The organism is Sphingomonas naphthae (assembly GCF_028607085.1).
GTDB classification, from domain to species: domain Bacteria; phylum Pseudomonadota; class Alphaproteobacteria; order Sphingomonadales; family Sphingomonadaceae; genus Sphingomonas_Q; species Sphingomonas_Q naphthae.
The window spans coordinates 3,362,501-3,417,438 of sequence record NZ_CP117411.1; the positions used below are offsets into that span (position 1 = coordinate 3,362,501).

At 68.4% G+C, this 54,938-nt stretch carries 57 protein-coding genes (1 of these 57 cut by a window edge); 21 read left to right on the forward strand and 36 right to left on the reverse strand.

Translation table 11 applies throughout. The features are described 5' to 3' along the window. Positions 1-104: 104 nt before the first annotated feature. On the reverse strand, positions 105-533 hold the full coding sequence (locus tag PQ455_RS16155) for a CBS domain-containing protein (RefSeq protein ID WP_273687136.1): 429 nt from the start codon (positions 531-533) through the stop codon (positions 105-107). 85 nt (positions 534-618) lie between these two features. Between PQ455_RS16155 and PQ455_RS16160 the strand changes: the two genes are divergently transcribed. Further along, on the forward strand, positions 619-939 hold the full coding sequence (locus PQ455_RS16160; RefSeq protein ID WP_273687138.1) for a hypothetical protein: 321 nt from the start codon (positions 619-621) through the stop codon (positions 937-939). Then, the gene (locus tag PQ455_RS16165) at positions 936-1,307 is read left to right on the forward strand and encodes an acyl-CoA thioesterase (protein WP_273687140.1); all 372 of its coding nucleotides are present in this window, start codon (positions 936-938) and stop codon (positions 1,305-1,307) included. The genes PQ455_RS16160 and PQ455_RS16165 overlap by 4 nt, the downstream gene beginning before the upstream one ends. 88 nt (positions 1,308-1,395) lie before the next feature. Here the strand turns inward: PQ455_RS16165 and PQ455_RS16170 are convergent, their stop codons facing one another. From PQ455_RS16170 to hisS, 5 genes are all read right to left on the reverse strand, one after another. Then, positions 1,396-2,334: a DUF4167 domain-containing protein gene (locus PQ455_RS16170; RefSeq protein WP_337958539.1), complete on the reverse strand. Its 939-nt coding sequence runs from the start codon at positions 2,332-2,334 to the stop codon at positions 1,396-1,398. Between the two features lie 326 nt (positions 2,335-2,660). Beyond that, positions 2,661-3,476, reverse strand: coding sequence for a peptide chain release factor N(5)-glutamine methyltransferase (gene prmC, locus PQ455_RS16175; protein WP_273691406.1), 816 nt, complete (start codon positions 3,474-3,476; stop codon positions 2,661-2,663). Next, the gene (locus PQ455_RS16180; RefSeq protein ID WP_273687142.1) at positions 3,476-3,916 is read right to left on the reverse strand and encodes a hypothetical protein; all 441 of its coding nucleotides are present in this window, start codon (positions 3,914-3,916) and stop codon (positions 3,476-3,478) included. Before PQ455_RS16180 ends, prmC begins: the two co-directional genes overlap by 1 nt. A 5-nt stretch (positions 3,917-3,921) precedes the next feature. Beyond that, on the reverse strand, positions 3,922-5,004 hold the full coding sequence (gene prfA / locus PQ455_RS16185; protein ID WP_273687144.1) for a peptide chain release factor 1: 1,083 nt from the start codon (positions 5,002-5,004) through the stop codon (positions 3,922-3,924). A 352-nt stretch (positions 5,005-5,356) separates the two neighbouring features. Beyond that, complete coding sequence (gene hisS, locus PQ455_RS16190) at positions 5,357-6,613, reverse strand: histidine--tRNA ligase (protein ID WP_273687146.1); 1,257 nt, start codon at positions 6,611-6,613, stop codon at positions 5,357-5,359. 96 nt (positions 6,614-6,709) lie between these two features. Between hisS and ppa the strand changes: the two genes are divergently transcribed. After that, entirely contained in the window at positions 6,710-7,267 is a 558-nt protein-coding gene (gene ppa, locus PQ455_RS16195; protein ID WP_273687148.1) for an inorganic diphosphatase, read from the forward strand. Between the two features lie 97 nt (positions 7,268-7,364). On the opposite strand, the gene PQ455_RS16200 is transcribed toward ppa, so the two are convergent. Both PQ455_RS16200 and PQ455_RS16205 read right to left on the reverse strand, forming a co-directional pair. Further along, the gene (locus PQ455_RS16200; RefSeq protein WP_273687150.1) at positions 7,365-7,895 is read right to left on the reverse strand and encodes a YceD family protein; all 531 of its coding nucleotides are present in this window, start codon (positions 7,893-7,895) and stop codon (positions 7,365-7,367) included. Further along, on the reverse strand, positions 7,892-8,410 hold the full coding sequence (locus PQ455_RS16205) for a ubiquinol-cytochrome C chaperone family protein (protein ID WP_273687152.1): 519 nt from the start codon (positions 8,408-8,410) through the stop codon (positions 7,892-7,894). The genes PQ455_RS16200 and PQ455_RS16205 overlap by 4 nt, the downstream gene beginning before the upstream one ends. A 148-nt stretch (positions 8,411-8,558) precedes the next feature. Between PQ455_RS16205 and PQ455_RS16210 the strand changes: the two genes are divergently transcribed. Next, entirely contained in the window at positions 8,559-9,041 is a 483-nt protein-coding gene (locus tag PQ455_RS16210) for an outer membrane protein assembly factor BamE (protein ID WP_273687154.1), read from the forward strand. An 8-nt stretch (positions 9,042-9,049) separates the two neighbouring features. Here PQ455_RS16210 and PQ455_RS16215 read toward each other — a convergent pair whose 3' ends face one another. The 6 genes from PQ455_RS16215 to rpmF form a co-directional block, all read right to left on the reverse strand. Next, entirely contained in the window at positions 9,050-9,952 is a 903-nt protein-coding gene (locus PQ455_RS16215; RefSeq protein WP_273687156.1) for an alpha/beta fold hydrolase, read from the reverse strand. After that, a complete protein-coding gene (locus PQ455_RS16220) occupies positions 9,930-10,325 on the reverse strand; it encodes a MerR family transcriptional regulator (protein WP_273687158.1) in 396 nt (131 codons plus the stop codon). The genes PQ455_RS16215 and PQ455_RS16220 overlap by 23 nt, the downstream gene beginning before the upstream one ends. A gap of 17 nt (positions 10,326-10,342) precedes the next feature. Continuing rightward, the gene (locus PQ455_RS16225; protein ID WP_273687160.1) at positions 10,343-10,642 is read right to left on the reverse strand and encodes an integration host factor subunit alpha; all 300 of its coding nucleotides are present in this window, start codon (positions 10,640-10,642) and stop codon (positions 10,343-10,345) included. A gap of 96 nt (positions 10,643-10,738) precedes the next feature. After that, positions 10,739-11,722: a beta-ketoacyl-ACP synthase III gene (locus PQ455_RS16230; RefSeq protein ID WP_420542793.1), complete on the reverse strand. Its 984-nt coding sequence runs from the start codon at positions 11,720-11,722 to the stop codon at positions 10,739-10,741. Then, on the reverse strand, positions 11,719-12,756 hold the full coding sequence (gene plsX / locus PQ455_RS16235; protein WP_273687162.1) for a phosphate acyltransferase PlsX: 1,038 nt from the start codon (positions 12,754-12,756) through the stop codon (positions 11,719-11,721). Before plsX ends, PQ455_RS16230 begins: the two co-directional genes overlap by 4 nt. A gap of 19 nt (positions 12,757-12,775) precedes the next feature. Next, positions 12,776-12,955 carry a 50S ribosomal protein L32 gene (gene rpmF / locus PQ455_RS16240; RefSeq protein ID WP_273687164.1) on the reverse strand — a complete coding sequence of 60 codons (180 nt, stop codon included), beginning with the start codon at positions 12,953-12,955 and terminating at the stop codon, positions 12,776-12,778. 204 nt (positions 12,956-13,159) lie between these two features. Here rpmF and PQ455_RS16245 point away from each other — a divergent pair, with 204 nt between their 5' ends. Further along, the gene (locus PQ455_RS16245) at positions 13,160-13,585 is read left to right on the forward strand and encodes an MAPEG family protein (protein ID WP_273687165.1); all 426 of its coding nucleotides are present in this window, start codon (positions 13,160-13,162) and stop codon (positions 13,583-13,585) included. A gap of 55 nt (positions 13,586-13,640) precedes the next feature. On the opposite strand, the gene PQ455_RS16250 is transcribed toward PQ455_RS16245, so the two are convergent. Next, a complete protein-coding gene (locus PQ455_RS16250; protein ID WP_273687166.1) occupies positions 13,641-14,303 on the reverse strand; it encodes an MBL fold metallo-hydrolase in 663 nt (220 codons plus the stop codon). A 345-nt stretch (positions 14,304-14,648) separates the two neighbouring features. Between PQ455_RS16250 and pabB the strand changes: the two genes are divergently transcribed. The 4 genes from pabB to PQ455_RS16270 all read left to right on the forward strand — a co-directional run bounded on the left by pabB (position 14,649) and on the right by PQ455_RS16270 (position 19,260). After that, the gene (pabB, locus tag PQ455_RS16255) at positions 14,649-16,418 is read left to right on the forward strand and encodes an aminodeoxychorismate synthase component I (RefSeq protein ID WP_273687168.1); all 1,770 of its coding nucleotides are present in this window, start codon (positions 14,649-14,651) and stop codon (positions 16,416-16,418) included. A gap of 40 nt (positions 16,419-16,458) precedes the next feature. Then, complete coding sequence (locus PQ455_RS16260) at positions 16,459-17,661, forward strand: pyridoxal phosphate-dependent aminotransferase (protein ID WP_273687169.1); 1,203 nt, start codon at positions 16,459-16,461, stop codon at positions 17,659-17,661. A gap of 67 nt (positions 17,662-17,728) precedes the next feature. After that, on the forward strand, positions 17,729-18,505 hold the full coding sequence (gene xth / locus PQ455_RS16265; RefSeq protein ID WP_273687171.1) for an exodeoxyribonuclease III: 777 nt from the start codon (positions 17,729-17,731) through the stop codon (positions 18,503-18,505). After that, positions 18,505-19,260: a glutaminyl-peptide cyclotransferase gene (locus tag PQ455_RS16270; protein ID WP_273687173.1), complete on the forward strand. Its 756-nt coding sequence runs from the start codon at positions 18,505-18,507 to the stop codon at positions 19,258-19,260. Before xth ends, PQ455_RS16270 begins: the two co-directional genes overlap by 1 nt. A gap of 6 nt (positions 19,261-19,266) precedes the next feature. Here the strand turns inward: PQ455_RS16270 and argB are convergent, their stop codons facing one another. From argB to htpX, 3 genes are all read right to left on the reverse strand, one after another. Continuing rightward, positions 19,267-20,139, reverse strand: a complete 873-nt coding sequence (gene argB / locus PQ455_RS16275; protein WP_273687175.1) for an acetylglutamate kinase — start codon at positions 20,137-20,139, stop codon at positions 19,267-19,269. A gap of 194 nt (positions 20,140-20,333) precedes the next feature. Next, complete coding sequence (locus PQ455_RS16280) at positions 20,334-21,617, reverse strand: RsmB/NOP family class I SAM-dependent RNA methyltransferase (protein ID WP_273687177.1); 1,284 nt, start codon at positions 21,615-21,617, stop codon at positions 20,334-20,336. A gap of 36 nt (positions 21,618-21,653) precedes the next feature. Then, positions 21,654-22,601 carry a zinc metalloprotease HtpX gene (gene htpX, locus PQ455_RS16285; RefSeq protein WP_273687179.1) on the reverse strand — a complete coding sequence of 316 codons (948 nt, stop codon included), beginning with the start codon at positions 22,599-22,601 and terminating at the stop codon, positions 21,654-21,656. Positions 22,602-22,689: 88 nt separating this feature from the next. On the opposite strand from htpX, the gene PQ455_RS16290 reads away from it, so the two are divergent. Beyond that, positions 22,690-22,878 carry a DUF1674 domain-containing protein gene (locus tag PQ455_RS16290; RefSeq protein ID WP_273687181.1) on the forward strand — a complete coding sequence of 63 codons (189 nt, stop codon included), beginning with the start codon at positions 22,690-22,692 and terminating at the stop codon, positions 22,876-22,878. A gap of 216 nt (positions 22,879-23,094) precedes the next feature. Here PQ455_RS16290 and PQ455_RS16295 read toward each other — a convergent pair whose 3' ends face one another. The 3 genes from PQ455_RS16295 to sucC form a co-directional block, all read right to left on the reverse strand. Next, entirely contained in the window at positions 23,095-24,024 is a 930-nt protein-coding gene (locus tag PQ455_RS16295; RefSeq protein ID WP_273687183.1) for an electron transfer flavoprotein subunit alpha/FixB family protein, read from the reverse strand. Next, positions 24,021-24,770 (reverse strand): electron transfer flavoprotein subunit beta/FixA family protein, encoded by a 750-nt coding sequence (locus PQ455_RS16300; RefSeq protein ID WP_273687185.1) that lies wholly within the window; start codon positions 24,768-24,770, stop codon positions 24,021-24,023. The genes PQ455_RS16295 and PQ455_RS16300 overlap by 4 nt, the downstream gene beginning before the upstream one ends. Positions 24,771-24,930: 160 nt before the next feature. After that, complete coding sequence (sucC, locus tag PQ455_RS16305) at positions 24,931-26,130, reverse strand: ADP-forming succinate--CoA ligase subunit beta (RefSeq protein WP_273687186.1); 1,200 nt, start codon at positions 26,128-26,130, stop codon at positions 24,931-24,933. A gap of 130 nt (positions 26,131-26,260) precedes the next feature. Here sucC and PQ455_RS16310 point away from each other — a divergent pair, with 130 nt between their 5' ends. Next, positions 26,261-26,761 (forward strand): sterol desaturase family protein, encoded by a 501-nt coding sequence (locus tag PQ455_RS16310; RefSeq protein WP_273687187.1) that lies wholly within the window; start codon positions 26,261-26,263, stop codon positions 26,759-26,761. A gap of 13 nt (positions 26,762-26,774) precedes the next feature. Here PQ455_RS16310 and PQ455_RS16315 read toward each other — a convergent pair whose 3' ends face one another. The 5 genes from PQ455_RS16315 to PQ455_RS16335 all read right to left on the reverse strand — a co-directional run bounded on the left by PQ455_RS16315 (position 26,775) and on the right by PQ455_RS16335 (position 32,525). Beyond that, positions 26,775-27,881 carry an aldo/keto reductase gene (locus PQ455_RS16315; RefSeq protein ID WP_273687188.1) on the reverse strand — a complete coding sequence of 369 codons (1,107 nt, stop codon included), beginning with the start codon at positions 27,879-27,881 and terminating at the stop codon, positions 26,775-26,777. A 132-nt stretch (positions 27,882-28,013) separates the two neighbouring features. Then, a complete protein-coding gene (holA, locus tag PQ455_RS16320; RefSeq protein WP_273687189.1) occupies positions 28,014-29,039 on the reverse strand; it encodes a DNA polymerase III subunit delta in 1,026 nt (341 codons plus the stop codon). Beyond that, the gene (lptE, locus tag PQ455_RS16325; RefSeq protein WP_273687191.1) at positions 29,036-29,557 is read right to left on the reverse strand and encodes an LPS assembly lipoprotein LptE; all 522 of its coding nucleotides are present in this window, start codon (positions 29,555-29,557) and stop codon (positions 29,036-29,038) included. The genes holA and lptE overlap by 4 nt, the downstream gene beginning before the upstream one ends. Then, the gene (leuS, locus tag PQ455_RS16330) at positions 29,554-32,061 is read right to left on the reverse strand and encodes a leucine--tRNA ligase (RefSeq protein WP_273687192.1); all 2,508 of its coding nucleotides are present in this window, start codon (positions 32,059-32,061) and stop codon (positions 29,554-29,556) included. Before leuS ends, lptE begins: the two co-directional genes overlap by 4 nt. A 20-nt stretch (positions 32,062-32,081) precedes the next feature. Then, the gene (locus PQ455_RS16335; protein ID WP_273687193.1) at positions 32,082-32,525 is read right to left on the reverse strand and encodes a DUF3576 domain-containing protein; all 444 of its coding nucleotides are present in this window, start codon (positions 32,523-32,525) and stop codon (positions 32,082-32,084) included. Positions 32,526-32,738: 213 nt separating this feature from the next. On the opposite strand from PQ455_RS16335, the gene PQ455_RS16340 reads away from it, so the two are divergent. Beyond that, positions 32,739-33,458, forward strand: a complete 720-nt coding sequence (locus tag PQ455_RS16340) for a porin (RefSeq protein WP_273687195.1) — start codon at positions 32,739-32,741, stop codon at positions 33,456-33,458. A gap of 197 nt (positions 33,459-33,655) precedes the next feature. Here the strand turns inward: PQ455_RS16340 and PQ455_RS16345 are convergent, their stop codons facing one another. Next, positions 33,656-34,627 carry a threonine ammonia-lyase gene (locus PQ455_RS16345; protein WP_273687197.1) on the reverse strand — a complete coding sequence of 324 codons (972 nt, stop codon included), beginning with the start codon at positions 34,625-34,627 and terminating at the stop codon, positions 33,656-33,658. A 176-nt stretch (positions 34,628-34,803) separates the two neighbouring features. On the opposite strand from PQ455_RS16345, the gene PQ455_RS16350 reads away from it, so the two are divergent. Further along, positions 34,804-36,030: a type III PLP-dependent enzyme gene (locus PQ455_RS16350; RefSeq protein WP_273687199.1), complete on the forward strand. Its 1,227-nt coding sequence runs from the start codon at positions 34,804-34,806 to the stop codon at positions 36,028-36,030. Positions 36,031-36,207: 177 nt separating this feature from the next. Next, positions 36,208-37,260: a 1,9-bis(guanidino)-5-aza-nonane synthase gene (locus PQ455_RS16355; RefSeq protein WP_273687200.1), complete on the forward strand. Its 1,053-nt coding sequence runs from the start codon at positions 36,208-36,210 to the stop codon at positions 37,258-37,260. 146 nt (positions 37,261-37,406) lie between these two features. Here PQ455_RS16355 and PQ455_RS16360 read toward each other — a convergent pair whose 3' ends face one another. Then, positions 37,407-37,895: an SH3 domain-containing protein gene (locus PQ455_RS16360; protein WP_273687202.1), complete on the reverse strand. Its 489-nt coding sequence runs from the start codon at positions 37,893-37,895 to the stop codon at positions 37,407-37,409. A 100-nt stretch (positions 37,896-37,995) separates the two neighbouring features. Here PQ455_RS16360 and PQ455_RS16365 point away from each other — a divergent pair, with 100 nt between their 5' ends. Next, positions 37,996-38,988 (forward strand): 2-hydroxyacid dehydrogenase, encoded by a 993-nt coding sequence (locus PQ455_RS16365; protein ID WP_273687204.1) that lies wholly within the window; start codon positions 37,996-37,998, stop codon positions 38,986-38,988. Between the two features lie 209 nt (positions 38,989-39,197). After that, entirely contained in the window at positions 39,198-39,485 is a 288-nt protein-coding gene (locus PQ455_RS16370) for a hypothetical protein (RefSeq protein WP_273687205.1), read from the forward strand. 58 nt (positions 39,486-39,543) lie between these two features. On the opposite strand, the gene PQ455_RS16375 is transcribed toward PQ455_RS16370, so the two are convergent. After that, positions 39,544-39,996, reverse strand: a complete 453-nt coding sequence (locus PQ455_RS16375; RefSeq protein ID WP_273687206.1) for a hypothetical protein — start codon at positions 39,994-39,996, stop codon at positions 39,544-39,546. Between the two features lie 51 nt (positions 39,997-40,047). After that, positions 40,048-41,817, reverse strand: a complete 1,770-nt coding sequence (locus tag PQ455_RS16380) for an AcrB/AcrD/AcrF family protein (protein WP_273687208.1) — start codon at positions 41,815-41,817, stop codon at positions 40,048-40,050. A gap of 69 nt (positions 41,818-41,886) precedes the next feature. On the opposite strand from PQ455_RS16380, the gene PQ455_RS16385 reads away from it, so the two are divergent. The 3 genes from PQ455_RS16385 to PQ455_RS16395 are packed head-to-tail and all read left to right on the forward strand — an operon-like array spanning position 41,887 to position 44,050. Beyond that, entirely contained in the window at positions 41,887-42,333 is a 447-nt protein-coding gene (locus PQ455_RS16385) for a GtrA family protein (RefSeq protein WP_273687210.1), read from the forward strand. Continuing rightward, positions 42,333-43,316 carry a glycosyltransferase family 2 protein gene (locus PQ455_RS16390; protein ID WP_273687213.1) on the forward strand — a complete coding sequence of 328 codons (984 nt, stop codon included), beginning with the start codon at positions 42,333-42,335 and terminating at the stop codon, positions 43,314-43,316. Before PQ455_RS16385 ends, PQ455_RS16390 begins: the two co-directional genes overlap by 1 nt. After that, on the forward strand, positions 43,316-44,050 hold the full coding sequence (locus PQ455_RS16395; protein WP_273687214.1) for a class I SAM-dependent methyltransferase: 735 nt from the start codon (positions 43,316-43,318) through the stop codon (positions 44,048-44,050). The genes PQ455_RS16390 and PQ455_RS16395 overlap by 1 nt, the downstream gene beginning before the upstream one ends. Here the strand turns inward: PQ455_RS16395 and PQ455_RS16400 are convergent. Beyond that, a complete protein-coding gene (locus PQ455_RS16400) occupies positions 43,978-45,576 on the reverse strand; it encodes a hypothetical protein (protein ID WP_273687217.1) in 1,599 nt (532 codons plus the stop codon). The two genes, PQ455_RS16395 and PQ455_RS16400, sit on opposite strands and share 73 nt — an antisense overlap. Positions 45,577-45,675: 99 nt before the next feature. Here PQ455_RS16400 and PQ455_RS16405 point away from each other — a divergent pair, with 99 nt between their 5' ends. After that, the gene (locus PQ455_RS16405) at positions 45,676-47,271 is read left to right on the forward strand and encodes a hypothetical protein (RefSeq protein ID WP_273687219.1); all 1,596 of its coding nucleotides are present in this window, start codon (positions 45,676-45,678) and stop codon (positions 47,269-47,271) included. Positions 47,272-47,556: 285 nt separating this feature from the next. Here PQ455_RS16405 and PQ455_RS16410 read toward each other — a convergent pair whose 3' ends face one another. The 3 genes from PQ455_RS16410 to PQ455_RS16420 form a co-directional block, all read right to left on the reverse strand. Further along, positions 47,557-48,174 (reverse strand): LolA family protein, encoded by a 618-nt coding sequence (locus tag PQ455_RS16410; protein ID WP_273687220.1) that lies wholly within the window; start codon positions 48,172-48,174, stop codon positions 47,557-47,559. A gap of 313 nt (positions 48,175-48,487) precedes the next feature. Continuing rightward, entirely contained in the window at positions 48,488-49,456 is a 969-nt protein-coding gene (gene lepB, locus PQ455_RS16415; protein WP_273687221.1) for a signal peptidase I, read from the reverse strand. 9 nt (positions 49,457-49,465) lie between these two features. After that, positions 49,466-51,811: an FtsK/SpoIIIE family DNA translocase gene (locus tag PQ455_RS16420; RefSeq protein WP_273687222.1), complete on the reverse strand. Its 2,346-nt coding sequence runs from the start codon at positions 51,809-51,811 to the stop codon at positions 49,466-49,468. Between the two features lie 353 nt (positions 51,812-52,164). Between PQ455_RS16420 and PQ455_RS16425 the strand changes: the two genes are divergently transcribed. Next, positions 52,165-52,626: an acyl carrier protein gene (locus PQ455_RS16425; protein ID WP_273687223.1), complete on the forward strand. Its 462-nt coding sequence runs from the start codon at positions 52,165-52,167 to the stop codon at positions 52,624-52,626. A gap of 57 nt (positions 52,627-52,683) precedes the next feature. On the opposite strand, the gene purH is transcribed toward PQ455_RS16425, so the two are convergent. Next, the gene (purH, locus tag PQ455_RS16430) at positions 52,684-54,264 is read right to left on the reverse strand and encodes a bifunctional phosphoribosylaminoimidazolecarboxamide formyltransferase/IMP cyclohydrolase (RefSeq protein ID WP_273687225.1); all 1,581 of its coding nucleotides are present in this window, start codon (positions 54,262-54,264) and stop codon (positions 52,684-52,686) included. A 25-nt stretch (positions 54,265-54,289) separates the two neighbouring features. Then, a protein-coding gene (locus PQ455_RS16435; RefSeq protein WP_273687227.1) for a heparinase II/III family protein crosses the window boundary here: on the reverse strand, positions 54,290-54,938 show its 3' portion. 1,061 nt of this gene lie beyond the right edge of the window; the window shows 649 of its 1,710 coding nt (coding positions 1,062-1,710); its start codon lies off the right edge, out of view — the gene reads right to left on this strand; its stop codon occupies positions 54,290-54,292.

Below are 54,938 nucleotides of genomic sequence, written 5' to 3' on the forward strand. Positions count from 1 at the left end.
TCTGGTACTTATCGGGTGCCGTGGGCAGCCGTCAGTGACTGCCCACCCGCCGAATCGGCGCAGAATCACGCGGGAATCACCGGCCCGGACCGCGAAAAAGCGATTCACGCCGTCTGGATATAGACCCGCATCGCCTCGGCCTCGCGCTCGATCGCCTCGATCCGCGCCTTCACCAGATCGCCGATCGACACGAAGCCGATCATCGCCTCGCCGGCCATCACCGGCAGATGACGGACCCGCTGGCGGGTCATGAGCGTCAGGCCTTCCAGCGGCTCCAGGCCCGGTTCCACGCTGATGACCGGCGAGGTCATCACCTCGCCCGCCGCGCGATCGAGCAGCGCAGGGCCTTCGCCCGCCAGCCCGCGAATGATATCGCGTTCGGACAATATGCCGATCACCCGGCCGTCCTCCACCACCGGCACCGCGCCGATGCGCTGCGCCGCGAGCAGGGCCACGACCTCACGCACGGTCGCTTCGGGGTTCACGCTGATGATATGGGCGTCACGCGCTTCGAGAATTGCCGCGATCGTCATAATCGGCCTCCTCTCTCTCCAGTGAAGCCGGTCTGATGCCGGCCAACGGGTTGATGATCCCACCTTCCGCCATCAAAGGAAAGGGATGAGCAACAATCCGGGATCCCGCCCGCCGGAGGGCCCGCACCCGCGGGGGCTGGACGATCCGGATTACGCGGCCTTCGCCTGGGGCCGCTATCGGCGGGTGATGCGCTGGATGGCGCTGGTGGCGGCGATCTGCATCGCGCTGGCGCTGCTGTGGCTGCGTTCCCACGGGCCGGTCCCCTTGCATATGGCCATCGCCACCGCCTTGGGCGTAGGGCTGACCACCCTGCTGGGGACCGGGCTGATGGGCCTGGTGTTCCTCAGCTCCGGGACGGGCCATGACGAGGAGGCGGACAGATGGACGGGCAGGGATCGGGAATGACGCGCGGCGACCCCATCCTGCGCGCGGTGCCGCGCCCGGCCGATATCAACATCAACGGCAATATCTTCGGCGGCTGGGTGCTGTCGCAGATGGATGTGGCGGGCGGCATCCTGGCGCGCGATCGGGCACGCGGGCCGGTTGCCACCGTCGCGATCGAGGCGATGCATTTCATCCGCCCGATCCTGCTCGGCGACATCGTCTCGCTCTACGGCCATGTCCAACGGGTGGGCACGACGAGCATCGCCGTGTGGCTCGAGGTGGTGGCGACGCGGGGTTACGAGAATGAGGAGGTGGTGGTGACCAACGGTGTCTTCACCTTCGTGGCACTCGACGGGAATCAACGGCCGACGCCCGTGCCGGTCACCTGACCCCCCACGAACCACAAAGGCCATCGCATACGAAAAAGGCCGCCGGATCGCCCGGCGGCCTTTTTCTTGTCCAACGATCCGGTCGGGATCAGGCGTCGGCGATGGCCGCCGCTTCGCCGCGCGGGCGGCGGGTGCGGCGCACGCGGGGCTTTTCCTCGGCACCCTCGCCATCGTTGGCGGGCACGTTGGCCGCAATCGGCTCGACCCGCGGCTCGGCGGCGAAGGCCGGCGGCAGGCGATCGATCTCGAGCCGCTCGACCGGCGCGCCATCGCCATCATTGGCGGGGCGGGCATCGGCGCGCGGACGACGACGGCGCAGGCCGCGCTCCTCGGCGGTGGGCGCCGCCGGCACGGGCGCCGCTTCGGCGACCGTCTCGACCGGCGCGGCTTCCGTCGTCACCGGCTGTTCGGCGCGCGGCTCCCGCTCGCGATATTCGCGGCGGGGGCGGCGCTCCTCGCGCGGCTGCCCGTCCCGCTGCTGCGTATCCCGCTGCGGGCGATCCTCGCGCTGCTGCGTCTCGCGCGGCTGGCGATCGTCGCGCGACGCACGCTCCTCGCGATTGCCGCGATCGTCCCGATTGTTGCGATCCTCGCGGCCGTTGTCGCGCTGGCCCCGATCGTCGCGGCCTTCGCGGGCATATTCGCGCTGGCGGGGCTGCTGCTGCTCACCGTCGCCATAATCCTCGCCGTCGTCCTGGCCGTCGGCGTCATAGTCCTCGCGGCCCTGCTCGCCCTCGGCATAATCGTCGCGGCGGGGGCGCTGCTCCTCGAAGCGGGCGCGGCTTTCGTTGAGGACGCGGAAATAATGATCGGCATATTGCAGATAGTTTTCGGTGTTGACCCGATCGCCCTGCATCTGCGCGTCGCGCGCCAGCGACTTGTACTTCTCGTACAGCTGGCTCGCGTTGCCGCGCGCCCGATTGTCGATCCGGTTGCCGCGATCGCCGCCGCCACCCGACTGGCCGCCACGCGGAGGCTGGCCACCGTTGCCACGGCCGCGACGGCGGCCGTTCTGCCGATTGTTCATCAAAGTACCAAGATCCTCGTCTTCGGTGTCATGGGTGGGACGATCACGCACTCCCTAGCCCGGATCGTCCGGGGTAGCCCTCCGGGCCGGCGACCGTGTCGCGCAGCCAAATCCTCCGCCCTGAAATACGCGGCGGCCATGGCGGGGACGGCAGCGGCGAACACACCGCGCTCATCCTCGACCATCGCGCGGCAAGCCGGCCTGTATCACCGGCGACGCACATTGGAGGTACGGGACGGGGGCGCTGTCTTGCCCCAGACAGAGGCCCCGTGTCGTGAGACCCATGTAGAGGCTGGCGCGGCATATTCCAAGGGGAATGTCGTATATTAGCGTGTCTGCACGGTCACACAGCGGTCATGTCCGGCGAGATCGGTTTTCAGGGCCGTAGCGAGCCCTTCGGCCTCCATCAACCCCCGCACGGCCGAGCCCTGCATCGCGCCGATTTCGATGCAGCCGATGCCGCCGGGCGCCAGCAAGCGCGCGATCTGCGGGGCGAGGCGGCGGTAATCGTCGAGCCCGTCGGCCCCCGCGAACAAGGCGCTCGCCGGCTCATGTTCCGCCACATCGCGCGGCAGCACCGCGTCGCTTTCGATATAGGGCGGGTTGCACAGGATCAGGTCGAACCGCTCGTCGACCCCATCCGCCCAATCGCCTTCCTGAAAAGCCGCGCGATCGGCCAGCCCCAGCCGGGCCGCATTGGCCGTCGCGATGGTCAGCGCCGCCGCCGAGCGATCTACCCCCAGCCCCGTGGCCCGTGGCCATTCGTCGAGCGCGGCCAGCAGCAAAGCGCCCGATCCCGTGCCCAGATCGATTACCCGCGCCGGCCCGGCCGCCCCGAAATGCGCCACCGCCGCCTCGATCAGCGTCTCGCTGTCCGGCCGCGGGATCAGCACGCCGGGCGCCACCGCCAGCTCGATCGTCCAGAAGGCACGCCGCCCGGTGATATAGGCCAGCGGCTCGCCGCCCGCGCGCCGCGCCACCAGCGCCGCATAGTCCGCCGGCACCGCGTCGCCCGCGCCACCCAGCAAAATCGCCTCGCGCGACACGCCCAGCGCATGCGCCATCAGCAGTTCGGCATCCAGGCGCGGTGTCTCGCTCGCCGCCGCCAGCCGCGCCGCCGCGTCGCGGATCGCGGCGCTTATCACCAAGGGAATTTCTCGCCGTCCTTCTTGCGCTGCTTCTTCCACTGGCCCCAGCTGTTCGCCTCGCCCAGCGAGCAGCCCGTCTGCCCGGCCGAGCCCGAGGCCGAGCAGCTCCCCGCCGACAGCGCCACGCCCGATCCCACCCCGCCCTGCGCCGGACCCGCGACCGCCGGATCGTAGCGCGGATCGAGCTTGGGCAGGCGATACGCCTCCGCCACGCCGCGATCACGCGAGCAGACGACGATCTCGTCGGGGGACTTGGGCTGCGCGCAATTGCGGATCGCCGTCACCACCTGTCCGCGCAGCACCTCCTGCGGCGGGGCGGGCGCTTCGTCTTCCGGCGTCACGTCCACCGGCTTTTCCGCGCGCGTCGGCGTCGTGATCGCCAGGTTCGGGATCGCTTGTCCCGCGAGCATCAGCAAGGCGAGCGCGGCGTGCATCCCGGTCAGCCGTCCAGTTGCGCCAGCCGGGCCGCCTCGTCCTCGGCGATCAGCGCGGCGGTCACCTCCTCCAGCCCGGCCCCGGCGATGATCTCGGGCAGGCGGTGGAGGGTCAGGTTGATGCGATGGTCGGTCACGCGGCCCTGCGGGAAATTATAGGTGCGGATACGTTCGCTCCGGTCGCCTGAACCGACCATGGACCGCCGCGCTCCCGCCCGCTCGCCTGCCAGCCGGTCGCGCTCCGCCTCGTACAGCCGCGCGCGCAGCACTTTCAGCGCCTTGGCCTTGTTCTTGTGCTGCGATTTCTCGTCCTGCTGGATCACCACCAGCCCGGTCGGCAGATGGGTGATGCGCACCGCCGAATCGGTCGTGTTGACCGACTGGCCGCCGGGCCCGGACGAGCGATAGACGTCGATCCTGAGATCCTTGTCGTCGATCTGGATATCGACCTCCTCGGCCTCGGGCAGCACCGCCACCGTCGCCGCCGAGGTGTGGATGCGGCCGCCCGATTCGGTCGCCGGCACCCGCTGCACGCGATGCACCCCGCTCTCGAACTTCAGCCGGGCGAACACGCCCTGCCCCGTCACCGAGACGATCACTTCCTTGTATCCACCCATCTCGGACGCGCTGGCCGACATCAGCTCGACCCGCCAGCCGCGATCCTCGGCATAGCGCGAATACATCCGCAGCAGATCGCCCGCGAACAGCGCCGCCTCGTCGCCGCCGGTGCCGGCGCGGATTTCCAGGATCGCCGATCTTTCGTCCGCCGCGTCGCGCGGCAGCAGCGCCAGCGCCAGCGTGCGGTCGGCGGCGGCGAGCTTCTCCTTCAGCTCGGCCAGTTCCTCGGCCGCCATGGATTTGAGGTCGGCGTCCCCCTCCTCATCCTCGACCATTTGGGCCAGCGCGCCCATCTCGGCGCGGAACCGCCGCACCTGCCCGGCCGCCTGCGCGACCGGCTCGATCTCGGCATAATCCTTGGAGAGCTTCACGAACTGGTCGGCCGCCAGATCCGGTCGCGCCATCGACGCCGCCAGCTCATCCCGCCGCGCCTCGATCTGCGCGATCCGATCGGGGGGGATGGTGGTCATGCGGCCCGCCTCGAGCGCCCCAATCCCTTCTCCCTCGATGGGAGAAGGAGGGGCCCGCCAGCCAAAGGCTGGTGGGAGGATGAGGGTGACCCCACCCGACACGCTGCGTCCAGCCGAGGGTTCACCCCCACCCAACCCTCCCCCATCAAGGGGGAGGGCTTAAGCGAACCCCTTCTCCCTTGATGGGAGAAGGAGAAGGAGGGGCCCGCCAGCCAAAGGCTGGTGGGAGGATGAGGGTGACGCCCGCCCCAGGCGGCGTGCCCAGTCGAGGGCTCACCCCCACCCAACCCTCCCCCATCAAGGGGGAGGGCTTGATCGTGTCGACCCGCACGGCCTGACCAATACACCTTCATCACGCTGCCACCGGTCCCAGCTCGATCCGATCGACAATTTGCTGAACAATGGCCTGATCGACCGCATCACCATGCACGACCCGGCTGGATCGACCGGCAACGCCATCCCGCACATTCAGGGAAACGGTCATCGCCGGATTGGTCTTCAACGCCCGATCGAACCGCTTCTTGGGGCTGCCGGAGGCAAACAGTTCCGCCGAAACTCCGGCGCGGCGCAAAGCCGTCACCATGCCAAGCGCGGCATCTTCCAGCTCACGACCCTCGGCGATCACCGCCACGGCGACGGTCTCCACCACCGCCGCATCCAGCAACATCCCCAGCCGCTCGATCCCGGCCGCCCAGCCCACTGCCGGCGTATGCGCCCCGCCCAGCGTCTCGATCAGCCCGTCGTAACGGCCGCCGGCCAGCACCGTGCCCTGCGCGCCCAGCCGGTCGGTCACGAACTCGAACGCCGTATGCCGGTAATAATCCAGCCCGCGCACCAGCCGCGCGTTGCGCGTCCAGGCCACGCCCGCCGCGTCCAGCCCGCGCGTCACCTTCTCGAAGAAGGCGCCCGCCTCGCTCGACATATGCGCGTCGATGCTCGGCGCGGCATCGGCGATCGGCCGGTCGCGCGGGTCTTTCGAATCGAGGATGCGCAGCGGATTCTTCGCCAGCCGCGCCAGGCTGTCCTCCGACAGCGCGTCGCGGTGCGCCTCGAAATGCGCCACCAAAGCCGTGCGCCACGCCTCGCGCGTTTCCGAATCGCCCAGCGTGTTGAGCTGGAGCGTCACGCCCTCGATGCCCAACTCACTCAAAAGCTGATCGGCGAAGGCCAGCAATTCCACGTCCGCCGCCGGCTCGGCCGCGCCGATCACCTCGGCGTCGAGCTGGTGGAACTGGCGGAAGCGCCCCTTCTGCGGCCGTTCGTAGCGGAACACAGGGCCATGGGTCGCGATCTTCAGCGGCGCGTGCTGCTGCCAGCCGTTGGTGAGGTAGGCGCGGCACAGGCCGGCGGTGAATTCCGGCCGCAAGGTCAGCGAATCGCCGCCGCGATCCTCGAACGAATACATTTCCTTGGAGACCACGTCGGTCGTCTCGCCGAGCGAGCGGGCGAACACCGCCGTCGCCTCGAACACCGGCATCTCGACCCGGCGGAAGCCGTACAGCCGCCGCACCCGATCGAACGCCGCCGTCACCCGGCCGAACCGCTCGGCATCGTCCCCGAAGATATCCTGCGTGCCGCGGATCGCCTGCGGCGTAACAACCTTGCTCATGTGGCCCGCTACCTAATGGTTTGCGCGCCGATTCCTAGCGTCTTGGCCCTCTTGTCACTTGACCGCAACGATAAGGCGCTTTTACTGCGCCGCACCATGAACATTGACCTCATCCCCACGGGTAAGAACCCGCCGCACGAACTCAACGTCATCATCGAGGTGCCGATCGGCGGCGAACCGGTGAAGTATGAGTTCGACAAAGCCTCCGGCGCCCTGTTCGTCGATCGCATCCTGCACACGCCGATGCGCTATCCGGCGAACTACGGCTTCGTGCCGCACACGCTGTCGCCCGATGGCGATCCGCTCGACGCGCTGGTGATCGCCCGCTCGCCCTTCATCCCCGGCTCGGTCGTCCGCGTGCGCCCGATCGCCGTGCTGAAGCTGGAAGACGAGGCCGGCGGCGACGAGAAGCTGCTGACCGTCCCGGTCGACGCTACCTTCCCGTACTACAGCAAGATCAACGAAAGCTCGGACCTGCCCGAGATCGTGATGCAGCAGATCGAGCATTTCTTCACCCACTACAAGGATCTGGAAAAGACCAAGTGGGTGCGGATCGGCAATTGGGGCAATGTCGAGGAAGCCAAGCAGATCATCCTCGAGGCGATCGAGGCCGACAAGGCCGCCAAGGGCAAGACCAAGTCCACGCTTTCGTGATTTAGCCTCGGTGCTCCTGCGCAGGCAGGAGCCCAGGGTTACCGGGCGCATCGCCTGACCACCCTGGGCTCCGGCTTTCGCCGGAGCACATATCAAGTCACTCCCCCAGCAGCCCCTTCAGCTTCGCGAACGGGCTCGCCTCGGCGACCGCCTCCTCCTCGCTCTTCACCCCCGCCGCCTTGAGCACCGCCTCGGCATCCGGGCTGCGCGGGAAGGGATCGAGTGCCAGCGACAGGGTCTCGGCCACCGCCTCGCCCAGATCGACCGCCTGCCCGGCATAATCGACCACGTCGCAATCATCGGCGTCCAGCTCCACCTCGTCGGCCTCCGGCGCCGCCCCCTCCGGCACGAAGCGCAGGCGGAAGGGCGTGTCGATCACCGCCGGCACCGGCTCCCCGCTCGCGACGCAGGCCTGCACCACCGATCCGCGCACCCGCCCGTCGGCGAACACGTCGTCGCCCTCGCGCCGTACCTCGGCCTCGGCCGCCAGCGCATCGAGCGAAATCAGGCCGAATCGCTCGGCCAGCGCGGCACGCTCGCCCGCCTCCGCCACGATCGACACCGCGCGCGGCGCCGTGCCCAGCGTATCCAGCCGCAGCGGGCGTGGAAATTCCGGCGCCATCGTCATGCCATGCGTCCCGCCAGCAGCGCGTCCAGCGGCAGCGCCACCAGCCGCGCGCTCAACGCCTGCAACCCTTCCACGCTGTGCGTCACCGCCTCATCCGAAACCGCCGCCTCGCGATAGAGATTGCGCCGCACCGCGCCGCGCAACGCGGCTGCATCGGCGAGCCCCGCGCGATAGACCGTCAGCCGGCCGCCCAGCGCGCCCATCATCCGCCCGACATGCTTGCCGACCACCACGTCGCCCACGCCCTGCTCGCGCAGCTGCCCGTCCATGTCGTCCACGAACAATTCGGTCAGCAGCGCCTGTTCGGATCGCGCGGCGTCCCCCTCGCGCTCCATGCGGATCAGCACCAGCGACAGGACGGCCGCGACCATGTCGAACCGGCCGTCGACCGTGTCAGGCACCTGCCCCTCGCGATACCAGTGCGGCTGGCGCGCTTCCGCCACGACGGCATGATATAGCGGCAGGAGCCGGTCCCTCGGGCGCGAGCGGCCGAACAGCTTGGCGACGATCGACATGGGGATTCCTCAGGGCCTTCCGATGGGGGAGCGCGCCGCTTGCCCCCGGCCGCGCCGCCGCATATTGAGGCAGGCGGGCGGTGGCGCAAGTCCGGGCGGTTCCGGCGGCGTGTCCTGCCCCTGTCGCTTATCGGGAGCAAGACGCGAAATGGCCGCACTTCTGGTCCACCGGGCTTTCCATGGCGTGGCGCTCGCCGCGCTGGTGCTGGCCGGCGGCTGCACGCGCATCCGCGACCACAAGGGCTATGTCGTCGACAGCACCCTGATCGATACCGTCCGCCCCGGCGTGGACAATCGCGATTCGGTCGCCAAGACGCTCGGCAACCCGACCCTGCGCAGCCAGTTCGACGGCGGCAGCGACTGGTATTACCTCGCCCGCGACACCCGCCAGCTCGCTTTCTCGAATCCCCGCCCCGTCACGCAGATGCTGATGACGGTGAAGTTCGATTCGACCGGCAACGTCACCAGCGTCGGCAAATCCGGGCTGGAGCGGGTCGCCTCGATCAGCCCGGCGGGCGGCAAGACGCCCACCCTCGGCCGCAACCGCAGCTTCTTCCAGGAACTGTTCGGCAACATCGGCTCGGTAGGCGCCTCCGGCCGCAGCGGCGGCACCGCCGACAACCCGCAGTAAAGTCGCCCTCACCCTTCGGCCAGGAAATCCTCCAGTACGGCCATGAAGGCCTCGGGCCGGTCGTGCTGCACCCAATGGCCGGCGCCCTCGATCAGCGCGACCCGCGCCGCCGGCATCTTCTCCGCTCGCCCGTCGGTCAGCGGGTTGGAGGCGCCGCTGGCGGTGCCGTAGATCAGCAAGGTCGGGCAGGTGATCGCGCCCCACAATTGATGCTGCTGCGCCGCTGATGCCTCGAACGGCGCGACCGACAGGATGCGCCGGTCGTGCCGCCACATCAGCGCGCCATCCTCGGCCACCCGCGTCGCATGCACGGCAAGGTGGCGGATCAGATCGGCGTCGAACCCCGGATTGGCCTCGGCCAGCCGCGCCATCGCGTCGGCGAGATCGGCGGGGCGGCGGGCGGGTTTCGCCTCGGTCGCGCGGGTCCGCTCGATCCAGTCGCGCAGCCGTTCGGGCGCGGTCTCCGCGTCGCGCTTGGCGAGTTGCTTCGGCGAGAAGCCCAGCCCCTCGATCGCGACCAGCCGCCGCACCTTTCCGGGCAAGGCCCCGGTATAGCGGATCGCGATATTGCCGCCCAGCGAATGCGCCACGATCGTTACCGGGGCGAGCCCCATATCGTCCACGATCGTCGCCAGATCGAGGACATATTCCTCCATCGGATAGCGGCCGCACGGATGCCAGTCGCTCTCGCCATGCCCGCGCAGATCGGGCACCACCACGGAATAGCGATCCGCCAGCACGCGGGCGACCCGATCCCAGCTGCGCGCGTGATCGCGCCCGCCATGGAGCAGGATCAGCGGTGGCTTGGCGGGGTCGCCCCACAGATGCACCGCCAGCCGCAGCCCCGGCACGTCGATCGTGCGCCGGGCCGGGCCGTCGGTCACGCCGTCAGAGATGGCCGGGGGCGTCATCGGCCAGCAGCCGGGCGAGCGCGTCACGCACCTGGGCGAGTGCCTTACGGTCGGTGGTGGGAGCGTCGGCCGTGGCAGGGAGGGGCGCTGCGGGTGGTGGCACGGCAGCCTCGACCGTGGCCGGCTCGGCCGCGCCGCCGGCGAGCAGCTTCTGCACGCCGCGAACGGTATAGCCTTCCTGGTTGAGCAGGCGGTTGATCCGCTGCACCAGCGCCACGTCGGCCGGGCGATAATAGCGGCGGTTGCCCGCGCGCTGGAGCGGCTTCAGCTGGGGAAAGCGCGTTTCCCAATAGCGCAGGATATGCTGCGGCACGCCCAGTTCGGCGGACAGCTCACCGATGGTGCGGAAGGCGCCTTCCGATTTCTCCGCCACCGGCCCGCGCTCCCTGTTCAGCCGGCGTCGATGATGTCGTCGCGCATCGACTGGCTGGCGCGGAAGGTGAGCACCCGGCGCGGCGCGATCGGCACTTCCACGCCGGTCTTGGGATTGCGCCCGATCCGCTCGGATTTCTCGCGCAGCACGAAGCTGCCGAAGCCGGAAATCTTCACATTCTCGCCCCGCGCCAGCGCGCCGCACATATGGGCCAGCACCTGCTCCACGAAGGTCGCCGATTCGGCCCGCGACAGGCCCACGTCGCGATGCAGCGCCTCGGCGAGATCCGCGCGGGTCAATGTACCTGTGGCCGCCATGCTCACGAATCTCCGCCTGTTCTTACGGGGAGTTAGCCTATCGTTTTGCCAGCGAAAAGAAAAGTCGTGGAAATCCGGGGAGCCAATGAGCCGCGATCAATACCGAACGGCCGCCGCGCCCCAAGTGAAGCCGCCACCCATCGCCTCGAACACGACAAGCTGCCCGCGCTGGATGCGGCCGTCGCGCACCGCCTGATCGAACGCCAGCGGCACCGACGCGGCCGACGTGTTGGCATGCTCGTCCACCGTCACCACCACCCGATCGGGCGAAAGCCCCAGCTTGCGTGCGGTGGCGTCGAGGATGCGGCGGTTGGCTTGGTGCGGCACCAGCCAGTCGATCTCGCTCGTCGGCAAGCCGGCCAGATCCATCACCTCGCCGAGCACGCTGGCGAGGTTGGTAACAGCGTGGCGGAACACCTCCTGCCCCTTCATGCGCAGCTTGCCCACGGTCTGCGTGGTCGAGGGGCCGCCATCGACATAGAGCAATTGATTGTGCCGCCCATCGGCGTGCAGCTTCACCGCCAGCACGCCGCGCGGGACATCGCCCTCGGCCGGCGTTTCCGCCTTCAGCACCACGGCACCCGCGCCATCGCCGAACAGCACGCAGGTCGTGCGATCCTCCCAGTCGAGAATGCGGCTGAACGTCTCGGCGCCGATCACGATCGCGGTATCCGCCGTCCCGCCGCGAATCATGCTCTCGGCCACCGACAAAGCGTAGAGGAAGCCCGAGCAGACCGCCTGCACGTCGAACGCGACGCAATCGCGGATGCCGAGCATCTCCTGCACCTTGGTGGCGGTGGAGGGAAAGGTCTGGTCGGGGGTGGCGGTCGCCAGCACGATCAGGCCGACATCCTCCGCCGCGATGCCCGCCGCCTCCAGCGCGCGGGTCGCGGCGTCGCGCGCGAGCGTGCCGGTCGTCTCGCCCTCGCCCGCGATATGGCGGAAGCGGATGCCGGTGCGCTCGACGATCCACTCGTCGGACGTGTCGACCGTCTCCGCCAGCTCGGCATTGGACACGCGACGCGCCGGCAGCGCCGATCCCGATCCGGCGATCACGACATTCCGCAGCCGTCCGCTCACGCGGCGGCCTTGGTGGCGATCTGCGCCAGATCCTCGGCGATGCGATCGGCGATCCGCTCGGCCGCCAGCTTCTTGGCCACGCCGATCGCGTTGGCCATGCCGTGCGGATTGGCGCCGCCATGGCTCTTCACCACCAGCCCGTTGAGGCCGAGGAAGACCGCGCCATTGTAATTGTTGGGGTCGAGGTGGACCCTCAGCAGATGCAGCGCCGGCTTCGACAGCAGGAAGCCCATCTTCGATCGGAAGCTGGAGGTGAAGGCGCGGCGCAGCAGATCGGTCACGAAGCGCGCCGTGCCCTCCACCGTCTTGAGCGCGATATTGCCCGAAAAGCCGTCGGTCACGATCACGTCGGCCTCGCCGCGCCCCAGCCGGTCGCTCTCGATGAAGCCCTCGAAGCTCAGGTGCAGATGCTCGGCCTCGCGCAGTAGCTGCGCGGCGTCGCGGATCGTGTCGGTGCCCTTCATCTCCTCGCTGCCGATGTTCAGCAGGCGGACGCGGGGCAGATCGACGCCGATCACGATCTTGGAATAGGCCGCCCCCATCACCGCGAACTGCGCCAGGTTGCGCGCGTCGCATTCGGTGTTGGCGCCCAGATCGAGCATCACAAGGTTGTGCTTGCCGAGCGTCGGCAGGATGCCGGCCAGCGCGGGTCGATCGATGCCGGCCATCGTGCGCAGCGCCAGTTTCGACATGGCCATCAGCGCGCCGGTGTTACCGGCGGAGACCGCCGCGTCGGCGCGGCCTTCCTTCACCGCGAGGATCGCCATCCCCATCGATGTGGTCTTGGTGCGGCGGATCGCCTGGCTCGGCCGATCCTCGCCGGAAATCACGTCGGGCGCGTGGACGATCTCGACACAGGGGCCGAGCGCCTTGTGGCGCGCGACCTCGGCGGCGATCAGCCCTTCGTCCCCGAACAGGATGAAACGGATGTTGGGATCGCGGGCGGCGACCCGTGCCGCGCCCGCGACCGTCATCGCCGGGCCACCATCGCCACCCATCGCGTCGAGCGCGATGAGGGGTTTACCGGCCGTCATCGCCCCCGCCAGGCCCGTCTCAGGCCTCGGTGCTCACGACCTCACGGCCGTTATAGTGGCCGCAGGCGTTGCACAGGTTGTGCGGACGCTTCAGCTCACCACAATTCGGGCATTCCTGGAATGCCTCGACGGTCAGCGCGTCATGGCTGCGGCGCATGTTGCGCTTGGAAGGCGAGGTCTTTCGCTTGGGGACGGCCATCTCGGCACCTATTCCATTCGTTCAAAAAAGAAATCGACGAGTCGATGGCCGGTCAACGACGCGATGCGCCGCACCCCTTGCCGTCAGGCTCGTCGGAAGCGTCAGGCCCTATAGCGATTCCGCGTCGCGTTGCAACCCGCTTGCCACCGGCCGGCAACGCTGCGATGCCCGCCTTCCGCCGATCCGCCGAGAGAGCCCGCCCGCATGACCACGATCGCCCTGCCCTCGATCACCCTGCTCTACGCCGCCGCCTTCGCCTTGCTCAACCTGTGGCTGTCGGTGCGCGTGGCGACCGTGCGGATCAAGGGCGGGACGATGGACGGCCATGGCGGCGACGGCAGCCTGCTCCACAAGCGCGGCCGGGCGCACGCCAATTTCAACGAATATGTGCCGATCGCGCTGGTGCTGATGCTGGTGCTGGAATTGCGCGTCGGCCATGCCGCCGGCCTGTGGGCGCTGGGCGCCGCGCTGATCGTGGGCCGCCTGCTCCACCCCTTCGGCCTGGAGCGCCCCGCCCCCAACCCCTTCCGCATGGCCGGCATCCTGCTGACCTGGCTCGCCACCCTCGGGCTGGCGCTGTGGGCGATCTACCTCGCCTTCCAGCCGGGGCCCGCGATCACCTACTTCTGATTGTCCGATAACCGTGCTCCTGCGGAGGCAGGAACAGGGAAACCGACTGGACGGCCTACCGCCCTGCCAGCACCCGATCCGCCACATAGGGATTGCTCGCCCGCTCGTGCGCGAAGGTGGACATCGGGCCATGGCCGCACACGAACGCCGTCTCCCCGCCCAGCGGCCACAGCCGCCCGGTGATCGCCCCGATCAGATCGTCATGATTGCCGCGCGGGAAATCGGTGCGGCCGATCGATCCCTTGAACAGCACATCGCCCACGAACGCCACCTTCGACGGCGCATGGTGGAACACGACATGGCCCGGCGTGTGGCCGGGGCAGTGATAGACGTCGAGGGTCAGCTCCCCCACCGTCACCGTGTCGCCATTCTCCAGCCAGCGATCGGGCTCGAACGGCGTGCCGGGGATGCCGAAGCTGCGGCTGTCGTCGGCGAGTTTCGCGATCCAGAAGCGATCCTCTTCCTGCGGCCCCTCGATCGGCACGCCCAGGTCCGCCGCCAGCTCCGCCGTGCCGCCGCAATGATCGAGATGGCCGTGCGTCACGAGCAATTTCTCCACCGTCACCTTGTGCTGCGCCGCCGCCGCCTTCAGCTTGGGGATCTCGCCGCCCGCGTCGATGAAGGCGCCCTTCATGGTGGCGGTGCACCAGATCAGGGTGCAATTTTGCTGGAAGGCGGTCACCGGAATGATCGCGGCCTGAAGCGGAGGTGTCGTCATCCCTCCCCTATCGACCGCCGCGCGGCGGGGGGCAACAGGGGAGCGGCGCTCTACCGCCCCCAAAATCGTCACCCGGCGAAAGCCGACATCTCGCCAGGCGGGCCCACCCGCCAGAACGGAACGCGACAACCGCTGTCCTACACGCCCCCGATATGCCACTTGCCGGAGCGTCATGCGAAGCCTCTCGCCCGCTTCCTACAATCCGCGACCCGCCGGAACCTTCGCGGGAAGCGTGTCGGGGGATGACGTGCCGTCAACTTCGTCAACTTCCGGCGCCTGCCGCCGCGCCCGAATCACCCGGTTTTCGATTGCGGCCCGCCGCCCGATTCGCCACCGGCGCCCGCGATGATCGATTGTTCCATTCCCTTCGTCCTGCTCGACGACGCCCGGCCCGACGGCGGCGCGCGCCTCTACACCGCGCCCAGCGCCATCATCACCGCCACCCGCGCCAGCGATGTCCCCGCCGCGCTCGACCGGCTCCGCGCCGCCTCCGGCCAAGGCGCCCACCTCGCCGGCCACCTCGCCTATGAGGCCGGGCACGCCCTCGTTGGCCCCACCACCCCGCCGCCCGCCGACGCGCCGCTCCTCTGGTTCGGCCTGTTCGATGCGCCGCGCCACATCACCCCGGCCGAAACCGCCGCGCTGCTGCCCGATCCCGCCGGCGCCTGGGCCGGCCCGCCGCGCCCCCGCCTCGACGCCACAGCCCACGCCGCCGCCGTCGATCGGGTGCAGGCGCTGATCGCCGCCGGGGACATCTATCAGGCGAACCTCACCTTCCCCGCCGACGTGGCCGTGGCGGGCGATCCGCTCGCGCTCTACGCCCGCCTGCGCCGCGCCCAGCTGTCCCCGTGGGGCGGGGTGGTGTGGACCGGCGACCACTGGCTGCTGTCGCTCTCCCCCGAACTCTTCTTCACGGTGGAGGCCGGCTGCGTCACCGCCCGCCCGATGAAGGGCACCGCGACGCGCGGGAGCAACCCACTCGCCGATGCCGAGGCCGCCGCCACCCTCGCCGCCGATCCCAAGCAACGCGCCGAAAATCTGATGATCGTCGATCTGCTCCGCAACGATCTGTCGCGCATCGCCGAGCCCGCCAGCGTCGCCGTGCCGCATCTCTTCGTGGTCGAGACCTATCCCACGATCCACCAGATGACCTCGACCGTAACGGCACGGCTGGGCGCGGACCATGACGCGATCGACCTGCTTGCCGCCGCCTTCCCCTGCGGATCGATCACCGGCGCCCCGAAACGCCGCGCGATGGAGGTGATCGACGCGGTGGAGATGGGGCCGCGCGGCGCTTATACCGGCTCGATCGGGCGGATCGACCCCAGCGGGGACGCCGCCTTCAACGTCGCTATCCGCACGTTGGTCATGGAGGGAGAATCGATGACCGCCACGCTTGGCCTGGGATCGGGGATCGTCGCCGATTCGGTCGCCCCGGAGGAATGGCGCGAATCGCTGGCCAAGGCCGGTTTCGTCACCGCCGGCCAGCAACCGTTCGACCTGATCGAGACGATGCGCTTCGACCCTTACGACGGCCTGCTCGAACTCGATCGCCACATGGGCCGGCTGAAGGCCAGCGCCGCCGCTTTCGACTTCACCTTCGATCATCATGGCGCGCGCAACGAATTGCAGGCCGCCACCTTCAAGCTGCGCGACGCGCGCTGCGTCCGCCTGCGCCTGTCGCCGCGCGGATCGATCGCGATCGAGGTGAGCGCCATCCCGCGCAGCCCCGCCAGCGTCTCCGTCGCGCTCGCCCCGCTGCCGGTCGATCCCGCCGACTTCCGCCTCCGCCACAAGACCAGCGACCGCGCCTTCTACGATATCGCGCGCAAGGCGACGGACGGCTTCGAGGTGGCCTTCACCGATCCGGCGGGCTTCCTCACCGAAGGCAGCTTCACCAACCTCTTCGTCCAGCGCGGCGAGACGTTGCTCACCCCGCCGCTGTCGCGCGGGCTGCTGCCGGGCGTGCTGCGCGCGTCGCTGATCGGCGCCGGCCGGGCTGAGGAGGCCGATCTTACCCCGGCCGATCTCAAGCAGGGCTTCTTCATCGGCAATCAATTGCGTGGGCTCATCCCCGCGCGGCTGGTTGCGGGGTCGGAACGGCTGGGGCTATAGCCCGCCCGCCTTTCTATCCCGTCCGCACAAGGTTTCGATCATGAGCTTCATCTCCGACGCGCTCGACCGCATCACGCCCTCGCCGACCCTGGCGATGACCTCGCGCGTGCTGGAGCTGAAGCAGCAGGGCGTCGACGTGATCGGGCTCTCCGCCGGCGAGCCCGACTTCGACACGCCCGATCATATCAAGGAGGCCGCCATCGCGGCCATCCGCAACAACGAGACGCGCTACACCAATGTCGACGGCACCGCCGCGCTGAAGGCGGCGATCGCGCTGAAATTCCAGCGCGACAACGGCCTCGATTACGCCCCCAACCAGATCAGCGTGAACGCGGGCGGCAAGCACACCCTGTTCAACGCCTTCGTCGCGACGATCAATCCGGGCGACGAGGTCATCATCCCGGCGCCTTACTGGGTCAGCTATCCCGATATCGTCCAGTTCGCCGGCGGCACGCCGGTGATCGTGTCGGCCGGCGTGGACGTGGAATACAAGATCCAGCCCGCCCAGATCGAGGCGGCGATCACCCCGCGCACCAAGTGGCTGCTGCTCAATTCGCCCTCCAACCCCACGGGCGCCGCTTATTCGGCCGACGAACTGCGGGCGATCGGCGAGGTGCTGCTGCGCCACCCCCACGTCTGGGTGATGGCCGACGATATGTACGAGCATATCCTGTACGATGATTTCCAGTTCGCCACGATCGCCCAGGTCTGCCCCGAGCTGTACGCCCGCACCCTCACGGTCAACGGCTGCTCCAAGGCCTATTCGATGACCGGCTGGCGCATCGGCTTCGCCGGCGGCCCGGCGCCGCTCATCAAGGCGATGGCCAAGCTCCAGTCGCAATCCACCTCCAACCCCTGCTCGATCGCGCAGGCGGCGGCGGTGGCGGCGCTGACCGGCCCGCAGGATTTCCTCAAGGAGCGCGCGAAGGCCTTCCAGTCGCGCCGCGATCTGGTGGTGTCGATGCTCAACCAGGCCCCCGGCATCGTCTGCCCCCGCCCAGAAGGCGCCTTCTACGTCTATCCCGACGTCTCCGGCCTGATCGGCAAGGTGACGCTGGGCGGCCAGACGATCACCAACGACGAGGCCCTGATCGATTACTTCCTCGACGACGCGCGGGTCGCGGCCGTCCACGGCGCGGCCTTCGGGTTGGAGCCGGCCTTCCGCGTCAGCTACGCTTTGTCGGAAGCGACCTTGACCGAGGCGTGCGAGCGCATCCAGCGGGCCTGCGCCGCGCTGAAGTAACCGAGTAGCGGATTCACCCCGCATTTCTCCGCATGACGAACGGCGGCGCGCGGCCTAAACCCGCGCCATGAAGATCGCGACCTTCAACGTGAACGGGATCAAGTCCCGCCTCCCCCGCCTGCTCGAATATCTCGCCGAGGCGGAGCCCGACGTGGTGTGCCTTCAGGAACTGAAGACCAGCGACGAGACCTTTCCCGCCGCCGATATCGAGGTGGCCGGCTATGGCGCGATCTGGCATGGGCAGAAGGGGTTCAACGGCGTCGCGATCCTCGCGAAAGGGCAGGTGCCGATCGAGACGCGGCGCGGCCTGCCCGACGATCCCGATCCGTCGCACAGCCGCTATCTGGAGGGGGCGATCGACGGGGTGATCGTGGCGTCGATCTATCTGCCCAACGGCAATCCCCAGCCCGGTCCCAAGTTCGACTACAAGCTCGCCTGGTTCGATCGGTTGCTCGATCATGCCGCCCACCTGTTCGCGGCCGAGGTGCCGGTGGTGCTGGCGGGCGATTATAACGTCATCCCCGCCTCGACGCATGACGACACCTTCTCGGTGCGGGCGATGGCGAGCGATGCGCTGCTCCAGCCCGAATCGCAGGCCGCGTTTCGCCGGATGAAGGCGGCCGGCTGGACCGACGGGCTGCGCGTGCGCCAGCCGCGCGGCGCGCTCTACACCTTCTGGGATTATCAGGCGGGCGCGTGGCAGCGCGACGCGGGTTTCCGCATCGATCATCTGATGCTCAGCCCCGCCGCCGCCGACCGGCTGGTCGATTCGGGCGTCGACAAGCATGTGCGCGGCCGGGAGAAGGCGAGCGACCATGTGCCGGCCTGGGTGGTGCTGGGCTGATGCGGCGGGGGTTGCTGCTCGCCGCCGTCGCGTTCGTCTCCGCGCCGCTGGCCGCCCGTGTGCCGGTGCAGGTGATCCAGGTGGTGAAAGCCTATCCGCACGACACGCGCGCCTTCACCGAAGGGCTCTTCTTCCGCGACGGGATGATGTTCGAAAGCACCGGGCTGGAGGGACGATCGGATATCCGCCGCTATCGGCTGGAAGACGGCAAGGTTCTGGCGCGCGTCGCCCTGCCGCCCAATCTGTTCGGCGAGGGCATCGTCGACTGGAAGGACGAGATCGTCAGCCTCACCTGGCGCAACGGCTTCGGCTTCCGCTGGAACCTCGCCAGCCTGAAGCGGGGCAGGAAATTCACCTACCCCGGCGAGGGCTGGTCGCTGACCCGCACCGATCGCGAGCTGGTGATGAGCGACGGCACGCCGGTGCTGCGCATCCTCGATCCCGTCACCTTCCGCATCAAGCGGCGCGTGACGGTGACGGCGGACGGCGTGCCGGTGCAGAATCTCAACGAGCTGGAATATGTGAAGGGCGATATCCTCGCCAACATCTGGATGACCGACCGCATCGCCCGCATCGATCCGGCGACCGGCAAGGTGAAGGCGTGGATCGATCTGTCGCCGGTGGTGGCGCAGCAGCAGTCAAGCCAGGACGATGTGGCGAATGGCATCGCCTATGACGCCAAGGGCGACCGGCTGTTCGTGACGGGCAAGCTGTGGAGCAAGCTGTACGAGATACGGCTGCTGCCGGCGCGGTAAGCCCGTCTAGCCCAGCCGCACCAGCGTGCCCGCGCCCTGCTTCGTGAAGATCTCGATCAGCATCGCGTGCGGCACCCGCCCGTCGAGGATGACGGCGGCGTCCACCCCGCCCTCGACCGCGTCGATGCAGGTCTGGAGTTTCGGGATCATGCCGCCGGAGATCGTGCCGTCGGTCTGGAGCAGGTTGATCTGGCTCGGCGTCAGATCGGTCAGCAGCGCCTTCTGCTTGTCCAGCACGCCGGCCACGTCGGTCAGCAGGAACAGCCGCTCGGCGCCCGTCGCGATCGCCAGGAAGCCCGCCATCGTGTCGGCGTTGATATTGTAGCTCTCGCCATCCTTGCCGATGCCGATCGGCGCGACCACCGGGATCATCCCCGCCCTGGAGATGGTATCCAGCACCGTGGTATCGACATGGTCGATCTCGCCGACGAGGCCCAGATCGTGGGTCGGATGCTTCATCTTGGTCGCGGTGACGAGCCGGCCGTCCTTGCCGGAAATGCCGACCGCCCGGCCGCCGGCGCGGGCGATCCAGGCGACGATTTCCTTGTTGATCTGGCCGGACAATACCATCTCGGCGACCTTCATTGTCGCCTCGTCGGTCACGCGCAGCCCATCGACGAATTTGCTCTCCACGCCGCTGGCCTTCAGCATCGCGCCGATCTGCGGCCCGCCGCCGTGCACCACCACCGGATTGATGCCGACCGCCTTCAGCAGCACGACATCCTCGGCGAAGTCGCGCGCCAGCTCCGGGTCGCCCATCGCGTGGCCGCCATATTTCACCACGAAGGTGGAGCCGGCGTAGCGCTGCAGATAGGGCAGCGCCTCGGTCAGCGTCTCGGCCTTGGCGAGCAGGGCGGGGTCGGGGCGATAATCGGTCATGGCCGCGCCCATAGCGGCCAAGGTGGCTGTAGGAAAGGCGTGGCCGTTTGTTTGAAATGCGAGGAAGATCGCATTTCAATCCGGCACCAGCCCGCTCCCCCACCCGGCCACCCATTCAGGATATGCTATGGGAGGCCGGGTGGGGGAGCGGGCCGGTGCCGCCCTCCGCCGTGAGGCGGACAACAAAAACTACCTCAGCCCTTGCGGAAGCGCGCCACGAAGAAGCCATCGGCCCCACCGGCGTCCGCCAGCGTGCCCGGCAGCACCCGCACCCGACCGGCCGCGTCGGGCGCGAAACCCTCGGGCAATTCCTCTTGCGCCACCGGATCGGCGATGAAGCCGGGATGGCTGGCCAAGAAAGCGTCGGTCACGCCCTCGCCCTCGGCGGGCTCCAGCGAGCAGACCGAATAGATCAAGGTGCCCCCCGGCTTCAGCGCGTCGGCGGCGCGGGCGAGCATCGCGCTCTGCCGCTCGGCCAGTCCCTCGATCGCGCGCGGGCGCACCCGGTGCAGCACGTCCGGGTGGCGGCGGAAGATGCCGGTGGCCGAACAGGGCGCGTCGAGCAGCACCGCATCGACCGGCTCGGGCGGCGCGAAGGTCAGCGCGTCGGCGGTGACGCATTTGGCCTGGAGCCGCGTGCGGGCAAGATTCTCGCGCACCCGCTTCAGCCGCGCCTCGACCAGATCGATCGCGCGCACCGACCAGCCGGCGGCCGCCAGTTGCAGCGTCTTGCCGCCGGGCGCGGCGCACAGGTCGATCGCATGGCGGCCCTTGCCGACGCCCAGCAGGCGCGCGGGCAAAGTGGCGGAGATATCCTGCACCCACCAGGCGCCGTCGGCGTAACCGGGCAGGTCGGGCACCGACGATCCGGCGGGGATGCGGACATGGCCGGGGGCGAGGCTCACGCCCTCCAGCCGCTCGGCCCATTCGGCAGTGACGGCGGGATCGCGCCCGGCATCGCGCAAGGTGATATCGATCGGCGGCGGCGCGGCGATCGCCCGCGCGGCGGCCTCGGCCATGCCGTCGCCCCACGCTTCCGCCCAGCGCAGCGCGACGGCGGCGGGCAGCGAGGGGGTGGGGGGCAGTTGCGCGCCGCTCCGCATCAGGCTGCCGAACACGCCATGCACCAGCCGCTTGGGGCCGCCATCGACCAGCGGCAGCACCGTCGAGATGGCGGCATGTTGCGGCGTGCCGAGCGCCAGCGGCTGGATCAGCGCGATGCGCAGCGCGGTGCGCGCCTTGGCGTCGTCGGGCAGCGGCTTGGCGGTCGCGCCGTCGATCAGCGCATCCAGATCGGGCAGACGGCGCAGCACCTCGGCGGCGATGGCGTGGGCGAAGGCGCGGTCGTCGCCGCGCTCGATGTCGCGCGTGGCCGACGCCAGCGCGCTTTCCAGCGGCAGGCCCTTGCGGAGAACCGCGTCGAGCAGGCGCAGCGCGGCGCGGCGGGCGGCGGTGCCGGGGGGATCGGTGTCGGCCATCAGGCGGTAAGGGGTCGGGTCACGCCCGCCCCTCTATCAGCGCGAGCGGTTCGGATCGAGCGCGCTCGTCCGGCGCGGACGCGATGGTGCCGGCGAGGCCATCGGGCGCAGCGCGGAGCGGCGCGCCGGAGCGGCGGGCCGGCCGATCGCCGGCGCGGGCATCGTCTCGGCGATCCGGCGCAGCGCCTCGATGCGGTTGGCGGTCGCGGGGTGGGTGGCGAACAGGCTGTCGCCGTCGCCGCCGGGCACGATATACAGCTGCGCCGTCGCCGGCAGGCGTCGCGTCACCGGATTGGGGATGCGCGCCGCCGCTTCGGAGAGCTTGGCCAGCGCCGAGGCCAGCGCGCGCGGGTTGCCCGAAATCTCGGCGCCGGCCTTGTCGGCCCCATATTCGCGGTGGCGGCTGATCGCGAGCTGCACGATCATCGCCGCGAAGGGCGCCACCAGCACCGCCAGCAGCCCGGCCACCATCCCCTGCCGATCGCGCCCGCCGCCGAACATCAACCCGAAATTGGCGAGCATCGAAATGGCGCCCGCGATCGTCGCGGTCATCGTCATGACGAGCGTGTCGCGGTTGCGGACATGGCCCAATTCGTGCGCCATCACGCCGGCGATCTCCTCCTTCGTCAGCAGGCCGAGCAGGCCCGTCGTCGCGGCGACGGCGGCGTGCGCCGGGTCGCGCCCGGTGGCGAAGGCGTTGGGATGGGGCGAATCGATCACATAGACACGCGGGTGGGGCAGGCCGGCGCGGTCGGCCAGATCGTGCACCAGCCCGACCAGTTCGGGGCAGGACCGGCGGTCCACTTCACGCGCGCCGTGCATCGACAGCACGATGCGATCGGCGTTCCAGAAAGTGACGAGGTTCATCCCCGCCGCCACGACCAGCGCGATCACCGCGCCGCTCGGCCCGCCCAGGGTCAGGCCGAGCGCCATGAACAGCGCCGTCATCGTGGCGAGCAACATCGTGGTGCGTAAGCGATTCATATTGCGGCTGAAACCCGTGAACCCTCTCCGGGCGTTGATGTGGGAAGGCCATCGGCCTAAATCAATCGCTCCAGATCGGAGGCACCTGATGACGCGCCAGCCGGGCCAACGCCCGCCCCATGTGAAGCCGCCGGCTAATCTCAGCCCCAGCCCCCCCGTGCCCGTGCCCGAGGATGTGGCGCGCGACCCGGACGAACCCTCCTACGCCAACCGGCAGGGCGTCGATCCGGTGCGCTACGGCGATTGGGAATCGAAGGGCATCGCCATCGATTTTTGAACGATGGTTCGGAAGAAGAAGGAAGATCGGTTCACGCGGAGACGCGGAGAGAAGAAGGAATGAGATGGGACGTGGCTCATCGGCCGAACCCGATCCTCCAACCTGCGGGAGCCACGTTCCGATAAACTCTTCCTTCTTCTCTCCGCGCCTCCGCGTGAACAAAAAAGGGCGCGGACATCTCGATCCGCGCCCTTTTCTCTATCCGTAACAGGCCGATCAGAGCTTGCCGGTGAGTTCCGGTACGATCTTGAAGAGATCGCCGACGAGGCCGATGTCGGCGACCTGGAAGATCGGGGCGTCCTCGTCCTTGTTGATGGCGATGATGGTCTTCGAATCCTTCATGCCGGCGAGGTGCTGGATCGCACCCGAGATGCCGACCGCGACATACACTTCCGGCGCCACGATCTTGCCGGTCTGGCCGACCTGATAGTCGTTCGGCGCATAGCCCGCGTCGACCGCCGCGCGGCTCGCGCCGACACCGGCGCCGAGCTTGTCGGCCAGCGGATCGATCACCGCGTGGAACTGCTCCTCGCTGCCGAGAGCGCGACCGCCCGAGACGATGATCTTGGCCGAGGTCAGCTCCGGCCGCTCCGACTTGGCGATCTCGGCGCCCGCGAAGGTCGAGAGCCCGCTGTCGCCCACGCCCGAGACGGCCTCGACACTGGCCGAGCCACCCTCGCGGCCCGCCTTGTCGAACGCCGTGCCGCGCACGGTGATGACCTTCTTCGCATCGCTCGACTTGACGGTGGCGATGGCGTTGCCGGCGTAGATCGGCCGGGTGAAGGTGTCGGCGCTCTCGACCGAGAGGATATCGCTGATCTGCATCACATCGAGCAGCGCCGCGACGCGCGGGGCGATGTTCTTGCCGTTGGAGGTCGCCGGCGCCACGAAGGCATCGTGGTCGCCCATCAGGCCGACGATCAGCGGCGCGACATTCTCCGGCAGCGCGTGCGCATAGGCCGCGGCGTCGGCGAGCAGCACCTTGGCGACGCCCGCGATCTTGCCGGCGGCATCGGCGACGGCGGCGACGCCCTCGCCCGCGACCAGCGCATGGACGTCGCCCAGCTTGGCGGCGGCGGTGACGGCCGACAAGGTGGCGTCCTTCACGGCCCCGCCATCATGCTCGACCCAGACGAGGACGCTCATGCCGCCACTCCCATATTCTTCAGTTTCGCCACCAGTTCATCGACATCGGCGACCTTCACGCCGGCGACCCGCTTGGGCGGCTCGACCACCGTCACCGTCGTGAGACGCGGGGTCACGTCCACGCCGTAATCGGCGGGGGTCTTCTGCGCCAAGGGCTTGGACTTGGCCTTCATGATGTTCGGCAGGCTCGCATAGCGCGGCTCGTTGAGGCGCAGGTCGGTCGTCACGATGGCCGGCAGCGCCAGCGTCACCGTCTCGAGCCCGCCATCGACCTCGCGCGTCACCGACACTTGCTCGCCCGACACCTCGACCTTCGAGGCGAAGGTGCCCTGCGGCCGCCCGGTCAGCGCCGCCAGCATCTGGCCGGTCTGGTTGCTGTCGTCGTCGATCGCCTGCTTGCCCAGGATCACGAGACCCGGCCGCTCCTCGTCGACGATGCCCTTCAGGATCTTGGCCACCGCCAGCGGCTCGACATCGCCCTCGTTCACCACCAGGATCGCGCGATCCGCACCCATCGCCAGCGCCGTGCGCAGCGTCTCCTGCGCCTTGGCCACACCGATCGAGACCGCCACGACCTCCGTCGCGACACCCTTCTCGCGCAGACGGATCGCCTCTTCCACCGCAATCTCGTCGAACGGGTTCATCGACATCTTCACGTTCGCAAGATCGACGCCCGAACCGTCCATCTTCACGCGCGGCTTCACATTGTAATCGATCACCCGCTTCACGGGCACCAATACCTTCATGACCGATCTCTCCTAGAACCAGAGGTGGGCGAGCGACCGACCCTGACGGTCTGCCCGAAAACCCGATGGGATTGGCTTTTGCCATTCCCCGCCATCGGGCTGGAACGCAAATGCGAAGTTGCGGATTTGCAAACCGCAACTTCGCTTCGCATTGGCGGATTTACGCGGCCTGCTTCACCTGCGCCACGATCTTCTTGGCGGCATCGCCCAGATCGTCGGCGGCGACGATCGGCAGGCCGGAATTGGCCAGCAGATCCTTGCCCTGCTGCACGTTGGTCCCCTCCAGGCGCACGACCAGCGGCACCGAGAGGTTCACTTCCTTGGCGGCGGCGATGATGCCGTCGGCGATGATGTCGCAGCGCATGATGCCGCCGAAGATGTTGACGAGGATGCCCTTCACCGCCGGATCGCTCAGGATGATCTTGAACGCGGCCGTCACCTTCTCCTTGGTGGCGCCACCGCCCACGTCGAGGAAGTTGGCCGGGAAGGCGCCGTTGAGCTTGATGATGTCCATCGTCGCCATGGCGAGGCCGGCGCCGTTGACCATGCAGCCGATGTCGCCGTCCAGCTTGATGTAGGCCAGGTCATACTTCGATGCCTCGACCTCGGCGGGATCCTCCTCGGTCTCGTCGCGCAGCGCGAAGATGTCCGGGTGGCGGTACAGGCTGTTCGAATCGAACGACACCTTGGCGTCCAGCACCAGCAGCTTGCCGTCGGTCGTCTCGACCAGCGGGTTGACCTCGAGCATCTCCATGTCGGTCGCGACGAACGCCTCGTACAGCGACTTGGCGACGGCGATCGCCTGCTTGTTGAGATCGCCGGTCAGCTTCAGCGCGAAGGCGACGGCGCGGCCGTGGTGCGGCTGGAAACCCTCGGCCGGATCGATCGTGATCGACTGGATCTTCTCGGGCGTGTCGTGGGCGACGGTCTCGATGTCCATGCCGCCCTCGGTCGAGACGACCATGGCGATGCGGCCGCTGGCGCGATCGACCAGCATCGAGAGATAATATTCCTTGGCGATGTCGGCGCCGTCGGTGACGTACAGGCGGTTCACCTGCTTGCCGGCGTCCCTCGTCTGGATGGTGACGAGCGTGTTGCCGAGCATGTCGGCGGCGTTGGCCTTCACCTCGTCGAGCGACTTGGACAGGCGCACGCCGCCCTTGGCGTCGGCGGCCAGTTCCTTGAACTTGCCCTTGCCGCGCCCGCCGGCGTGGATCTGCGCCTTCACGACGAACAGCGGCCCGGGGAGCTTGCCGGCCGCTTCGACAGCCTCCTCCACCGTCAATGCCGGGAAGCCGATCGGCACGGGCGCGCCGAACTTCGCGAGGACTTCCTTGGCCTGATATTCGTGGATGTTCATGGCGTGTTGCTACCCCTGAGTCCGTGGAAAGGTGGTCGCGGGCGGCTAAAGCATGGAACGGCGCCACAGGGCAACCCGCCCCACGCAATAGCACCTTGGTGCGGCGCGGGCCGCCGGTTATGGGCGTGGCATGTCGTGGCCGTTCGCCGTTCTTTTATGTCTCGCCACCATCGCCGGCATGGAGGCGTTCGCCTATGCCGCGCACCGCTGGGTGATGCACGGGCCGGGCTGGTTCCTCCACGCCAGCCACCATGCCCCGCGCACCGGAAACTGGGAGCTGAACGATCTCTACGCGGTGATCTTCGCGGTGCCGTCGTTCGTGCTGATCCTGGGCGGGGTGCAATTGGGCTGGTGGCCGGGCTGCACCTGGATCGGCGCGGGGATCGCGGCCTATGGCGCGATCTATTTCGGCTTCCACGACGTGATCGTCCACCGGCGTCTCGCCCACCGCTACGTCCCGCGCTCCCCCTATATGAAGCGCATCGTGCAGGCGCACCGGCTGCACCATGTGGTGGAGACCAAGGAGGGCACGGTGAGCTTCGGCTTCCTCGTGGCGCCAAGGCCCGAGGTGCTGAAGGCGGAACTGGCGCGGCGCCGCCACGCCGGGGTGCGGGCGGCGCGGGGGCGGTAGTCCCGCCTGGTGCTCAGGCCGGAACCGGCGCTTCGGCCGCGATCAGACGCTCGCGCTTCAGATCGGCCCAGAAGGCGGCGGGTACGGCGGTCCGCATCGAATCGGCATTCTGCGCGGCCTGCGTCGCCGATCGCGCGCCGGGGATGATCGCCGACACCACCGGATGGGCGGCGGCGAACTGGAGCGCGGCGGTGCGCAGACCAGTGCCGTGGCGCTGCGCCACCGCCGCGATCCGCGCGCGGCGATCGAGGATGTCGGTGGGCACCTCGCGCTTGTAGTTGAACCGCTCGCCGCCCGCGAGGAAGCCGTCGTTGAGCGGCGCGCCGACCACGATCGACGCGCCGCGCCGCGCCGCCACCGGCATCAGGCGGGTGAGCGCCGCCTCATGCTTCACGATCGAATATTGGGTGGCGGACAGGATGATGTCCGGGTCCGCCGCCTCGAACGCCGCCAGCGCCGGCTCCAGCGTGTTGACGCCCAGCCCCCACGCCTTGATGAGCCCCTCCTTCCGCATCCGGGTCAGCTCGGGCATGGCGCCCTTGATCGCCTGTGCCAGATAGTCCTTCCAGCGCGGCCCCATGTCGGCATTGTCGGGCGACACGTCGTGGATGAAGACGATGTCGAGCCGCGAGACGCCGAGCCGCTGGAGGCTGTCCTCGATCGAGCGGCGCGTGCCCTCCGCGCTGTAATCATAGACGTGGCGGAAGGGCGGCACCTCGGCCCAATTGCCCACCTTGGTGCCCGCTACCGCCTGATCGGGCCGCAGCAGCCGGCCGACCTTGGTGGAAAGCGTGAAGCTGTCGCGATCCCGGCCGTCGAAGAAGGTGCCGAAGCGCCGCTCGGACAGGCCGAGGCCATACCAGGGCGAGGTGTCGAAATAGCGCACGCCCTCGTCCCACGCCGCCTGCAACGCGCCCATCGCCTGTTCGGGCGAGGTGACGACGTGATTGCTGCCGACCTGCGTGCCGCCCATGCCGAGCCGCCCTGCCGGGCGGAAGCGGCCGCCCTCGACCGGGGCATTGGCGGGGAGCGGCCCGGCGGGCGCGCGGGCGGCGGCGGGCATCGCCGACAGCGCGGCGAGGCCGGCGGCGCCGGTGAGGAAATGGCGGCGGTCGGTCATGGGACATATCTCCGGCTGCGGCGCGACGGGCGCACCGAGGTTCACCCGGCGGAGAAAGCGTGAGCGGCTGGGACGGGGCCGTGACAAATCATGTCCTGGATTGCGTTTTCAGGCGGCATGATTGTCAGTTTCTTATCGCAACCTTTGCGCGTGCCGTGCGATGGCGATCAGTTCCTCGTCGAGCAGCACCGTGCCCACCGTGCCGCTCGCCTTGATCTGGCGTTCGGCCGCGCCCAGCCGGTCGATGGCGCGGGCGATCGCCTCCGGGGTCCAGCGCGACAGCTGCGCCTGCACCTCGTCCTTCTCCTTCCAGAAGATCGCCTTGCCCGATGTCGCCATCACGCCCGACAGCGTCTCGCCATTCGCCATCTGCGCGCGCAGGCCGCCGAGCAGCATCAGCCGGCGGAGCAAGGCGCGGGCGACGGGGATGCCGGCGATGCCCTCGGTGCCGAGCCGGGCCATTTCGCGATCGGCGTCGGCGGGCCGGCCGGACAGGACCGCGCCGACCAGCCGGCTGAGATCGCCCTCGTCGAGCGCGGCGCCGAGATCGTCGAGCGCCTCATGATCGATCTCGCCCGGCCGATCGGGCGCGGCATCGGCGTAGAGCGCGAGCTTCTCGATCTCCTGCGCCAGCAAGGCGCGGTCTCCGTTGGTGGCCTTGGCGAGCCGCTGGGCGACGTCGGGGCGGATCATCAGCCCGGCGTCGCGCGCCATCTGCTGCGCCAGCCGATCGGCATCGGCCCCCTCGGGCGCGTAGCTGGCGAACACCAGCACCGCCGGGCTGGCCAGCGCCAGCTTGAGCAGCTTGGAATCCTTGCGCAGATTGCCCGCGACCATCGCCACCGGATTGCCGGCGGCCGACGCCTCCAGCAGCGCCTCGACGGCGGGCAGGCTCTCGTCACCGGCATTCTCGACGCGGATCCAGCGCGGATCGCCGAACAGCGAGATGGCCGCCGCCTGATCGGCCAGCGCGGCGGGGTCGGCGCGCAATTCGCCGCCCGTCAGGTCGATCCGCTCCGCGCCGCCGCCGACGGCCTTGGCCAGCCGCCCGGCTAGCGCCGCCGATCCCGATTCGTCGGGGCCGTAGAGCAGGAACAGGCGGACGTCCGCATCCGCCCGATCGAGCGCGCGCTCGATCTGCGGGCGGGTCGCCTTCACTTGTTGGCCGGGGCGCCGCCCTGATCGGAGCCGGTGCGCTCCATGTAGAGCGCGATGCGCGACACGATCTGGTCGGCCACCTCGGTCACCAGCCGCTCCTCGATCGTCTGTTCGGCGGCGATGGTGGCATATTCGGAACCCACCACGTCGAGACCCGCGTCCGATCCGGCGGTGGCGTCGAGCAGCACCTGCCCGCGCGCGGCATCGACCAGCCGGTAACGCGCGCGCAGGGTGCGCCGCTCGCGGGTGACGGCGCTGTCGGCGCGCACGCCGAAGCCCTGGATATTGTCGTCCAGCTCGATCTCCAGCCGGAAGCGCGCGGGCGCGCCCTCGGGCCGGTGGAGGCGATCGGCCAGCGCATGGCTCATCAGCCAGCCGTTGCGGTTGGGCATCGACTGCACCTCGATCGCCGCCAGCGACCGCGCCACCGGGCTGGCCGAGCCGCCCGAATAGAGCGGGCGCAGGCCGCAGCCGGTGAGGGCGAGGGAGATTGCGGCAAGGGCGGCGAGTCGCTTCATGCGACGAGGTTTACCAGACGATCGGGCACCACGATGATCTTCTTCGGCGTCTTGCCCTCCAGCAGGCGCAGCACCTTGTCCGATCCCATCGCCAGCGCCTCCAGCGTGGGCTTGTCGGTGCCCTTGGGCGCGGTCAGCGTGTCGCGCAGCTTGCCGTTGACCTGGATGGCGATGGTCACCTCGTCGTCCACCAGCAGCGCCGGATCATGTTCGGGCCACGGCGCATTGGCGATCAGGCCCGCTTCGCCGCGATCCTCCCACGCCTGTTCGGCGAGGTGCGGGATCATCGGCGAGGAGAGCAGCAGCAGCGTGCGGATCGCCGCCTCGCGGCTGGCCGAGGGCGCGGCCTTCTCGATCGCGTTGACCAGCCCATAGAGCTTAGCGACCGCCTTGTTGAACGACAGTGCCTCGATATCGGCGGCGATGCCGGCGATGGCGCGGTGGGTCTCGCGGTCGAGCGCCTTGTCCTCGCCCACGGCACCGCGCGGGGCCTGCGTGAGCTTCCAGACCCGCGCGGTGAAGCGCGCGCAGCCCTCGATGCCGGCGACGCTCCACGGCAGGTCGCGCTCGGGCGGGCTGTCGGAGAGCATGAAGAAGCGCACGGCGTCCGCGCCATGCTGGTCGAGGATCACATGCGGATCGACGACATTCTTCTTCGATTTCGACATCTTCTCGACCCGGCCGACCGTCACCGGCTCGCCGGTCGCGATCACCCTGCCGCCGCTGATATCCTCTGGCGCCAGCCACTGGCCGGCGGGATCCTTGTAGGTCTCGTGCGTCACCATCCCCTGCGTGAACAGGCCGGTGAACGGCTCCTTGATCGAAATCTTGCCGATCCGCTCCAGCGCGCGCGTCCAGAAGCGGGCGTAGAGCAGGTGGAGGATCGCATGTTCGACCCCGCCGATATATTGCCCCACCGGCATCCAGCTTTCCGCCACCGCGCGGTCGAACGGCCGGTCGGCCGGCTGGCTGGCGAAGCGGATGAAATACCAGCTCGAATCCACGAACGTGTCGAGCGTGTCGGTCTCGCGCCGGGCGGGGGCGCCGCACGACGGGCAATCGACATGGCGCCACGTCGGATGGCGATCGAGCGGATTGCCCGGCACGTCGAAGCTGACATCCTCGGGCAGCACCACCGGCAGCTGATCCTGCGGCACCGCGACCGGGCCGCACGCCTCGCAATGGATGATCGGGATCGGCGTACCCCAGTAACGCTGGCGGCTGACGCCCCAGTCGCGCAGGCGGTACACCGTCGTGCCCTCGCCCCAGCCCTCGGCATCGGCGCGCGCGGCGACGGCGGCCTTGGCGTCCTCGATCGACATCCCGTCGAGGAAGCCCGAGTTCACGATCACGCCGGGGCCGGTATAGGCCTCGTCCTGGATCGGCGCGTTCGCCTCGTCGAGCGAGGGGGAGACGACGCGGGGCACCGGCAGCGCATATTTGCGCGCGAAATCCAGATCGCGCTGGTCGTGGCCCGGCACCGCCATGATCGCGCCGGTGCCATATTCCATCAGCACGAAATTCGCGATGAACAGCGGCAGGGTGCGATCGGGCACCAGCGGATGCTGGACCCGGAGGCCGGTGTCGAAGCCCTTCTTCTCGGCGGTCTCCACCTCGGCGGCGGCGGTGCCCGAGTGGCGACATTCATCGACGAAGGCGGCAGCCAGCGGATCGCGCGCGGCGACGGCGCGGGCGATCGGATGCTCGGCCGCGACGGCGGCGAAGCTGGCCCCCATGATCGTGTCGGGCCGGGTGGTGAACACCTCGAAGCCGTCGATCTCGCCTTCCGGCGCCGCCAGCTTGAACGTGAACCGCAGGCCTTTCGACCGGCCGATCCAGTTTTCCTGCATCGTCCGCACCTTCTCGGGCCACTGGTCGAGACTCTTCAGCCCCTCCAGCAGTTCGTCGGCGAAATCGGTGATCTTCAGGAACCACTGGTTCAGCTTGCGCTTCTCGACCAGCGCGCCGGAGCGCCAGCCGCGCCCGTCGATCACCTGTTCGTTGGCCAGCACGGTCATGTCGACCGGATCCCAGTTCACCGCCGATTCGCGGCGATAGACGAGGCCCGCCTTGTACAGATCGAGGAACAGCGCCTGTTCCTGGCCGTAATAATCCGGCTCGCAGGTCGCCAGCTCGCGGCTCCAGTCGAGCGCGAAGCCGATCTTCTTGAGCGCGGTGCGCATCGCGGCGATGTTGGCGCGGGTCCAGTCGCCCGGATGGACGCCCTTTTCCATCGCGGCATTTTCGGCCGGCATGCCGAAGGCGTCCCACCCCATCGGGTGCAGCACCTCGAACCCCTTCATCCGCCGATAGCGCGCCAGCACGTCGCCCATCGTGTAATTGCGGACATGCCCCATGTGGATGCGCCCCGACGGATAGGGGAACATCTCCAGGACGTAGCTCTTCGGGCGCGGGCTGGCGTCGTCCGCGTGGAAAGTGCCTTCGGCTTCCCACCGTGCCTGCCAGTGCGCGTCGGCCGCCTTGTGGTCGAACCGCTCGCTCATGAAATCTCTACCCTTGGGTGTCAGCCGCCGACGGCGGTGCGGCGCAGGTCGCGGGCCTTGGAGAGGATGATATCCTCCAGCTTCTGCGCGGTCGCCGCCTGCACCGGCGCGTCGATCCACGTTCCCGCCTGGCTCACCTGGCGCTGCGCCGAGACGCGCACGGCATCGGCGCGCAGATCCTGGTCGAGGATCGCGACCGACAGCTTCATCCGCTCGGTCGGCACCGCCGGATTGGCATACCAGTCGGTCACGATCACGCCGCCGTTCGAATCGACCTGCTGGATCGGCATGAAGCTGAGCGTGTCGAGCGTGGCGCGCCACAGATAGGCGTTGACGCCGATCGTGGTGGTCTTGCTCGCGGCGAGCGTCGCTACCTGGATCCGCTGCTTGTCCCTGCCGCCGCCGCAACCGGCGAGCAGGCCGAGAAGGACGAGGCCGATGATGGGGCGGGCGGAGCGGATCATGCGCGACGGTTCCTGAAACAAGGGGTACGGGCCGAACGGGGCCGCCGCCGTTATAGAAGCTCCGCCCCTCCCGGCAAGCGGAGAGCGGAGCGGCGAAACGCGCCTCCGCGATGTGGATAAGTTGCAACAGGGGACGCGAAAGTGGCCGGCACCGCTGGAACTTCGCACCCCCTTCATTGTATCGCCACCACACAGGGACAAGATACAACGATCATGACGACGATTCGCGGGCAGATGGGGATGACGGGAGCGGCGCTGGCGCTTGCTTTGTCGTGCGCCCTGCCGGCGGCGTCCGCCGATGCCCGCGTGCCGGCTTCGCGGCTGCGCTCGGTCTCCTCCGTCACCCTCACCGGCTTCGGCACGTCGAGCCCGATGGCGGCCAATCCGCGCCGCGCGGCGCTGCTCTCGCGCGCGCAGCTGGATGACGGTGTCGAGGGCACGTTCCGCTTCACCCCATCGGGCAATTCCTCCAGCCGCCGCGCCGTGACCGTCGCGGTGCGCGCCCGCGGCCAGAGCCGCGACGAGGCCGCTCGCACGGCGATGGCCGCGATCCAGATCGCGCCGAGCGCCTACAATCTGGGCGTCGCGGTTGGCTGGAAGCGCTTCGCGCTCTCCGGCGACATCGCCCGCCTGCAAGGCAGCGTCCTGCCCGAAAATCGCGAATCGGCCGAAATCGGCCTGAGCTATTCGGGCAACCGCTGGAACACCCGCGTCGAGCTGGGCGCCGATCGCGCCATCGGCGATCGCCCGCGCATGCTGGGCGAGGACGAGGTCTATTCGGTCGGGCTGGGCGGCTCCTATTCGCTCACCCGCAATCTCGAGCTGACCGGCGGCGTCCGCTACCGCCTCCAGCGCGACCGCCTCGATACGCCGCAACTGGATACGCTGCGCGACAGCCAGGCGGTCTATGTGGGCACCGCCTTCAAATTCTGATCGGGTGACGGGCGCGGGCTCTTAGCGCGCGACCAAGGGCCGACTTAGCCAAACCCCACTCTTCTTCGTCACCCCGGACTTGTTCCGGGGGCCACCGATCCCCCATCGCAGCGGGTGAGCCGTATGCGTGTCGATCGCTTCTACGTGGACCCCGGAACAAGTCGGGGTGACGGGAAGGCTTTTGGCAACTGGCCGGATCACCCCGCCATTACCCGCGCATGATCCGCCGGATCGATATTGCTGCCGGACAGCATCACCATCGTCGCCGTCCCGTCCGCCGGCACCTTGCCCGCCAGCACCGCCGCCAGCGCCACCGCGCCGCCGGGCTCCACCACCATCCCCAGGCCAAAGGCATGGCGGATCGCCGCCCGTACCTCGGCCTCGCTCACCCACAGGCCGCGCGCGCCGGCCGCCTGCAACACGCCGAAGGTGATGTCCGCCACCCGCGTCGTCTGGAGCGCGTCGCAGGCGGTGGCGGGGGCGCCCGGCTCGACCGGCACGATATGGCCCGCCACCAGCGAACGGCCCATGTCGTCCCACCCCTCGGGCTCGACGACGATCATCTCGGCCCCCGGGACCGCCAGCGCGAGGCCGGAAGCCAGCCCGCCGCCGCCGCAGGGCGTCACGATCCGGCCGATCGGCCCCGCGCCCAGGGCCGCCAGCTGCGCCGCCGCCTCGATCCCCGCGCTGCCCTGTCCCTCCACCACGTCGACATCGTCGAACGAGGGCACCAGCACCGCGCCGCGCGCCTCGGCCAGCGCGGCGGCGATCGCCTCGCGGCTTTCGGTCTCGCGGTCGTAGGGGATGATCTCGGCGCCCAGCGCGGCGGTGGCGTCGCGCTTCACCGCCGGGGCGTCGGCCGGCATCACGATCGCCGCCGGCATGCGCAGCATCGCCGCCGCCCGCGCGACGCCCTGCGCATGATTGCCCGACGAGAAGGCGACCACCCCGCGCGGCCGATCGGGCTGCGCGATCTGAACCAGCCGGTTGTAGGCGCCCCGGAATTTGAAGGCCCCGCCCAGCTGGAGCGATTCGGCCTTCAGCCACACCCCCGGCCAACCCGGCAGCGGCAGCAGCGGGGTGACGCTGGCGACGCCGCCAAGTCGCGCGGCGGCGGCGATCACGCCGGCCGTGGAAGGGGCCGGTTTCTGGCGGTTTATCGCATTCATTCCTCACCTCGGCGACCGGCTGCGAAACGATGGAAACTGTCTCGGAATTGAAACTTTACAGGGGGGCACCTCGAACGTATATCGCGCCCCCGCTGCCCCATGGGACTTCCACCGCAAGGCAGTGTTTCGGTAACAGAAGACCGCGGGCTTGCCTGTGGCATCGGAGGTCCCTTGAATTGCACAAGCACGATAGCGCGCTGGGGGTAGCGACCACCCCCGTCAAGATCGATACCGCTCTTGAGATTGCCCGTGGCCGACCCGTTCAGCCGGTCACGCTCGTTCGCCCGCACGCGGCCCGCGCCGCCGCCCGATTCTTCGTCGAGAAGTTTCCGGGCCGGTCGCTCTATGCCGTGAAGGCGAATCCCTCGCCCGATCTGATCCGCATCCTGTGGGATAGCGGCATCACCCATTATGACGTGGCCTCGATCGCCGAGGTCCGTCTGGTGGCGGGGCTCCTGCCCGAGGCGACCCTGTGCTTCATGCACCCGGTGAAGGCCGAGGAGGCCATCGCCGAGGCCTATTTCCAGCATAACGTCCGCACCTTCTCGCTCGATTCGATCGAGGAGCTGGAAAAGATCGTCCGCGCCACCAAGGGCGCCGAGGATCTCACCTTGTGCGTGCGGCTGCGCGTGTCGTCGGATCATTCCAAGCTCAGCCTGGCCTCCAAGTTCGGCGTCGAGGCATCCGAATCGAAGGAGCTGCTGTTCCGTGCCCGCCAGGCGGCGGACGCGCTCGGCATCTGCTTCCACGTCGGCAGCCAGGCCATGAGCCCGCAGGCCTATGTGCAGGCGATGGGCCGCGTTCGTCAGGCGATCGTCGAGGCGGCCGTCACCGTCGACGTGATCGACGTCGGCGGGGGCTTCCCGTCGATCTATCCGGGCATGGTGCCACCGCCGCTGGAGGCGTTCTTCGACGCGATCCACGATGCGTTCGAGAGCCTGCCGGTCAGCTATTCGGCCGAGCTGTGGGCCGAGCCGGGCCGTGCGTTGTGCGCCGAATATGCCTCGCTGCTGGTCCGCGTCGAGCGGCGCCGGGGCGACGAACTGTACATCAACGACGGCGCCTATGGCGCGCTGTTCGATGCGGCGCACGTCGACTGGCGTTTCCCGGTCGAGCTGGTGCGCGACGGCGGTTCCTCGGCCAAGACGCTGCCGTTCAGCTTCTACGGCCCGACGTGCGACGACATGGATCGCATGGCCGGCCCGTTCCACCTGCCGGCGGATACGCAGGCGGGCGATTTCATCGAGATCGGTATGCTCGGCGCTTATGGTTGCGCGATGCGTACCGGCTTCAACGGCTTCACCGCCGGCGAAGTGGTCGAGATGAGCGACCAGCCGATGGCCTCGGCCTATGGCGAGGTGCCGGTGGAACGCGTCCGCCCGTCGAACGTCGTCACGCTGTAATCTTCGGCCGACACAAGCCACTCTGACACCGTTCATCCCGGGTAGCCCGCTACCTTGGGATGGACGGTGTGAGGGCCATTCATCCGATTTCGGCGCGGCCACGACCGTCTCGCCGACCTTCAGGGTTTCCGCGTCCCCGACCGAACGACGCCGGTTCATTGCAACGGGAGTTCTCCCATGACCGAAGCCACCATCAACGACACCCGCAAGGCGGAGCTGCTCTCCACGCAAGTCGAGCATGTCGACATCACCAGCTTCGACGCGCGGCCGATCATCGACGCCATGGGCAAGATGAGCTTCACCAGCCGCGATCTCGCGCGCGCGACCCGCATCTACAACGACATGCTGGCCGACAAGGATTGCACCATCTTCCTCGTCATCGCGGGCTCCACCTCGGCCGGCGGCTGCATGGATGCCTATGCCGAGCTGGTGAAGAACGGCATGGTCGACGCGATCGTCGCCACCGGCGCCTCGATCGTCGACATGGATTTCTTCGAGGGCCTCGGCCACAAGCATTATCAGGCCAACGAGGTGCCGGACGACGATACGCTGCGCTCGCTGCTGATCGACCGCATCTACGACACCTATATCGACGAGGAGGATCTCCAGAACGTCGATCACACGATCTTCGAGATCGCCGAGACGCTGGAGCCCAAGGCCTATTCGAGCCGCGCCTTCATCCGCGAGATGGGCAAATATCTGGTCGAGCATGGCAAGAAGGAAAACAGCCTCGTCAAGCTCGCCTACGAGCATGACGTGCCGATCTTCTGCCCGGCCTTCACCGATTCTTCGGCGGGCTTCGGCCTGGTGAAGCATCAGGTGGATGCGATGAAGGCGGGCAAGCCCTACCTCACGATCGATTCGATCGCGGACTTCCGCGAGCTGACCGACATCAAGATCAAGGGCGGCACCTCGGGCCTGCTGATGATCGGCGGCGGCGTGCCGAAGAACTTCATTCAGGACACCGTCGTCTGCGCCGAGATCCTCGGCTACGATGATGTCGAGGTGCACAAATATGCGGTGCAGATCACCGTCGCCGACGTGCGCGACGGCGCCTGCTCCTCCTCCACGCTTCAGGAAGCGGCGAGCTGGGGTAAGGTGAACACCGGCATCGAGCAGATGGTGTTCGCCGAAGCCGGATCGGTCATCCCGCTGCTGGCGTCCGACGCCTACCACCGCGGCCACTGGAAGGGCCGCGCCAAGCGCGCCTGGGCCAAGCTGTTCGCGTGATCCTGGTTCCTCCCCGAGCTTTGCTCGGGGAGGGGGACCGCCGGCGAAGCCGGTGGTGGAGGGGTGTCCCGCTCTCGAGGGCGGGTCACCCCTCCGTCATGTCCGCGCCATGCCACCTCCCCTTGCAGGGGAGGATCCACACAGCCTCAATCCACCGCTTCGTTGGGCTCCACGCCCCACAGGCCCTCGACGCGAATAAAGCCCTTCTTCCCCTTCACGTCGAAGTCGCACCAGCCGTCCTTGCAGTCCGACAGCCGCCCGACGACGCCGGGTTCCGCGCGCCAGCTGACCTTCGCGCCGCTTTCCGGCTCGGCCAGCATCGGCCGCGCCTCGCCGATGACGATCGCGGTGCGGCGTTTCGAGAGCAGGGCGGCCGCCATCCAGCCCTGCACCCCGTCCGGGTCCTGCACGCGGCGCCAGGTCTCGTGGATCTGGAGCACCTTCACCGGCAGGTCGGCGCGGCGATAACGCCACACGGCGGGGAAGTTCGCGCCGGGGCCGGTGCGCATCAGCGCGTCGCCCGAGGCGATCGACGCCCAATAGGGCACGACGCGCGGCTCCTGCGCCGGTGTCGCCCCCGTCGCGGCGGCGAGCAACATACCCGCCAGAGCCAGCCTGAGCGCCCATCGCGCCATCCCGAATTCCCATCCCTGTTGCGGTGCAGTAACCCCGGCGAGGGGGCGGCATCAAGCCCGCGCTTGACCTTGGCATGGCGCGCCGACTAGCCCCGTCGCCATGGCCGATCGACCCGCTTCCCCCCGTGTGATCGTCACCCGCCGGCTGACGCCCTCGGTCGAGGCGCGCATGGCCGAATTGTTCGATACCGCGCTCAACCCGGACGACCATGCGCTGAGCGCCGACGAACTGATCGCGGCGGTGGCGGAAGCCGACGTGCTGGTGCCGACCGTGACCGACGCGATCGACGCGCGCGTGATCGAAGCGGCCGGGCCGCGCCTGAAGCTGATCGCCAATTTCGGCAATGGCGTCGACCATATCGACCTTAAGGCGGCGCGGGCCAAGGGCATCATCGTCACCAACACGCCGGGCGTCTTGACCGAGGACACCGCCGACATGGCGATGGCGCTGATCCTGTCGGTGCCGCGCCGCCTGCCGGAAGGCGAGGCGCTGGCGCGATCGGGCACATGGACGGGCTGGTCGCCCACCTCGATGCTCGGCCGCTCGTTACAGGGCAAGACGCTCGGCATCCTCGGCATGGGCCGCATCGGCCAGGCGGTGGCGCGGCGCGCGCGCGCCTTCGGCCTCGCCATCCGCTATCACAATCGCCACCGGCTTCCCTCGGTGGTGGAGGCCGAACTGGGCGCGGTCTATCGCGCCGATCTCGATCAAATGCTGGCCGAGGTCGATATCCTCTCCAGCCACTGCCCGCATACGCCCGAAACCCACCGCATCATCGATGCGCGCCGGCTGGCGCTGCTCGGGCCGGAGGGCTTCCTCATCAATGTCGCGCGCGGCGAGATCGTCGACGAGGCGGCGCTGGCCGCGGCGCTGGCCGCCGGCACGATCGCCGGCGCCGGGCTCGACGTGTTCGCCCAGGCGCCGATCGTGCCGCCGGCGCTGCTGGCTCAGCCCAATGCCTTGCTGCTGCCGCACATGGCGTCGGCCACGCACGAGGCGCGCGACGCGACCGGCGCGAAGGTGATCGCCAACATCCGCGTATGGGCGGATGGCCACCGCCCCCCCGATCAGGTGCTGGAAGGCTGGGTTTAGGACCACCGACCTGGCGCCGTCGTTGCGAGCGTGGCGGTGGCCATTCGCGTCCTTTTCCCTGAACCTCGGCTGCAAGGTCCATTCAGGCGCGTTTCAAGGCGAATCGCCTAATACATGTTCGTACGGCACGGGTTGATTCGGTTCTGGAACCGTTGCGATCCGCCGCCGTTCAGACGGACGGCAAACGAAATTTCTGGAAGGAACCAGCCATGACTCGCAAGGGTATTATCGCTACGGCCGTGGGCCTCTCCCTCGGCATGACCGCCCCGGTTTACGCGCAGAGCGCGGGCCAGATGCTCAAGGGCACCGCGATCGGCGCCGGCGGCGGCGCGCTTCTCGGCGCGGTGGTCCCGGGCATCTCGACCGGTACCGGCGCTCTCGTCGGCGCGGCCGGTGGTGCTGCCTATACGGCGCTCAAGAAGAACAAGCGCTATTATCACGACAAATACGGCCGCCGTTACTCGCTTAACAAGTACGGCCAGCGCGTCTATCGCTGATCCGGCCGGCCTTAAACCGGCGAAAGGAGCGCGTCCCTCACGGGGCGCGCTTTTTTTATCATCCGATATTTTGGATTTTATTTAACAAGGCATCAAGTAGGCTGACAGATTTTACGAAGTCATCATAAGAGCGGTCATTGAAAATTGGATCATATCTCCACTCCTTCCAATATACTTCGCCGTTAACGGCCCGAAATTGACCTTTCTCAACCTCAACAGAGACAGGTTCGTGGATGAACTCCGATAGCTCCGATAGGCTGTCGTGCGGACAGTCCCACGAATGAGACGGTCCGAAGGTCATTGCTGATTTTGCGATCGCCACGACATGATTGAGACGCCAATAGCCGCTATCTGGCTGATATCGATAATCGGGCGAGCCATCCGCCTTGAAGTACCGCCAGCGCACGATGCTGAGCGCGATGTCTTTAACGCTATCGCCGTAAACGAATGATCCTCGGCCGAATAACGTCCGCTTCATCGCCTCTGGAATTTTTGGCTGCAATCGGTTCACGATCTCTCCTGCCGTGTGACAATCAGCGTAACATAGCGATCTTCAGGCAGCCTAACGCAACACTCTCCACAGCCGGAACGGCGATTTCTCCGGCAGCGGCACCGGCTGCAACCAGCCCGGCACCTTCCCCCGCATCAGTTGCATGTAGAAGCCATCCCGCGCGCGCGCCGCGTACAGCGTCGATTCGGACATGCCGGGGCAGATCAGCACCAGCCCCGCGCCATGGCGGCGGATGATGCCGCGCGCCTCTTCCGGGTCGGTCGCGCGGAAAGTGTGCTGCACGTCGAGGATCGCCTGCGCGTTGCGGTGATAGGGCCCGGCGATGGCATTGTGGTGCGTCGCAACGATCAGGCGCGGGCTCAGATCGATGAAGGTCATGATCGTCGCCCTGGGCAGCATCGCGATCGGTCGCAGCGCCGGCAGGGTCGGGCACCGGCGGTTGGCGCGGTTAACCAGCTTGCGGACCTTGCTGACCTTTTCCGTCGGGATCGCCGACACCACCCACCAGACGACGAGGCTGGAACAGACGAGATAGGCCGCCACCGGCACCGTCACCCGCACCAGCATGTGCCGCGACGCGCTGGCCCGGCGGAACGCCAGCAGGGTGAGCGCGGTCGCCCCCGGCACGGCCAGGAATTGCGCGGCCGGCCCGGCGCGGGTCTGCCAGAACAGCAGCGCGGTCGCCGCTATCGACAGGATCGCCACCGCCGCCCACGGCATCAGCCGGTCGGACGCCCGCGCGATCCATGCCGACACGATCGCCCCCAGCGCGCCGATGATCGGCAGCGCGGCGGTCGGCACCGCGACCCGCCAGCCGTGGCGATAGATCGGCTTGGCCTCGCGAACATTGTTGAACCAGCTCTGCTTCAGTTCGGGCGGCAGCCGCTCGGGCGCGCCGAGGCAATCGGGCCAGGCCAGCGCGAAGCCGCCCGCCAACACCACGCCCACCGCCAGCAACGCCACGATCCTGATCGATCGCCGCTCGATGCCGATGCTCGCCACGCCGTAAGCCGCAGCCCCCGCCGCCAGCGTCGCCGACAGCCACACCGGCGACAGCGCGTCGCACACGGGCAGGCGATTGTCGTTGGAGACGAACAGAAGATACCCCAGCGCGCTGCCCGCCGCGAGGGTGGCGGCATAGGCCTTCAGGCGCGGCGCCTCCTCGCCTTCCAGCGCCCACCACAGCATCAGCAGCCCGCCGCCGAGCGCCATATAGGGCATCAGCTCCAGCCCGATCGCCAGGCTGGCGGCGGTGGCGATGCCGGCGGTCGCGCCGCCGCGCGTGCGTTTGGGATCGGCGATGCCCGCCACCATCAGCATCAGGAAGGCCAGCTGCCAGCCGTGGTGATCGATGCGCAGCGGCATCCACATCGCCAGCGGCGTGTTGGCGCAGACGAGGATCGCCGCCGCCATCAGGAAGGCCCACGGCCCCGCCAGCCGCCGCGCCGCCAGCATCAGCGCGTAGAGGCCGCCGCCCAGCGCCAGCAGCGGCGCCACCGCCACGGCGAATTTCTCGGCGATCGGCCCCGATACGAACAGCCGCCCGATCAGGATCAGCCCGGCGATCGGCAGGTCCACCAGCCGCGACCAGTGGATATTCGCCCCGCCCGGCGGATCGAGGCGATATTGCCGCAGATCATACCAGCCCTGACCGTTCAGCAGGCCACGCACCTGCATCATCCGCATATTGTCGTCGGTATCGGGCAGGGCGAACCAGCCGATCGCCGCCCACCTCTGCCACAGCATCCAGCAGGCGATGCCGATCCAGATGGCGAGGAACCAGCGGCGCCAGTGCGTCTCGTCCACGAACTTCGCCAGCATGTGTCGCCTTACCCCCGTGATCGCCTTGGGCCTTTACGGCGGCGGCGGCAAAGGGCAAGCGGGCGCGGCATGAACGGGTTCGTGGACAGGTTTGCGGGGGCGCTCCGGCCGGAGCAGCGCGAGGTGCTGGGGCAATTGGTGCGCTACGGGCTCACCGGCGGCTTCGTGACGACGCTCTACACGATCGTCTACTGGCTGGTGCTGCATGTCCGGGTGCCGCTGCCGCCCAACGCGCATGTGCAGGCGGCCAATCTGGCGGGCTATCTGGCGTCGGCGATCAGCGGCTATTTCATCCATTCGGGGTGGAGCTTTCGCGGCCACGGCAGCCGCGACAGCCATGTCCGCACCGGCAGCCGCTTCTTCCTGGTCTCGCTGGTCAGCTATTTCCTCAACGTCTTCTGGGTGTGGCTGCTCGTCACGATGATCGGCTGGAGCGTCTATTCGCCGCTGTTCTGCGCGTGGTTCGTCACGCCGATGCTGGTGTTCTGGCTCCAGCGCAAATGGGTGTTCGACTGATGACGACCTTGTCGGTGGTGGTGCCGGTGAAGGACGAGGAAGAGGCGATCGGCCCCTTCGTCGCCCAGGTCGCGGCCGTGCTGGATGGCCTGCGCGATCCGGCGGGGGCGGCCGAGCGGTGGGAAATCCTGTTCATCGACGACGGCAGCCAGGATGCCACTTTGGCGGCGATCATCACCGCCAACCTCGCCGATCCGCGCATCCGCGCCATCTCGCTCTCGCGCAATTTCGGCAAGGAAGCGGCGCTTTCGGCCGGTCTCGAGCATGCCGTGGGGCAGGTCGTGATCCCGATCGACGTGGATTTGCAGGATCCGCCGGAGGTGATCGCGGCGATGCTGGCGCGGTGGCGCGAGGGTTTCGAGGTCGTCTACGGCGTGCGCCGCAACCGCCTGACGGATTCGTTGCCCAAGCGCATGACCGCCGATCTTTACTATCGCGCGCACAATTGGCTCTCGATGGACAAGATCCCCGAACATGCCGGCGATTTCCGCCTGCTCGATCGCAAGGTGGTCGACGTCATCAACCGCATGCCCGAGCGCAACCGCTTCATGAAGGGGCTCTTCGCCTGGTCGGGCTTCCGCCAGACCTCGGTCGAATATGACCGGGTCGAGCGCAAGGTGGGGCAGACCAAGTTCAATTACTGGAAGCTGTGGACGCTCGCGATCGACGGCATCACCTCCGCCTCCACGGTTCCTTTACGGGTGTGGAGCTATCTCGGCGCCGGGATCGCGCTGATTTCTTTGCTCTACGCCGGCTTCCTGCTGGTGCGGACGATGCTCTTCGGGGTGGACGTGCCGGGCTATGCCTCGATGATGACGGCGATCCTGTTTCTGGGGGGGATGCAGCTCCTGTCGCTCGGCGTGCTCGGCGAATATGTCGGCCGGCTGCTGGTCGAGGCGAAGCACCGCCCCATCTATGTCGTGCGCGACGAGATCGGCGCGCCGGCAACGGATATGGACGCGATGAAGATGGACGGGGCCTGATGGAACGCGAAATCTATGACCGGATGGCCGAGATCGACGGCGACCATTGGTGGTTCGTCGGCCGGCGCGCGATCGTCGGCCAGCTGATCGATAGCTATGCACCCAAGGGCCGGCCGCTTGCCATCCTCGAGGTCGGCTGCGGCACGGGGAGCAACATTCCCCTGCTCAAGACCTATGGCACGGTCGACGCGATCGAGCCGGACGACGGCGCGCGCGAACTTTCCACCCGCCGCACCGGCGTCGCGGTCAAGGGCGGCTATCTGCCGGATGGCGTGATGCTGGAGGATGGCGCCTACGACCTGATCGTCCTGCTCGACGTGCTGGAGCATATCCCCGAGGACCGCCCCGCGCTGGCGGCGCTCCGCCGCAAGCTGAAGCCCGGCGGCCGGCTGCTGCTGACGGTGCCCGCTTGTCCCTGGATGTGGTCCGCGCACGATGTCGCCCACCATCACCAGCGGCGCTACACGTTGAAGTCGCTCAAGGCGGTGCTGAAGGGCAGCGGCTTCGAGCTGATCCACCAGAGCCATTTCAACAGCCTGCTCTTCCCGCTGATCGCCGGCATCCGCCTGCTCGGCAAGATCACGGGGCGCGAGGGTGGCGACGACGCGGTGCCGGCGCGCGGCGTCAACCGGCTCCTCTCGCGCCTGTTCGGCGGCGAGCGTTATCTGGTCGACAAGGTCTCGCTGCCGTTCGGTGTCTCGATCGCGGCGGTGGCGGGGCCGGTCACCCGGTAGAGGATACCCCGCTCGCCGCCGTTCCACACCGGCGTGAGCCCTTCGAACGCCAGCCATTTGCGGCGCGGCATGTCGATCAGCCAGACATAGTCGAAGGCGTTGTGCGGCAAGCTGAAGAGCTTGTCGGGATAGCGCGTCGCCCGGCGCGACCGGCAGCGGCCGGGGCGCAAGATCTGCGTCGGATCCTCGGCGAAGCCCTTGGCGGGGGCATATTTGATCGTCAGCAATTGCGCGCCGGCGGCCGTCCACTGGCCGTTGACGAAGGCGCCCCGCCGCACGATCGCCATAGCCCCCAGATGCTCCATCCGGCTCGAATCCCAGGCTGACAGGCAGCGCAGCTCGACCATAACGAACACGCGCGAATCGGGTTTGATATGCTCGATCGCGCGCAGCTGTTCGGCATGGAGCCTGTCGATCCGCTCGAAATTGACGGTCGTCACGCCGAGACGGAACAGGTAGAAAGCGATGCCCAGCACCGCCAGCACCTGCGTGATCGTGCGCGAGGAAGTGCGCGGCGCCATCGCCAGCAGCGCCATCATCACCACATAAGGCGCCAGCCGCATGTCTGCATAGGCCGAGCTCAGCAGGATGCGCGGCAGGCCGATATAAGCGATCAGCAGCAGCAGCGCGGCGATCGCGCCCGTCCGGCTGAGCCGCGTGCCGGCGCGCAGCACGCCCGCGCCGATCAGCCCGAACAGCAGCCAGATCGAAAAGGTGTCGATCGTGCGATCGTGGTTGCGCAGCGCCGAGAGCATATAGACCCATTTGGCGCGCCAGTAGAACCAGTCGGCATTGCCGCCCTTCACGTCACCCGATCGCCACAGCACCATCAGGATCAGCGGCGGCGCCAGCGGCAGGCAGGCCCAGCCGCCATGCCAGATACTCGGAATCCAGTCGGCCCCCGTCTCGCGCCGGCGCTGCACCTCGCTGGCGAAGGCCACCAGCGCCAGCACCGCCCAGCCGAAGATGTGGCAGATGTAGAGCGCCATCCCCAGCGGCACGAACAGCGCCGCGCGCAGCCGGAACCGCCCCAGCCGGGTCAGCCGCAGCCACAGCGCCCACAGGCACAGCGCCAGCCCCATCGACAGCACGAAATTGGCGAAGCCCCATTGGAAGGGGTAGGAGTAAGCCAGCGGCAGCGCGAAATACGCGAAGGGGGGCACCCGCCCGTGCAGCTCGCGCGCCACGCCCAGCATCCCCGCGACGGTGATCATCGGGATCGCCATCACGATCAGCTTCACGCCGAGTTCCAGCCCGAAGATCGCCGACATCGGCACGATCAGCAGATCGATGCCGAGGTTCGCGATCAGCGCCCAGCGGAAGGAGAAGAAGGTGGTGCGCAGCGGCGAGGCGGGATCGGCCAGCTCGATCCGATAGCGGCCCATATGGCCCATCAGATCGATCAGCGGCGGCGTCTCGGGGAGGATCAGCGGCACCGCCGCCACCAGCACCAGCAAGGCAAGCAGCCACCGGCTGTTCCACCATCCGGCCACGGGTTCGACAGCGGGGGTGCGGCGGCGGAACATCGCGGGGTGCTTAGCCCAACTTCCGGCCTCTAGGGAATCGTCTTGGAATGCGGCCGACGCGATTGTCCGCCCCGCCGATCTCCTCTACCGGCCGACGGGATGGGCGGGGCGGAAAAGCGGCGAAACTGGCTGTGGGGCGGGGTGGCGCTGGTCGTGCTGGCGCTCGGCATCGGCTTTCGGCTGTGGGGCGCCGCCAGTTTCCCGATGTGGCTGGACGAGGCGTACAGTGCCTATGCGGCGGCGCAGGGGCTCGATTTCCTGTGGACGGTGGTGCCGCGCTACGAGACCCACCCGCCTTTCTATTACACGCTCGTTTGGGCCTGGTCGCAATCGTTCGGCGACGGTCTCGCGTCGCTCCGTGCGATCGGGCTCACGGCCTCGATCGCAACCGCCCCGCTGGTGGCGCTGGCGGCGCGCGATCTGGCGAGGATCGGCGGATTTCGGCGCTGGCCGGTGCTGCTCGCCGCGCTCGGCGGCTTCGCGCTCCACCCTTTCCTGATCGAGATGGCGCGGCAGGTGCGGCCCTATGCGCCGATGACCCTGGCCTATGCCGGCGCGATCGCCGCGCTGATCCATATCGCCCGCGTGGCTGGTCAGGGCCGGCCGGTGCCGCGCCGTGCCTATGGCCTCTATCTTGTCGCGCTGCTGCTGGTGCTGTGGCTGCACAATCTGGGGCCGCTGTTCGCCGCCGCGCTCGGGCTGGGCGCGCTGGCGATCCTGATCCGGCCGGGGATGCGCGCGCGCAACTGGGGCTGGCTGATCGGCGGCCATGCCATCGTCGGTCTGCTGTGGCTGCCCGCGCTCCTCATCCTGCTCGATCAGGCACCGACCTGGGTGCGCGACACCTGGCTGAAATTCGCCTGGGCGCCCGCGCTCGATCGCGCGCCGATGCTGTTCGTCGGGCCGGACCCGTTCGCGATGGCGGCGGCGGCGCTGCTGGCGGTGCTGGGCGGGGTGGCGTTGTGGCGGACGGGATCGGGGCGGCGCGTGCTGGCGCTGCTGCTGTCGGTCGGGCTGCTGCCGGTGATCGCCGCGCTGCTGGTGTCGGCGTGGCTGGCGCCGATCTTCCTGCTGCGCACCCTCACCCCCGTCGCGGTGCCGGCGCTGCTGCTGATCGCCGCCGGGGCCGGCGGCACGCGGGCCCGCGCGCACTGGTGGGAAGGGTGCGGCCGGATCGCGCTGGTCGCCATCGTCCTGATCTCGATGGGGGTCGGCGACGTCGCCAATCGCCAACGCGGGCCGCAGGAGAATTGGTATCCCGTCGTCCGCTGGCTGGCCGCCCGCTACCGCCCCGGCGACGTGATCCTCGCTTATCCCAACGAAGGCGCGCTGCCGTTCGACCGCGCCGTCCGCGATCTGGGCCTGACCATGCCCAGCCGCGCCATTCCGACCGCCATTCCCACGCTCAGCCCGCCGCTGGGCAGCTGGTACGTCAGCGGCTCGCGCGGCGTCCCCTCGCTCGATCACGCCCATCTGGAGGCGATCGCCCGCGAACCTGCGATCGCCCGCGCGCCGACGATCTGGCTGCTTCGGGTGGGGCCATGGGCTTATGACAAGGGCGACATTTTCCTCACCGCGCTGGAGCGCGGGCGGAGATCGGCCGGCACGGCGCGGTCGGGCACGATCGATCTGCGCGGGATGCGTCTGCCGGGCGTACCCGATTCAATGAAGCCGCTTCCGATCCCCGAAAAGTGACGTGCTCCTGCGCGGGCAGGAGCCCTGAGCCATGAGCGATACCCCCGGAAACCCTGGAGTCCGGCCTACGCAGGAGCACGGTGATGGATAAGCAAAGGGGGGATGCACGCCAAAAACAGAAAGGCCCCCGCTCCGGGGGCATGGAGCGAGGGCCGACCTGGCGTTCGTCACGCAGGCGGGACGCGGGGGTTGCACCGAGCAACAGGGGGGGAATCCCGGTGCGGCCCCGCGACCGCAAGAGGGGCTATAGGCCCCCTATTCTGTCGGCCCGATGAATGAGCTTGTTCAGCCGTTGCGGCCGACGGGGCGCGGGTCGCGCCAGCGGAACGTCTCGTCGGACACCGCCACGCCGAATCGCTGGTTCGACAGGCGCACCGACGATCGGTTGCCCTGCGCGTCGAGCGTCGACCAGCCCTCCATCCTGAGGCCGCCGGGGGCGCCGGGCACGCGGGCGAAGGCCATGGTGATGGTGCCGAATTCGGGATGCTTGCGATCCTTGCCCTCGATCAGCACCAGATTGGGATCGGGCGATTCGACGATCCGGGCATAGGCGGCGATATCCTTGTCCGGGTTGGTCAGGATCGACAGCGGCGAACTGCCGATCGGCCAGCGCGACACCTGCCGCACCGAATAATCGATCATCGTCAGCGCCTTGCCGTCGCCCACGATCAGCAAGGGCACGCCCTTCTCATATTGAAACCGAACCCGGCCGGGGCGCTTGAGCGTGAGGACGCCGCCCAGCGCCTTGCCGTTGCGATCGGTCTGCACGAACGTCGCCGTCATGGTGGAGACGGCTTTCAGATGCGCCTGCACCTCGGCGAGCGTCGCCTGCCGCTGCGCCGCGACCGGCGCGGCGATGGCGGCGATTGCCACGAGGGGAAGGGCGAGGAAGCGGGGAGACATGGCAACTCCGGCAAAACGATCGACCCGCTCTATCGCATCGGGCCATTGAATCGAGGCTGAACCCGGCGCGGGGCGGAAGGTTCACCCATCCAATTCAGTCGCCGTCACCCCGGCCTCGTGCCGGTCCACCGGCGATGCTATCAAAGGGTGGCGGTATCGTCTGCTTCACGGTGGACCCTGTCACGAAGCCGGGATGACGATCGGAAGGTCATGACGTTCGCACCTATTGCCCTGTTCCGGCCCCGCCCCTTCACACATGCGAGGTGATCTCCGCCAGTTCGATTAGCACTTCGCGGCGGTCTGGGACTCGGGTTCATCGACGTGTGAGCCGGGTGCCGATCCGTTGGCGATCGGTTGCCCAGTGGATGAAGAGCGGCCGGCCGACGATCTGATCGACGGATACCATAGCGAGTCCGCCGTCAGCGATCGCCATTCGGCTGTCCGCGGATCGGTCGCGGTTGTCACCGAGCACGAATAGATGGTCGCGCGGCACCCGGCGTTCGGCCATGTCGTCAAATAACGACGGCCCAATGTCGAGGATCGCATGCGACGACGCCTCGCCCGGGAGCAGCTCAACCAGATTCGTCGCCGGCACCATGCCTTCGTAATCCAAGAATTGCGTGGTGCCCCGAATGTGCTGACGCGCGACGATGCCGTTGCGGACCGGTCGGCCGCCGGACATGGCAATGCGATCGCCAGCGAGCGCCGCCACTCTTTTCACATACATGGCACCGTTTGCGGAGCGGATCAGTACGACATCGCCGATGGCAACACCATGTTGGCGCATATCGGCGATAACCTTGTCGCCGATCACGAGGGTCGGAGCCATCGCCTCGCTTGGCACGTAAAATGGTTTGTAGGTCCGGTGGTCGAGCGTCACGGCAGCGCTGGTTCCGATAGAAGAGAGCAGCCAGACTGCGAGGAGCGAATACCATCGCGACCACCAAGGTGTTGGGCCGTACAATCGCCCACTGCGGCGCCACGTGAGAATGATCGTGGTGGCGAGGATCGCAATTAGGCTCACCACTAGGAAAAAAATGTAGATTAGCGCGCCAAGCAAAGTCGCGGTCGGCGCAAGCGCGAAGAGAGCGGCTGACAGCAGAAGCAGCGCGGGAGGTACCGCCATCAGCAGCAGCCCATCTCGCCAATCTCCGATCCGCAACAAACCAAGACCAGGCGCAGCCAGATTCAGTGCGCTGAGGCCTATCCGTTGCATGACCGAGCGTTCGAATGAAAGCCCCACCGACACCTCCGAAACTCCAAAAAGGCGTTCAGGCTCCAACGGCCCACCTCACACGTGCGACGCGATCTCCGCCGGTTCGATCAGGACTTCGCGGCGGCCGACATGGTCGGGGGTGGAGATGATATTGTCCTTCTCCATCCGCTCGATCAGCCGCGCCGCGCTGTTGTAGCCGATGCGGAGCTGCCGCTGGAGCCAGCTGGTCGAGGCCTTGCGGTTTTCGACCACGACCTGCACCGCGCGGCGATAGGTCTGGGTTTCGGGGTCGTCGGGGCCGGTGGGGGCGCCTTCCAGCTCGTAGCCGCCTTCGGCCGGCTCCTCCGTCACCGACTGGATATAATCGGGCTGGCCCTGCGCGCGCCAGTGATCGGCGACGGCGCGCACCTCCTCGTCCGACACGAAGGGGCCGTGGACGCGCGCGATCTGCTTGCCGCCGGGCATGTAGAGCATGTCGCCCTTGCCCAGCAGCTGTTCGGCGCCCTGCTCGCCCAATATGGTGCGGCTGTCGATCTTGGAAGTGACGGCGAAGCTGATGCGCGTCGGCAGGTTCGCCTTGATGACGCCGGTGATGACGTCGACCGATGGGCGCTGCGTCGCCATGATGAGGTGGATGCCCGCCGCGCGCGCTTTCTGCGCCAGCCGCTGGATCAGATATTCCACCTCCTTGCCGGCGGTCATCATCAGATCGGCCAGCTCGTCGATCACGATCACGATCTGCGGCAGGACTTCGTATTCGAGCTTCTCTTCCTCGTAGATCGGCTGGCCGGTGTCGCTGTCGTAGCCGGTCTGCACGCGGCGGCCGAGCGGCTGGCCCTTGGCGCGGGCGATGCGCACCTTCTCGTTGAACGAGCCGAGCGTCCGCACGCTGACCGAGGCCATCATGCGATAGCGTTCCTCCATCTGCTCCACCGCCCATTTGAGCGCGCGGATCGCCTTGGGCGGATCGGTCACCACCGGCGAGAGGAGGTGGGGGATATCGTCGTAGATGCTGAGTTCGAGCATCTTGGGATCGATCATGATCATGCGGCATTGCGCGGGCGTCAGCCGGTAGAGCAGCGACAGGATCATGCAGTTGAGGCCGACCGACTTGCCCGATCCGGTCGTGCCGGCGACGAGCAGATGCGGCATCGGCGCGAGATCGGCGATCACCGGATCACCCGCGATATTCTTGCCCAGGATCAGCGGCAGCCCGGTCTGATCCTCGAATCGCTCGGACGAGACGAGTTCGGACAGCACCACCGATTCGCGCTTCACATTGGGCAGCTCGATGCCGATCACGGTGCGGCCGGGGATGGTCGCGACACGCGCCGACAGCGCCGACATGTTGCGCGCGATATCGTCGGCCAGCGCCACGACGCGGCTGGCCTTGATGCCGGCGGCGGGCTCCAGCTCGTACATCGTCACGACCGGGCCGGGGCGCACTTCGGTGATGCGGCCCTTGACGTGGAAATCCTCCAGCACGGTCTCGAGCAGGCGGGCATTCTGCTGGAGCGCGGCCTTGTCGATCGGCGGGCCGCTGTCCTTGGGCGGCGGCGCGAGCAGGTCGAGCGTGGGCAGCTGATAGGTGTCGCGCAGGTCGAGCTTGGCCTGCCGCTCGCGCTGCGGCCGATCGGTCGAGACGCGCGCGCGGGCGGGCTCGGAGATGATCGCGGGGGCCACGTCGTCGGCGGGCGGCTGCACCGGCTTGCGCGGGCGCGCCCTGGCGGTGGCGGCGTCCAGCTCGGCCTCGGTCACGATGTCGAACGGCGCCTCGTCGTCCTCGTCCAGCTCCAGCTCGTCGCCGTCGCGATCGGCGCGGCGGAAGATCACGCCGCGCTCGGCCGCGTCCAGCCCGAGCGACCAGAAGGACACCCCCAGCCCGGCGATCAGCAGCAGCGCCATCAGGCCGATGCGCGTGCCATTGGCCCACATCGCATCGGGAATGAGCGCGAGGCCGGCATCGATCCCGCGCGCCCCGGCCATGCCGAACACGCCGCCGAAGCCCGCCGGCAGCGGCGCGGTCGATCCGCCGCGAAACAGCGAGACGCCCAGATCGATCAGCAGGATCGCGGCGATCGCGATCGGCAGCGATCGGCGCCAGCGGCCGGGATGCGCGCCGCGCCACAGGCGCAGCGCCACCACCACCAGCGGCGGCAGCAGCAGGATCACGGGGAGCCCGAGCAGGCTGAACAGGATGTCCGCGCCCCAGGCGCCGGGCGTGCCGAGCAGGTTGCGCGCGGGGCCACCGGCGGCGGTGTTCAGCGCGGCATCGGAGGCGTGATAGCTCGCCAGCGCGAAGCCCGCGAGCAGCACCAGCCCGAGCAGCGCCACGCCACCCAGCATCGATCCGCCCCGCCGGCCGATTCGCGTCGCCGTCTGGCGCCAGGCCGGCGCCGCCTTGGCGGCCTGTGTCGCCATGTCCCTCAACCCCGCTGTCGAGCCAGGACTGTGCTTGAAATGTTCCTACAATGCAATCGTGGTGCGACGGGTTGAGGGGTTTCGGCTCGGCCGGGATTCCCGGAACGCCCCCATCCCACGCCCGTCATCCCGGCCTAGTGCCGGGATCCACCGGCCCCCGATCGCTATGCCCGAAGCCAGCGTGGCGACCGCTTCCCGGCGGACCCCGGCACAAGACCGGGGTGACGGAGTTGCTTTGGCCGCCTTCCATTCCGTCATAGAAGTGAGAAAATGGTTCGTCATTGAATTGCGGGGGCCGCGAGTGGCGGACTGTGGTGGATTGCAGACATTCGCCGCGAAGGTAGGATGCTGTTGTGAATGACGATCCATCAGTGATGGTGCGCAAGCTGCTGATTGAGGGACAGGGAGTGCCCGAGGGCAAAGTCACGCCTGATGCTCGAATATTACACGACCTTGGCGTCGATGGCGACGACGCTGGAGAAATATTTCAAGCGCTGCACGAGCGGTTCGGCACAGACTTCACTGAACTAACGAGCCAATGGCGCGTGTTCTTCAACGCCGAAGGTGCAAGTCCGCGAGCAACGCTATGGGGTATTACCGCGATCATCGTCTGCGGCGGTTCAGCGGGCGCACTTGTCGCCGCGTTGCATTGGCCAACGATTGTGGCGTGGGGATTGGCGCTGGCGCTGTTAGTAGGTGGCGGCTGGTTGGTCTCACGGTGGTTTGGCCGGGAATTGCAGCCTCTCACAGTCGCTGGCCTCGCGGAGATTGTTCGAGCGGGTCGCTGGCCGTCTGATCCCGCCGATGTCCGCTAATGGGGCGGAAGCGGACATTCGCGAATGCACTGAGAATAGGGTCGGCCTGTCACGCCCTCAGTGGCGAAAGTGCCGCATCCCCGTGAACACCATCGCCAGCCCCGCCTCGTCGGCGGCCGCGATCACCTCGGCGTCGCGGATCGAGCCGCCGGGCTGGATCACCGCCGTCGCGCCGGCCTCGACCGCCGCCAGGAGCCCGTCGGCGAAGGGGAAGAAGGCGTCGGAGGCGACCGCCGAGCCGATCGTGCGGGGTTCCGCCCAGCCGGCCTTGTCGGCGGCGTCCTTGGCCTTCCACGCGGCGATGCGCGCGCTTTCCAGCCGGTTCATCTGGCCCGCGCCGATGCCGGCGGTGGTGCCGCCTTTGGCATAGACGATGGCGTTCGACTTCACATGCTTGGCCACCACCCAGGCGAAGCGACAGTCGGCCAGTTCCTGTTCGGTCGGCGCGCGCTTCGTCACCACCTTCAGGTCGGCCTCGGCCAGCTTGCCGTTGTCGCGCGTCTGGACGAGCATCCCGCCCGCGATCGTCTTGAGCATCAGGCCGGGGCGGCCGGCATCGGGCAGGTCGCCGGTCAGCAGCAGGCGGAGATTCTTCTTCTTCGCGAACACCGCCTTGGCCGCGTCGTCGGCGTCGGGTGCTGCGACCACTTCGGTGAAGATGCCGGCCATCGCCTCGGCGGTCGGTCCGTCGAGCGGGCGGTTGACCGCGATGATGCCGCCGAACGCCGAGACGCTGTCGCAGGCGAGCGCCGCCTCATAGGCTTCGATCAGGGTCGCGCCGGTCGCCACGCCGCAGGGGTTGGCGTGCTTGACGATCACCACCGTCGGCGGGCCGTCGCGAAATTCGCTCACCAGCTCCAGCGCGGCATCGGCATCGTTGTAATTGTTGTAGCTGAGCGCCTTGCCCTGGATTTGGCGGGCCTGCGCGATGCCGCGCGCGGCGGGGCCGGTCGGCACATACAGCGCCGCCATCTGGTGCGGATTCTCGCCATAGCGCAGCGGCTCGACATCGGCGCGCTTCAGGGCGATCGGCAGGGTCGCGGGGAAGGCCTCGCCCTGATCGGCGAAGGCGAACCACGATGCGATCGCCGCGTCATATTGCGCGGTCGCGGCGAACGCCTTGGCGGCCAGCTTGCGACGATCGGCGAGCGTGGTGCTGCCCCCGGCCACCAGCGCGTAATCGGCCGGATCGGTGACGATCGCGACATGGGCGTGGTTCTTGGCCGCCGAGCGGACCATCGACGGGCCGCCGATATCGATATTCTCGATCACCTCCGGCCGCGCCGCGCCCTTCGCCACCGTCTGCATGAAGGGGTAGAGGTTGACCACGACGAGATCGATCATGCCGATCGCATGGTCCGCCGCCGCCGCCATATGGGCGTCGTCGTCGCGCACCGCGAGCAGCCCGCCATGGACGATCGGGTGCAGCGTCTTGACCCGCCCGTCCATCATTTCGGGGAAGCCGGTCAGCTCGCTCACGTCCTTCACCGTCAGCCCCGCCTCGCGCAGCGCCCTGGCCGTGCCGCCGGTCGAGACCAGCTCGACGCCTTTGGCGGACAGCGCGGTGGCGAGATCGACGAGGCCGGTCTTGTCCGACACGGACAGGAGGGCGCGGGCGATGGTCACGGTGTCGGTCACGGAAAGTCCTTCGCGGAGGGAAAAGTCAGGAAGCCCGGCGCAGCAGCCAGGTGACGCCGGTGCCCGACAGCGCGGTCTCGCCCGACACGACCAGCTGGCGCGTGCCGACCGGGCGGCCGAGCCCGTCGATCCACAGGCTCTCCTCGATGGCGAGCGTGCCGCCCCGGCAGCGGAACTGCCACAGCTGGCCGCTCATCAGGCGCAGCAGCGCGCCCTGCCCGTCGGCGGTGGTGGAGGCCTCGACACCCGGCCCGAGATGGAAGCGCACGGCGAAATCGACCACGGCGGCGCGGCGCTTGCCGGCGGGCAGCAGCAGATCGTCGCCATGCAGTTCGCGCCCGTCGGCCGAGAGTTGCAGCTGGCGGCGGTGCTTGAAGCCGAAGCGGCGGACATAGCCGTCGTGGGTGGAATCGATGCGGATCGCGCCATCCACGTCGCGCCGGTCCATCTCGACCTCGCTTACGCCCCGGCCCAGCGCGCCATCGGCGTGGATCGCGGTCGAATTGCTGTCCGCCAGGATCAGGGTCGAATGGGCGGCGGTGGTGCGCAGCGCGGCGGCGAACTCCGCCGGCAGCCCGGTGGCGAGCCGCGCCCCGCCGCAATTCACGATCAGCCGGTGCGGCCCGTCGGTCATCTCGAAGGCCAGGGTCGAGGCGCAACTGCCCGCCGTCAGC

Bases quoted from the DNA above. Each gene is read 5' to 3' on its own strand.
- PQ455_RS16340 (WP_273687195.1), top strand. From the start codon at position 32,739: ATGACGACGATTCGCGGGCAGATGGGGATGACGGGAGCGGCGCTGGCG.
- PQ455_RS16365 (WP_273687204.1), top strand. From the start codon at position 37,996: ATGGCCGATCGACCCGCTTCCCCCCGTGTGATCGTCACCCGCCGGCTG.
- PQ455_RS16405 (WP_273687219.1), top strand. From the start codon at position 45,676: ATGGGCGGGGCGGAAAAGCGGCGAAACTGGCTGTGGGGCGGGGTGGCG.
- pabB (WP_273687168.1), top strand. From the start codon at position 14,649: ATGATCGATTGTTCCATTCCCTTCGTCCTGCTCGACGACGCCCGGCCC.
- leuS (WP_273687192.1), bottom strand. From the start codon at position 32,061: ATGAGCGAGCGGTTCGACCACAAGGCGGCCGACGCGCACTGGCAGGCA.
- PQ455_RS16315 (WP_273687188.1), bottom strand. From the start codon at position 27,881: ATGACCGACCGCCGCCATTTCCTCACCGGCGCCGCCGGCCTCGCCGCG.
- PQ455_RS16245 (WP_273687165.1), top strand. From the start codon at position 13,160: ATGACCACGATCGCCCTGCCCTCGATCACCCTGCTCTACGCCGCCGCC.
- argB (WP_273687175.1), bottom strand. From the start codon at position 20,139: ATGACCGATTATCGCCCCGACCCCGCCCTGCTCGCCAAGGCCGAGACG.
- PQ455_RS16280 (WP_273687177.1), bottom strand. From the start codon at position 21,617: ATGGCCGACACCGATCCCCCCGGCACCGCCGCCCGCCGCGCCGCGCTG.
- PQ455_RS16300 (WP_273687185.1), bottom strand. From the start codon at position 24,770: ATGAAGGTATTGGTGCCCGTGAAGCGGGTGATCGATTACAATGTGAAG.
- PQ455_RS16155 (WP_273687136.1), bottom strand. From the start codon at position 533: ATGACGATCGCGGCAATTCTCGAAGCGCGTGACGCCCATATCATCAGC.
- PQ455_RS16290 (WP_273687181.1), top strand. From the start codon at position 22,690: ATGACGCGCCAGCCGGGCCAACGCCCGCCCCATGTGAAGCCGCCGGCT.
- prfA (WP_273687144.1), bottom strand. From the start codon at position 5,004: ATGACCACCATCCCCCCCGATCGGATCGCGCAGATCGAGGCGCGGCGG.
- lptE (WP_273687191.1), bottom strand. From the start codon at position 29,557: ATGAAGCGACTCGCCGCCCTTGCCGCAATCTCCCTCGCCCTCACCGGC.
- PQ455_RS16210 (WP_273687154.1), top strand. From the start codon at position 8,559: ATGGCCGCACTTCTGGTCCACCGGGCTTTCCATGGCGTGGCGCTCGCC.
- PQ455_RS16310 (WP_273687187.1), top strand. From the start codon at position 26,261: ATGTCGTGGCCGTTCGCCGTTCTTTTATGTCTCGCCACCATCGCCGGC.
- PQ455_RS16360 (WP_273687202.1), bottom strand. From the start codon at position 37,895: ATGGCGCGATGGGCGCTCAGGCTGGCTCTGGCGGGTATGTTGCTCGCC.
- rpmF (WP_273687164.1), bottom strand. From the start codon at position 12,955: ATGGCCGTCCCCAAGCGAAAGACCTCGCCTTCCAAGCGCAACATGCGC.
- PQ455_RS16380 (WP_273687208.1), bottom strand. From the start codon at position 41,817: ATGCTGGCGAAGTTCGTGGACGAGACGCACTGGCGCCGCTGGTTCCTC.
- PQ455_RS16215 (WP_273687156.1), bottom strand. From the start codon at position 9,952: ATGACGCCCCCGGCCATCTCTGACGGCGTGACCGACGGCCCGGCCCGG.
- PQ455_RS16200 (WP_273687150.1), bottom strand. From the start codon at position 7,895: ATGACGATGGCGCCGGAATTTCCACGCCCGCTGCGGCTGGATACGCTG.
- PQ455_RS16295 (WP_273687183.1), bottom strand. From the start codon at position 24,024: ATGAGCGTCCTCGTCTGGGTCGAGCATGATGGCGGGGCCGTGAAGGAC.
- PQ455_RS16385 (WP_273687210.1), top strand. From the start codon at position 41,887: ATGAACGGGTTCGTGGACAGGTTTGCGGGGGCGCTCCGGCCGGAGCAG.
- PQ455_RS16390 (WP_273687213.1), top strand. From the start codon at position 42,333: ATGACGACCTTGTCGGTGGTGGTGCCGGTGAAGGACGAGGAAGAGGCG.
- sucC (WP_273687186.1), bottom strand. From the start codon at position 26,130: ATGAACATCCACGAATATCAGGCCAAGGAAGTCCTCGCGAAGTTCGGC.
- PQ455_RS16410 (WP_273687220.1), bottom strand. From the start codon at position 48,174: ATGTCTCCCCGCTTCCTCGCCCTTCCCCTCGTGGCAATCGCCGCCATC.
- ppa (WP_273687148.1), top strand. From the start codon at position 6,710: ATGAACATTGACCTCATCCCCACGGGTAAGAACCCGCCGCACGAACTC.
- plsX (WP_273687162.1), bottom strand. From the start codon at position 12,756: ATGACGGCCGGTAAACCCCTCATCGCGCTCGACGCGATGGGTGGCGAT.
- PQ455_RS16395 (WP_273687214.1), top strand. From the start codon at position 43,316: ATGGAACGCGAAATCTATGACCGGATGGCCGAGATCGACGGCGACCAT.
- PQ455_RS16165 (WP_273687140.1), top strand. From the start codon at position 936: ATGACGCGCGGCGACCCCATCCTGCGCGCGGTGCCGCGCCCGGCCGAT.
- PQ455_RS16205 (WP_273687152.1), bottom strand. From the start codon at position 8,410: ATGTCGATCGTCGCCAAGCTGTTCGGCCGCTCGCGCCCGAGGGACCGG.
- PQ455_RS16335 (WP_273687193.1), bottom strand. From the start codon at position 32,525: ATGATCCGCTCCGCCCGCCCCATCATCGGCCTCGTCCTTCTCGGCCTG.
- PQ455_RS16180 (WP_273687142.1), bottom strand. From the start codon at position 3,916: ATGCACGCCGCGCTCGCCTTGCTGATGCTCGCGGGACAAGCGATCCCG.
- PQ455_RS16355 (WP_273687200.1), top strand. From the start codon at position 36,208: ATGACCGAAGCCACCATCAACGACACCCGCAAGGCGGAGCTGCTCTCC.
- PQ455_RS16270 (WP_273687173.1), top strand. From the start codon at position 18,505: ATGCGGCGGGGGTTGCTGCTCGCCGCCGTCGCGTTCGTCTCCGCGCCG.
- PQ455_RS16420 (WP_273687222.1), bottom strand. From the start codon at position 51,811: ATGGCGACACAGGCCGCCAAGGCGGCGCCGGCCTGGCGCCAGACGGCG.
- PQ455_RS16250 (WP_273687166.1), bottom strand. From the start codon at position 14,303: ATGACGACACCTCCGCTTCAGGCCGCGATCATTCCGGTGACCGCCTTC.
- PQ455_RS16170 (WP_337958539.1), bottom strand. From the start codon at position 2,334: ATGAACAATCGGCAGAACGGCCGCCGTCGCGGCCGTGGCAACGGTGGC.
- PQ455_RS16260 (WP_273687169.1), top strand. From the start codon at position 16,459: ATGAGCTTCATCTCCGACGCGCTCGACCGCATCACGCCCTCGCCGACC.
- xth (WP_273687171.1), top strand. From the start codon at position 17,729: ATGAAGATCGCGACCTTCAACGTGAACGGGATCAAGTCCCGCCTCCCC.
- PQ455_RS16160 (WP_273687138.1), top strand. From the start codon at position 619: ATGAGCAACAATCCGGGATCCCGCCCGCCGGAGGGCCCGCACCCGCGG.
- hisS (WP_273687146.1), bottom strand. From the start codon at position 6,613: ATGAGCAAGGTTGTTACGCCGCAGGCGATCCGCGGCACGCAGGATATC.
- htpX (WP_273687179.1), bottom strand. From the start codon at position 22,601: ATGAATCGCTTACGCACCACGATGTTGCTCGCCACGATGACGGCGCTG.
- PQ455_RS16400 (WP_273687217.1), bottom strand. From the start codon at position 45,576: ATGTTCCGCCGCCGCACCCCCGCTGTCGAACCCGTGGCCGGATGGTGG.
- PQ455_RS16225 (WP_273687160.1), bottom strand. From the start codon at position 10,642: ATGGCGGCCACAGGTACATTGACCCGCGCGGATCTCGCCGAGGCGCTG.
- PQ455_RS16345 (WP_273687197.1), bottom strand. From the start codon at position 34,627: ATGAATGCGATAAACCGCCAGAAACCGGCCCCTTCCACGGCCGGCGTG.
- PQ455_RS16370 (WP_273687205.1), top strand. From the start codon at position 39,198: ATGACTCGCAAGGGTATTATCGCTACGGCCGTGGGCCTCTCCCTCGGC.